The following is a 55,975-nucleotide window of genomic DNA, read 5'->3' on the forward strand; positions in this document are numbered from 1 at the left end:
CAGCGCTCGACGGTGCCACAACGGGCCAGCCTGCCTCGAGCGGAAGCTCAAACACATGCTCAACCAGGGCTTCCTTGCTCACATACGGATGCGGCGCGAACTCTTCCACCGGCGCATTTGGGTATGCTTGCGCGAGGGGTGGCGTTTCGACCCCCTCTTCAGCAGAGATGCCCTGCGGCTCCCCCGAGCGCGTTTCAACGGCGCTCTGCTCGACTTCGCCACCACCGTCGGAAAGCCCATCCACAAACGCGAACAGGCTCTCCAACGATAGCGATCCGTCGCCGGTGCTCGACATACGCTCACTTTCTCCGAACTCGCAGCCGTGCCAGCCCTGTGTATCCCGTTTTCTGGCGCACGACAATCTTCGTCAAGCATAGCAAAGAAACTCGTGCTCGTACTTAAAATGGCGAATATATCCACCATTTAAGGGCGGCAGTGTACGTAAGCACCCCTCTCTTAGACTGCTCTGTTCAGCCAGCAGCGACGCACCACCCAGTACCCCTCGGCCGAACGCGCCACGCGGTATCCCAAAAGTTCAAGCACTTGGCACACCGCATCGATGCGTGCCATGCTGCTGTCCCAAAGCAGCCAGTCCTCTTCGGAGAATTCCGCGAAACGTCGGCGTGTCTGATCTTCGCCGTAGCCATAGCGGCGCGCCATGTCATCGAGCACCGCCTGGTAATCGTCCAAAAGCTGAGCTACGGCCGCCTCTGCCCCCTTTCTTCCCATGCGGGACCTTCCCCCTAAGCCTCGCTCCGCCGAAGGCCGGCCCCCCGAAGCACGGCACGTATTCGGCTTTTGCCGCTCGTCTGATCCCATGTCGTTTCCTTTCTCCTCAGAGGTAAATACCCATCCCCTCGATGGGACATCACCGATTGTCACACGTGAAACGTTATCGCTGTTGACAGTTCGATAGGAAGCATGACCAAGCTCCTTTTCGGACGTTTATGCTGATCAAACCCCTCATCAACCCACCCTTGACACCGTACGCGCGTTCTTATATAGTGGGCGAACAAACATTCTCGCGAACATTTGATCTGGCGAACGGGCGTGCGCATGGAACTTATCGAAAAACTTGAGGTTCTCGCTGATGCAGCAAAGTATGACGTAGCGTGTACTTCATCCGGCATCGACCGCGACGCGAGTCGCGGCAAACTCGGCAGCGCGGTGGCGGCCGGCTGCTGCCACAGTTTCTCGGCCGACGGGCGCTGCATAACGCTGCTCAAGGTGCTCATGACCAACGTATGTGTCTACGACTGCGCCTATTGCGTGAACCGCTCGTCAAACGAAGTGAAACGCGCGGCCTTCTCGCCGCGCGAGCTGGCCGACCTCACCATCGCGTTTTACCGTCGCAACTACATTGAGGGCCTCTTCCTCAGTTCCGGCGTTATTAAGAACCCCGACTATACCACCGAGCTGATGATACAAACGCTTTCTCTTCTGCGCGAAGAACACGGTTTTCGCGGCTACATCCACGCGAAGGCCGTACCCGGCACCTCACCTGAATTAGTTGAGCGCCTGGGGCATCTGGCCGATCGTTTGAGCGTGAATATGGAACTACCCTCGCAGGCTAGCCTGCGCTTACTTGCGCCCGAAAAGGACAAACAACATATTCTGGCGCCTATGCGGCAAATCCGCGACAGCATTGCGGTGGACAAAGACACACGCGCGCTCATGCGTAAGGAAACTACCTACATGAAACAGGTGCGGCCCAAGAGAAAGGAGCGCGCGTTCGCACCCGCCGGGCAGTCCACCCAAATGATTGTGGGAGCAACACCTGAAAGCGACTTCCACATATTGAATTTGTCGGCGGCGCTCTACCGCACGCTGTCTCTCAAACGCGTGTTTTTTAGCGCCTATACGCCGGTGAATGATGATGCGCGCCTGCCGGGTACCGATGCTATTCAGCTAAACCGTGAACACCGTCTCTACCAGGCGGACTGGCTGCTACGTTTCTACCGTTTTGATGTGACCGAAATCATCGACGAAGAGCATCCATTCTTGGACACCGAGGTGGACCCAAAAGCAAACTGGGCGCTGAACAATCTGGACTTTTTTCCGGTGGAGGTGAACAAGGCACCGCTTGAGGCACTTCTGCGCGTGCCTGGCATTGGCGTGCGCGGCGCACATTCCATTATCCGAGCGCGACGCGCCACCACGCTTGGCGAGCGCGAACTGCGCAAGTTGGGCATTGCATACAAACGCGCCCGTTTCTTCATCACCTGCAATGGCACCTATGCGGGGCAAGGCGTTGACTTCTCGCGCGAAGGCTTACGCGCGCAGCTGGCCGCGCCGCCGAAGGGCGGCAATCATGGTCGACGCGCCGACAAAGCCTGCCCCGGCCAGATGAGCCTCTTCGAAAGTGTGGAGACCCCCGAGAAAGCGCGCATTGCGGGCGGGGTAAGCAGCGCGGAGGGTGGGCGTTTGCTCGGCGGCGCGGGGGCGGACAGGAGTGTGCAACGCGGCGAGAAATGCGGGAGTGTGAGCACGCACGGAGAGAAGCTGTCGGGGCCGCAGAGCTTACTCGCGCCCGCTGCTCCCTCTGATGGCACGTTCGGCTGGCAGAGGGCCTTAGAGGAACCCCAGGCGGCTTGTGCATGAGCGAGAGTGGGAGCAGTTCGGTGAAAGGAGTGCGCGAAAGGAAGAAAGGCGTGCCGGAAGCTGTGCGGGAGGAAAAGAAGGGTGCAACCGCCGTTGCACACGAAGAGCCGCTTGTTGACGTGGCTTATGTGCATGATGGTTCGCTTGAGGGTTTGCTTTCAGCCGTGTTCGAGGCATATGCCCGCCACGAGGATCCGCAGGATATTGTGCGCGACGGCCAGCTACAGCCGCGCCTCGGACAGACAGTGCGTTTCATTGAGACCGACATGGAGCGCGCTCTGCGGGTACAGCGCGGCGTCAAGCGGGCGGGCGGACACGGTGCCTATGATGCTGTGGTGCGGGCATCGCTTTCCGACGACCCGGAGGCGGGCACCATTGTGTACCGGTTCATTCGCTATGCGATGGCGGCCAATCGTCCACACGACTGCACAGGATGTCGCAAGCGCCGCTCGTGCGCTGGCCCGGTGGACAGCGGCGGGCCAGCCTCCGTTGGCTGCACGGGTAAGGCTTCCGGAAGCGTACTGGGTGACCTGGCGCACCCTGCTGTGGCTCCCTTGCACCGCCTCGTGCGCGCCGTCGGCAACGAGCGCCACCGCATGATTCAGTTTTTGCGTTTCGAGCACTTGGAGAACGGGGTGTGGCTCGCGCGCTGCAACCCCTCTGCGTCGGTGGTGCCCCTGCTCATGGACTACTTTAGCGCGCGGTTCAACATTCAGCCGTTCATCATCTACGATGAGGTGCATAACCTCGCAGGCGTGTACGAAGGTCGCGAGTGGTATCTCGTGCGCACTGATCAGCTGAACGTGCCCGACCGCGCCGCCGACGAACAACTCATGCAAGCAGCCTGGAAACGGTTTTATCGCACCGTAGCCGTTGAAGCACGCTACAACCCCGAACTCCGCCGCCAGTTCATGCCCAAGCGCCTGTGGAAAAACATCGTCGAGATGCACGAAGACCTCCCCGGCACCGACCTCGCCCCACCAACCACCACCCCCGAACGCCTCTGGCGAGGGTAGATGTGACGCGCCGGAACTCTTAAACACCCGTAAGATCAAAGGGTGGGATGAAGCTTTCTTCGGCGGCACCGCCTTCTTGCCAAAAGTAGTCTTCCACGCCCAGTTCATCGGCGAAATCGAGCAAACGCTCGTAGTCTTCATCAGGTACACGATGAGCCAACTCGGGGTTCTCGACCAGCGCGATCTGCGCACGCTTGTTGCCCGCAGCGGCCGCATCAACCAACACGGGCGTGTACTGATTCATCAGCGAAAGCAACACCTGCCGCCCGTAGCGTTCATGCACCAGACGCACGATGCGCTTGGAGTCCTCCAGCGCCCCCGGCAGCATCAAGTGACGCACCACCGTACCGCGTACGAGACGCGGCAGGCCGTCCACCTCGTCAAACACCGGTTCGCCCGTCTGCGCCACCATCTCATCAAGCGCCGCGAGCGCCACTTCAGGGTAGTCGGGTGCCTGCGAATAACGCGCAGCCAAGCACGCGTCAGCATACTTGAAGTCAGTCAGATAGACGTCCACCGTACTCGCATTCGCCCGCACGGCTTCCACGGTTTCGTAGCCCGACGTGTTCCACACCACCGGAACCGTCAACCCGCGCTCGCGCGCCTGCGCCACTGCCACCCGCGCTTCACATGCGTAATGGGTGGGCGTCACAAAGTTCACGTTGAGCGCGCCCTGTGCTTCCAGCTCCAGACACATCTCCGCAAGTCGCTCTACCGTGACCGCACGGCCCGCTTCACCAGCGGCGATAACCGCATTCTGACAATACACACACCGCAGCGGACAGTGCGCAAAGAAGATCGTTCCACTGCCGCGTTCCCCGCTGATTGGCGGTTCTTCCCAAAAATGCAGGGCCGCGCGCGCCACCACCAGGGTGTCGCCAGCCCCACAAACCCCTCGCTCCCCCGCCGCGCGATTAACCCCGCACCCTCGCGGACACACGTCACAAGAAGTAAGTTGATTACTTTGCATACAGCCACCGACCCCCAAAACAAGCCACACATATCGCCCTATCTGGCGAAACACCCCTTTTGTCATCCTGAGCGGAGCGCCGTAGGCGCGTAGTCGAAGGATCCCGTGAGGCGCCAGCAGGAAGATTCCCAGTTGACACCACACGGGATCCTTCGACTCCGGCACTACGCGCCTCCGCTCAGGATGACAAGAAGGGGGCGTCTTCCAGTGCTCTACTTGGAATGCCTCAGTTGGCTGAATAGGCGCCGAAGCCTCCCGGGAAGTCGTCGGGGTTTACGTCGTAGTCGTAGTCGTCATCCTCGTCGGCTTCGCCGCCGTAGGCTTGTTCGGCGCGGGTCCAGTCGAGGCCGTTTTCGGCGCAGGCTGCTTCCTCGCCGTACACCAGCGCAAGCGCAGCCGGGGCCTTATCGGCACCGCCGATCACGGCCAGAAGCTCCAGCAGATGCAAGCACGCCTCGGCCTGCGGCAGAATAAGATCCACGTCATCGGCAGCCATGAGTGCGGCAGACAGCTCCGCCATCAGCATCTCCACCGTGTACGTGCCGGTAAAACGCCCTTCGCTCACTGCGGAAAGCACCTGTTCAGCCTCGGGCGAGGTCGCACCCGCGCGTCCCACCGGCCCTTCAACCGATGACGCCGAACGCTGCACCGCATGATAGAGCGCATCTGCCTCAATGGCAGACATAATCTGCGCCGACGCCTGCAGCGTGTACGCCGCACGCGCCAGCTGCGCCGAACCCGAGCCACCCGTCTCCTGCACGTCTCCCGCCAACTCTTCCAGCAACGGACGGGCGGCAGCAACGTCCTTTTCCTCGCCTGCCACCAGGCACATGAGGTTCGCCTTGTCGGCAAAGGCATCGGGCAGCGCCACGTTCGCCACCACCAGCGGGGCCTCGACGGCCGCCAACTCGCTCACCACAGCCACCGCGTTCAGTTCGCGCGCGAAACTGGGTGTGGCGGCAGACAAATCCACCAGCAAGGTGCCTGGCCGCGCAGCCTGCACGATGCCATCCTCGTCGAAGTACGCATCTTCCAATGCCGTCTGCGACGTGCAGTACGTCAGCACCACATCCGCGCTTGCCACGTCGGTCGTGCGCGTGTACCCCGCGGCGGACAGGCCAGTCTGCACCAGAGCGCCCACCGTATCGTTTCCGCTATATGCATAACGCTTATCCATGCGTCTGTCCCTTTCCCAGGCGCACCACCGCACGCCTTCCCCGCGTCTGCGGATGTTAACTTTGCTTCACTTTCTTGGCAATGCGATCGGCCACCGACAGCTCTTCGCGCTTGTCGTTGCCCCAAAATACCACGGCCACCATGCCGGGCCCCACGTGCGAGCCAATAACGGGCCCGATGTTGCACTCCAAAATGAGCACGGTGTCGTCCACCTTGACCAGCGCCTCTTTCAGGCGCTCGGCATCTTTCGCGCAATCAGCGTGAGCCACCACAACCACCTGACCCGGCCCCTTTTCTGCCCGCCGACGCTCGAAGTACTCGGCAAGTTGCTTGAGGCCCTTCTTGCGTCCGCGTGCCACGCCGGAAAGCGACAACTTCCCGTCGAGCGCAATATTGAGCAGGGGCTTCACGTCCAGCTTTGAGCCAGCGTAGGCCACCGAACCCGGAATGCGTCCACCGCGACGCAGCGCCTCCAAGTCTTCCACCATAAACTCGGCGTCCACGAAGTTGCGCGCCTCTTCGGCCCACTGCGCCAGCTCACGCGCTGTGAGACCCCGCTCGCGCTGCCTCAGCGCCTCATGCACCAACAGCCCCTCGGCGACCGACGCCAACCGGGTGTCCACCAGGTGCAACTCAGCCTCCGGATGTTCGGCCAACACCTGATCACGCACGAGCGCTGCCGCATCAAAGCTGCCGGAAAGCCCGCTCGAAAAACTCAGGTACACCGTGGGTACGCCGCTTTTCGCCGCGCGCTCAAAGGCATCGCGAAACACCGGCACGGGCACCTGCGCTGTGGTGGGTTCTTCCCCCTTGCGCATGCCCTCGTAAAAATCGTGGGCCGACGAGGTACGATACAAGTCGTCGGCATGCTGTCCATCACTCAAAATATAGGGAAACTCTATGAGTTCCACTCCGTCGCGATCCACCAGTTCAAAAGGCAGATCGCAGCACGAATCAATAATGAGATTGCAAGCGCATTCCATCGAGGAGTCCCTCTCCTTCAGCGTTTGATTGTTGGTGCGTGTAGGCTGCGCGTCCGTCACGATGTGCACAGCCGCGCCTGTACCGGCCTGGTCAGCTTACCCGCCAGCGCGTGCGCGCATTCGTAAGCAATGCCCACGGCCGGCCCCACGTGCAATCCGATGACCGGGCTCACGGGCAGTACGTCCACACTGCGCCCCAACAGCGGTTCTATCACTTCGCGCGCCCACACCACGGCGGGCGTCTTGTCGCCAATATAGTGCACGACCACATTCTTCAAGCCGTGCGCCTCCACGTCGTCTTTGAACGTTTGCACAATTTTCTCGAGCGCCTTTTTGCGCGTGCGCACTTTTGCCAGCGTGGTAGCTGAGCCGTCGGTTACGGTGAGCACAGGCGACAGCTGAATAAGGTTACCCAGAAGCGCCGCCGCGTTGCCGATGCGCCCGCCCTTCTGTAAAAACGTGAGCGTCTCCGGCGTGAACAGAAAGCGCGTGGATTCGATGCCGCGCAGCACCGCCCGCGCGCATCCGGCCAAGTCTTCGCCCGCCTCGCGCGCCGCCACGGCGTCGAACACCGGCCACGCCTCGTCATAGCCGCACGACGAGGAATCAATGAGCGCGTAAGAGAAGTCGATGCAGCGCGCCTTCACCGCACGCGCCGCGCGCACGGCACCCTCGTACGTGCCCGAAAGCCCCGTGGAAATGAAGATACCCAGCACCTCGTCTCCCGCTCGCGCCGCGTCCTCGAACAGGCCTTCCAGCGTGTGCTGCGAAGGCTGGCTCGACGTGGGAATGTCGTTCACCATGTCGTAGATGTCAGCGTAGAAGGCATCGAGGTCGATATCCGAGTCGGCGAGTTCCTGCCCGTCGCGGTTCACGTACAGCGTGACCACTTCAATGCCCACCTTCCGCGCGTCTTCTGCGGGAATGGAGGCAACCGAGTCCGTGAGTATTCTAATCATGTCACCGACCTTACCTTGAGGGATCGTGCGCGCGAGGCGCGGGCTTACAGTGCACTCATTAAACTACGCAATACCACGCATGCGGGCAACCAATTCGCGACGGCGCTCAAAAAGACCATATTCAAGGCCCACCGGATAGGTGTGGGGGTTGAGCATGCGCTTCTGACTTTCGTCGAGCATGGCCAGCTGAGCGGCCGCACGCTCACGTGCCACCATGGCATCGCGACCTGCGGCGGGAAGCACCGTGCGGCCTTCGCGCGCCAGCGGGGCCAGCAGCGTTTCGAATCGCTTGCCAGAAAGCCGTTTTTGGCGCAGGTCATCGGAGGGGTCCACGATAATCTCGCGCTCCCCCACGCCCGTGTTCACGTCGAACACCATGTCGCCGGCAATGCGCCCGTCGTCATGATAGTAGCGGCGTACGTCCAGCACGCCCGGCGTGGTCAGCTTCGCGGCCGATTCGGAAATTTTCAACCGGTCGCGCCACGTGGCCTCGCCCGGCTCGCGCGTGGCGGAAAGTTTGTACACGCCGCCAAGCGTAGGCTGGTCGAACGCGCAGGCCAGCTTCGTGCCCACGCCCCACGACATCACCTGAGCACCCTCGTCGTGAATGGATTGAATGGTGTATTCGTCCAGGTCATTGGAGAGTACAATGCCGCAGTCGGTGAGTCCCGCCTCGTCCAGCATGCGCCGCGCCATCTTCGCGAGCCACGCAAGGTCGCCCGAGTCGATGCGGATACCAGCCAGTCGCTCGCCGCGCTCGCGCATTTCCAGGCCCACCGTGATGGCATTCTTCACGCCCTGCTCCACGTCGTAGGTGTCCACCAGCAGGATGCAGTTTTTGGGGAATGCCTCGGCGTACGCGCGAAACGCCGTGAGTTCATCAGGAAACGACATGACCCACGAGTGCGCGTGCGTGCCCGACACCGGCACGCCGAACAGCTTGCCGGCCAGCACGTTTGACGTGGAGGCACAGCCGCCCACCACCGCCGCGCGGCTCGCCCACACGCCCCCTGCTGCACCCTGTGCGCGCCTGAGGCCGAACTCCGCCACGGGCGAGCCCGCCGCCAAGCACACGCGCGCCGCCTTCGTAGCGATAAGCGTTTCGAAGTTTACGCAGTTCAGAAGCGCGGTTTCGATAAGCTGACAGTCGGTGATGGGACCAGTCACACGCACCAGTGGCTCATGCGGGAACACCACGGTGCCCTCGGGCACGGCGTCAATGTCCACCGACAGGTGGTAGTCCGCCAGCTGCTCCAAGAACGCAGGGTCGAACAGCTTACCGCCGCCCGGCGCGTCAAGCGAAGCCAGATATGCGCGGTCTTCCTCCGAGAACGCGAAGGTGTCTACGAGTTCTGCCAGCTGAGCCATGCCGCACGCCACCGCGAACCCGCCCTTGAACGGGTAGTCGCGGAAGTACATGTGGAAGCAAGCCTCAGTGGCGTTCTTGCCGCTTTGCCAGTAGCCCTGCGCCATGGTGATTTGATACAGGTCGGTGAGCAGCGCGTAATCAATATTCATTACGACTCGCCGCCCTGACCTGCACTTGGCGCGTCATTGTTGGGGCGATGGTTGCGCCGGCGCGCGCGGCGATGACCACCTTCGCCCCCGTTGTTGTTGGCACCGCCGCCGTTGCCACCCGCGCCCTTTACCTGCGCCGCCGCCTGTCCCTGGCGCAAGCCCGACGAGCGCTGACCGGGACGCGGACCCTGCTTGGCCTGACCCTGCGTTCCCTTCACGCCCTGCTTCTTGGCAGTTCCAGACGCTTGCGCGGCCCCGGGGCCAGAACCGGCCGCACCACCGCGCGGTGCGTTCTTCTTGGAGCCCTGACCAGGTCGTTTCGCGCCCTGCTTCTTCGGAGCGGCGCCATTTGCACCCGCGGCCGCGCTACCCTGCTTCTTGCGCTTTTCGGCACTCTCGCCCACGTCTACCTGGCGCGTGGTGCCATCGGCCGCCACCTTTGTGGAGCGACGCCGCGGCTTGCGCGCCTCGGTGGGCGCGGGTGCGCTCTTGCTGGCGGAGGACCCGCCATTCTTGCTTGCACCGTTGCGCGGCTTCTGCCCGCTTTTGCTGTTCGTTCCCGTGCGCCGCACGTTTGAGGGGTCGGCCAGCTTGTCCTGGCCCGTGAACTGGGAGGTGAGGAACGTCGATTCGCCTGCAATGCCCAGCACGGCCTGCGTGGTGGCGACTTCCCACGCCTCTTTACCCACACGGTTGGGGCGCGTCATGCCTTCCTCGGGCGGCTCGAAGTCGGCGAGCGGCACCTTCACGGGCTTCTCGCCGTCCACCTTGAGCGATATCACCTCGCGCGGCACGTCCAAGTCGACCACTTTCGCCGTGCCAACGGGCGTTTCCACGCTGGCGTTTTGCTTTGGCGCACGGCTCTTGAAGTCCTTGTATGCGTCGAATTCGTAGCGCAAGCAGCACATGAGGCGGCCACACACGCCGGAAATCTTTTGCGGGTTGAGCGAGAGGTCCTGCTCCTTGGCCATGCGGATGGACACGGGGCAGAACTCGCCGCCCAGGCGCTTGCAGCACAGTTCCTGGCCGCAGTGGCCCAGGCCGCCCACCATGCGCGCCTCGTCGCGCACGCCAATCTGGCGCATGTCAATGCGCACGTGGAACCGCGAGGCCAGTTTGCGCACTAGGTCACGGAAGTCCACACGCTCTTCGGCTTCGAAGTAGAACACGGCCTTGTCGCCATCCAACAGAAATTCCACCGACACCGGGTGCATGTCTTCGCTCGCCTCGGCGGCCAGCTCTTTGAATATCGGCAGCGCCTCTTCCGAGCGGCGACGCATTTCCTCGGCGCGCTGGGCGTCCTCGTCATCAGCCAGACGTTTCACGGGCTTGAGCGGGCTCTTTAGCTTCTTCACCTGTTCTTCGTCCACTTCGAATACGTCCTCAGCCAACGAGCCGAACTCCAGGCCGCGCGCCGTCGACACCACCACGGCGTCGTTCTTGTTCAGTTCCAGCTCGCCTGCGTCGAACCAGAGCGTTTTCGGGTTGTAGGCCAGTCTTACCGGCGCTATCCGAACCATGTTGAAACCTCTCTATCTCACGACGCCCGACGGCCCCCCGCAGGGGTGGCCGGACGATACAGTGCTTCTTTCACCTCGAATAACAGCGCGTCAACGCACGTTTCCGGTGACACATTATACGCGATAGCCTCGTCACAGCGGCGCACGGCAGCAAGCGCGGCGGCCACGCGCGCCTCGTCGGTGGCGCGGGCGGCTTCCTCAATCGCGCCGCGCACGTCGGCGTTGATTATGAGCTCCGGCGTTTCGGCGCACACGGTTAACACGTCACGCAGCCACGAGCGCACAATGGCCGTAAGCTGGCGCAGCGCCTCCTGGCTTTTCGCCGTGAGCGCCCGCTTGTTGCGCGCCTCAATTTGGCGAATGGCCGACTTCGCAAGGAAGTCCGCGTTTTCGGCGAGCTCTTCCTCCTGTGAGGCGCGTACCGTATCGAGCGGCGCTTTGGAAAGAACTACCAGGTCACTGGCCATTCCGAGCGCGTCCCAGTCGTCGGCGTTGCGCAGAAGCGCCAGCACTTCCAGCACGCGTGCGCGGAAGGCCAGCCGCTCGTTGGACTTCAAAAACTCTACGGCGCGCGTGATGGAGCCGTCGCACGCCTCAAGCCCCACCTTCGCCTTCTCCAGCGAGGCGCCCGTGTTTTGCGCGACGATGCCCGCCGCTTCGCTGGCCGGAATGTGGCGAAACGGCACCACCTGACAGCGCGACACAATAGTGGGCAACACGCTTTCGCGCGTACGACCCAGCAGGATAAGCACCACGTCAGAGGGTGGTTCTTCGAGCGTTTTGAGGAACGCGTTGGCCGACGAGGCGCCCAGCAAGTCCACACGATCGAGAATGTACACCTTGCGTTTGGCCTGAATAGGCGCAAGCGAAGTGTCCGCCACGATATCGCGAATTTGCTCCACCAGGTAACCATTCGCACCCTCGGGAGCGAAATAGCGCACGTCAGGGTGCTTTTTGCGCATGATACGCCCGCAGGCATCACACGCCCCACACGCACCGCCGCGCGGACCGTGGGGTCCTTTCGGGCACAGCACTGCCTGCGCGAGTGCGAAGGCCGCGAGCGTCTTGTTCGATCCGGCCGGGCCCGTGAAGAGGTAGGCGTGCGTCACACGGTCGCTCTGCACGCTGGCGCGTAGAAACTCACGCACCTGCGGCTGACCGAGGATGTTCTCAAAGGCATCGGCCACAGCTACGCCCTCCCTCACTGCCGCGCGTGTTTTTGGGGGCGCCGTGCGCATCATTGCCGCGTGCGCCGCCGTGTGTGCCCTGCGAGCCATTGCCCTGCGCGGCCTTACCTGGAGTTCCGCCGCCCTTCGCACCACCCTTCGTGTGATGTGCTTTCTGCGCACCCTTGCCCGAAGGCTGACCTTTGCGACCGGAGTTGCTGTGTCCGCTCGGACGGCGGCGATTCAGCTGCTGAAAGAACGCCGGATCGTCCACCACGTCGTTCATCCACGGGAACAAATCCGCCAGTTCGCGGAACACGCGCTCAGCCGTCTTCGCCTTCTGCTCGGCGGAGCGCACCACACGAATGCGCTCCGGGTGGGCTTCGGCCAGTTCAAGGAAGGCCTCATTCACGCGCGTGTGGAATTCCTCGCCCGCCTGTTCCAGCCTATCGGCACCCAAACGGTGCGTCGCTCGCGCAAGCCCCTTGCGCGCCGAGCCGCCCGTGACCAGAAGAATGGTGCGATCGGGCATGATGCCCTGACAGGCAAACGCATTCGCCTGTTCCACAAACGCGCGCGGCAGCCCGCGCCCGCACACCTGGTAAGCAATGGTGGAATCGGCGAAGCGGTCGCACAGCACCACGGCTCCCCGCGCGAGCGCAGGGCGAATGACCTCCGCCACAATTTGCGCGCGCGCCGCCTCGTACACCAGAAGTTCCGTTTCATCAGCCATGACCTTGTTCGCGGGGTCAAGCACGATGGCGCGCAGCTTCTCACCAATGTCCGTGCCGCCCGGCTCGCGCAAACACACCACTTCACGGCCGCGCGCGCGCAGCTTCTCGGCAAGAAAGCGAATGTGCGTCGTTTTGCCGGCGCCCTCGCCGCCCTCAAACGTGATGAAGACGCCTTCGGAAGTGTTTGTGTCGCAGTGCTTCTGATTCACAGGTTGCCCTTCGATCCCTTCTATCGGGTGGTTGCTTGTGCGTTCGCGCTATTCAGGCGGCTGGTGCAGCATTTAGACAAGGTTGTACACGTCGTTGCCGTGTGTGTCCACGCCCACAAACACGGGGAAGTCCACCACGTCGATGCGGCGCAGCGCCTCGGTCCCCAAATCGTCGTAGGCCACGGTTTCGGATGATGCCACGCATTTCGCGAGGTACGCCGCCGCCCCGCCGCACGCCACGAAATAAACGGAACCCGTCTCGCGACACGCCTCGCGCACCTCAGCCGAGCGCCGCCCCTTGCCCACCGTGGCGACGACGCCCGCGCGATGAAGTTCCGGCGCGGCGAAGTCCATGCGGCTGGCCGTGGTGGGACCCACCGCCCCAAACGGCCGTCCCGCCGCCGCAGGCGTCGGGCCCGCGTAGAAAATCGCCTGACCAGCGAGGCCATATGGCAGCGCGCCACCGCTCTGAGCAAGCTCATCCATCAGCCGCACATGCCCCGCATCACGCAGCGTATAGAGCGGCCCCGAGAGCAAACACGCATCCCCCGCCTTTAGCCCCGCCAGCTGCGAACGATCAAGCGGCAAGGTAAGGCGGATGGCATGTTCCGCCATTCCTCTGTCATCCTGAGCGGAGGCGGCGCAGCCGCCGGATCGCGACGCGAAGATAGTCCCGCAGGGAAAGGATCCCGTGTGGGCCGTCAGGCCTGTATCACCTTCCGCTAACGCCGCACGGGATCCTTCGACTTCGCGCTGCGCGCTCCGCTCAGGATGACAACCGGCCAAGTCAACCGCCCGCTCAGGATGACAAGCTGTCAAGTCAACTGTCGTCCTGCGCATGGCCGAACATCCCATGTTGATGGCCAGCGGCAACGCCGCAATGTGGCATGGTGCCGTGGCCACGCGCACGGCGAGCGCCGTCGTGCGACCACCAAGGCCACCTGGCCCCACGCCCGAGGCGTTCACAGCCGCCAGCAGTTCTTCCTCAAGCGCCGCAACGTGCGGGTCAGCTGCCGGTTCATCCACCGGCCGCATGAGCGCACGCTTCGCCAAGCCTGCCACCTTGTCAAACGTGCCACCAATGCCAACGCCTATCACGAGCGGCGGGCAGGCGTTCGCGCCCTTCTCACGCACGCAGCGCACCAGTTCATCCACGATGCCCTGCTTGCCCGCACCCGGCACCAGCATGACCACGCGACTCGCGTTATCCGAGCCGCCGCCCTTCAACATAATATGAAGGCGCGCAACCCCCGGCTTATCCACCGGATGAATGTCGCAGAAGGCAGGCGTGTTGTTGCCGGTGTTCGCGCGGTCGAGCACCGCGTCGCACACCACCGACTTGCGCAGCCGCGCCTCGTCATACGCGCGCGCCACCGCGTTATTTACCTCGGCGAACACATCGCCCGGCACCAGCATATCGGGCCCCACTTCCAAGCTGACCCACACGGTACCGGTATCCTGGCAGATGGGCACGCAGTCGGCGGCGGCGATGCGCGCGTTTTCCACCAGCTGGTCAAGCACCGCCCGACCACGCAGAGAATCCTCAGTCGCGCGGGCAGCCTCAAGCCCGGAGGCAATGTCGGCAGGGAGCACGCAGGCAAGCTGCGGAATGGCCGCGTAAACAGCGTCCGCGACCTGTGATTTTGTAATGATGGTTTCCATAGCGAAGATTATAGCGCATACCCCGCAACGCGACGCAGCGCCCCCTACTTCACCACGAAGTCACCGGGCTTGCGCGGCGCCGTACGCGGATATGACACCGCCGGATACCCCAGCAGCATACAGATTTGCAGCGGCCTGTCGCTCACTTCGAGAAACTCCTTCACCGCAGGCAGCTCATCCGACGCGCGACACAGGTAGCCGTTATAGAGCACGCCCAACCCCAGCGAGGCCGCCACGAGCTCCATATTCTGCGCCGCAAGCCCCGCATCATCAGCCCGCTCAGCCGCCACATACACTACCGCCGGCGCATTGCGGAAGAGAAAGTCCTGCGCCGAGTCCTTCTGTACCGCACGCAAGAACAGCTTATACAACTTCACCCATCGCGGCTTCTCCGCCGCCGGCTGCGCCAGCAACTCATCAATGCCGTCCCACACCAGCCGCTTGAGCTCGGGAAGTTCTTCTTGCACCACCACAAACCGACACGCCTGCGCATTCTTCGCCGTGGCCGTATAGCGTCCCGCCTCAAGCATCATCCGCAACGCCTCGGCCTCCACCGCACACGCTCGATAATCACGTACACTGCGTCGCGATTTAATAGCCAGGAGAAGCGCCTGCGAATCAATGGATTCACTCGCCGGAACAGCAGCTTCCACATCCGCCATGTCGAAGTCCGGAATAGCCACCGCCTCAGCAGGACAGACCGCCACGCAATGCCCGCACAGAATACAGCGCCCCAGCACCCGCGCCGCCCCATCCTCCACCACTACATTAGACCCCACACAGTCCGCCACACACCGCCCACACCCAATGCAGCGCTCACCATCAATCTCAATCACCCAACAACCTCTTCTCTCCCAAGTAATAGTTCGCCCCGTCTCCCCCAACAAGAAAGCGCCGCCCTCCAGCGACGCCTTCAAGTACCTCTCCACAAGTCTTTTCGCTATCGCCGCACGGGATCCTTCCCCTGCGGGACTAGCTTCGCGTCGCGACTCCGCGCCTACGGCGCTCCGCTCAGGATGACACAGGGAGCCAGTAACTCTACCATTGCTGCTCCAATTGATGAGCAGCCTGTTCAATCTAACTGGTGCCAGCCCCCATTAAACAAAGAACAGGGCTGAGTGGGGAGGTCGAATGGGTCGACGAACTTTCGCGAAGTGTGTGAGGAGGCCCATCCGGCCCCCCCGCTCAGCCCGCCCCGCAGGTTAGACCAAACTTCGCAAAAAAGGTCAACCTATTCCGGCAAATTCGCAAGTCCCGCTCGTACGCTTTCCGCCGAAGCCTGAAGCGCGGCAAGCTCATCGGCATTTAAGTCGAACTCAACAATTTCTTCGACACCATTCTTGCCCAAACGAACCGGTACATTCATGTAGAGGTCGTCGATGCCATACTGTCCGTCGATGTGAGCGCATACGCTCATGACCTCGTCAGAGCCCGTGAGAATGGCTTCCACCATCTTCGCAATGGAAGCGCCGGGGGCATAGTAAGCGCTGCCGGTTTTGAGGAAGGCCACCACTTCGGCACCGCCCTTGACGCAACGCTGCACCACCTCGGCGACCGCGGCCTCGTCCATGAGTTCGGTGATAGGCGTGCCGTTCACCGTGGTGAAGCGCGGCCAGCACACCATGCCCTCGCCGTGCGCGCCCACAGCCCATGCCGTGACATCGGCCGGCTCGCAGCCCAGCTTCTCGCACACCGCAAAGGCCAGACGCGAGGAGTCTAGCACGCCACCCATGCCCATGAGACGGTTCGCCGGCAGGCCGGATTCGCGGAAGGCAAGCGTAGTCATGACGTCGAGCGGGTTCGTCACGCAGATGAACACGGCGTTCGGGGAGGCTTCCAGGGCCTGGCCGATGACCGACTTCATGATGCCCGCGTTCACGCCAAGCAGGTCTTCGCGGGTCATGCCAGGCTTGCGGGCGATGCCGGCCGTGATAACCACCACGTCGGAGTCGCGCGTGTCGGCGTAGTCGTTCGTGCCGGTCACCTTCACCGTGAACTTTTCCACACTGCGCATGTGCATCATGTCGAGCGCCTTGCCCTGCGGCAGGCCCTCGGCCACGTCGATGAGCACGACGTCGGCCATGTTCTTCGATGCAATGATGTGGGCTGCGGTCGCGCCAACGTTACCCGCTCCAACAATGGTTACTTTAGGCATGTTCTTCAGACTCCTCTTCCCCAGGTATCAGGTTGACCTACATTCTAACTATTTCTTACGAGCCGCGGACTTCGCAGCCGGTTTCTTCACGCTTTTAGCCTTTGCGGGTGCCTTTTTGGCCGGGGCCTTCTTGGCGCCGCTGCGTGCAGCGGGCTTTTTCGCCGTTGCGTTCTCCTGCCCTTCCTCCTGCTCCTTGCCGGGGCAGGTGAAGTTGGGGCACAGTTTCCACGGGCCGCGCGCGGTGGTAACCACCACCATCGGCGCGCCGCAGTGCTCGCACACTTCGCCCGTAGCTTCCAGCTTGCCGTACTGGGGCAGCGGATAGCCCGTGTTGCACTCGTCGTAGTTTTCGCAGCGGATGAAGCGCTTCAACGTGCGCGGGTTTTTCTGCGCCACGAGGTTCGCCGTTTTGCCAGCGGCCTTGCACGTGGGGCACTCGCCCACTATCACGTCGGGTTCCTGATTGGTGGAGCAATTCGGGTCGATGCAGATAGTGCGCGGTTTTGCGCGGAACGCCGTCACTTTCACCTGGGGCATGCCGCAGGTGGGACACACCTCGGGCACCGCTTCCACCTTGCCCTTGGGCAGCGGGAACGTCACGTCGCAGTCGGGCCAGCCGGCGCAGCCGATGAACATGCCGCGTGTCTTTTGGCTGGCGCGCAGCTGCAAGTCCTTGCCGCACTTGGGGCACGGACCTACGTACGCGTCGGCGGCCACCGCGTCGGCGAGCGCATCCTTCACTTCCTCGGAGTGCGGAATCAGGCTGGCCAGCTGCTCGGCCAGCAGGTTGCGCGAGGTGGACACCACGTCAGACTTGGTGGTGCGGCCCTCAGCGATGTTGTCCATTTCCTCTTCCAGCTCGGCCGTCATCTCGGGGTGTGTGATGTGCGGCGCGAATTTGTCCAGCGCGTCGCACACCGCCATGCCCAGCTGACTGGGCTCGATGGGGTCGTTTTGCACGTACTTCACCGCGTAGAGGCGCTCGATGATGGAGTGGCGCGTGGACTTCGTGCCCAGGCCCAGCTTCTCCATCTCTTGAATGAGTTTGCCCTGACTGTAGCGCGCGGGCGGCTCGGTTTGCTTCTTGGTGCAGGTAGCGCCGTTGAAAGCAATGTCCTCGCCTTCCGTGAGCGCCGGCATTTGCTCGTCCTTCTTGAGGCCGTAGGGGTAGATGGCGCGGAAACCGGGCTTCACCAGCACGTCGCCGCGTCCCACAAAGGGCTCGCCGGACACATCGAGTGTCACCTTCGTGCCTTCGATGATGGCTGCCTCGGAAAGCGTGGCCAAGAAGCGGCGCGCGATGAGGTTGTATAGCTTGTAGTCGGCCGGCGCCAAGTCATCCGGCGTGGCCTTGGCCGTGGGATAGATAGGCGGGTGGTCGGTCGTTTCCTTCTTGCCGCGCGTGGCGATGAGCGTGCCCTTTGCCAAAAGCTCCTTGCAGTACGGCGCGTAGGCCGGGTTGCCCGCGATGGTTTTCACCGTTTCGGCGAGGTCGAGCGAGGCCGGATACACCGTGTTGTCCACGCGGGGGTAGGAAATGTAGCCATCCATGTAGAGGCTCTCGGCGATGCGCATCGTGCGCGCGGGCGAGATGCCCTCGGCCGAGGCGGCCGCCATGAGCGAGGTGGTGTTGAATGGCACCGGCGGAGCCACCGTGCGCTTCTTCTTCTCGATGGAAGCCACTTTCGCGCGCGTTGCGCCTTTGACGTGGGCCATCACGGCTTGCGCCTCGGCTTCACTCTTGAAACGAGCCGTGGCGTGCGGGGCATCAAAGGCGTCCGGGTCGGTGCCGAAAGCGCCGCGAATCACCCAGTAGTCTTCGGGGATGAACGCGAGGCGTTCGCGCTCACGCGCCACGATGAGTGCAAGGGTGGGTGTTTGCACGCGGCCGGACGAGCGCACATTGCCGTAGCCCGCGAACTTCACCAGCGTGAGATAGCGCGTGAGCACCGCACCCCAAATAAGGTCGATGTCCTGGCGCGACGCACCGGCGGAAGCCAGGTTCGTGTCAAGCTCCACCAGATTGTTGAACGCGTGGTTGATCTCCTCTTTCGTGAAGGCCGAGTAGCGCGCGCGCGACACGGGCGCAGTCGGGTTCACCTCTTGGATGCAGGAAAGCGCGTCACTGCCGATAAGTTCGCCTTCGCGGTCGAAGTCGGTTGCGATGATGACCGAGTCGGCCTTCTTCGCAAGGTTTTTCAGGGAGCGGATGATTTCCTTTTCCTTCGGCAGCTTCTCGATGGGGGCGTACACGAGGTACGGCAGCGCATCCATCTTCCACGCCTTCAGTTCCACGCCGTCTTCGGTGAAGGGCTTCTTCTTTTTGAACGGAGGGCGTGGCAGCGTGTCGGGCAGGGTGGCAGGCAGCATTTCGCCCTCGTCGGTCACGCCTTGCCAGCCGCCGCGCTTTTTGTACACCATTGTGGGGGTGAAGTCGGGTTCGAGGATGTGGCCACGCAGGCCGATGGTCACCCACTCTTCGCCGTTCACGTCGAAGCGGTAGACGGGCGTTGAGTACACCTTGTCCGCTTTGGGTTGCTTCACGCCGAGCAAGTCGGCAATTTTTTGAGCCGCGTCGTTCTTCTCGGTTACCACCAGCTTCACGCGGTTCCTCCTTGATCTTTCGGGCCGCCTCCCGCGGCCTGGCTTTGTTCACACGGTAACCCCTACTTGTTTATTAACGTGTGCGGGGATGACGAACTCGCTTTGCCCGCGCCGCCACGTTCGCCGACGTGAGCGCGCCCGAGCGCGCCTTACTCACTGCGCCGTCCGGGCACAGCAGACGTTAGCATACACGATTTCCTACGAAACCGCCGAAGAAATCACACGGGGTTGAAGGAGCGTCGAAAATGCGCGGGCGGCGCTACACGAACGAAATGCGGAGCTTCTTCCCCATGCCGTCGGCGAGTTGCTTGAGGGTTTTAAGCGTCGGGTTCGCGTTGCCCGATTCAATGCGCGCGAACGCACTTTGTCGCATGCCGCAGCGCTCGGCCAGTTCACGCTGCGTGAGGTTTTCCTCCGCGCGCGCCGTGATGAGCGCATCAATAATGTCATACTCCGGCTGCAGACGCTCGTATTCGGCCGCGTACTCCGGGTTTTTCATTTGCTTGGCATGATAACGATCAAGATCATCCATTTCCAAACCTCTCCTCCCAATCGGCCTTGTATTTCAAGGCGCGCGCTAACTCAACCTTTGGCGTTTTCCGGCTCTTCTTCACAAACCCGTTTGTCACAACAATGCGACGGCCGGAGAAAAAGAAGTAGAAGACTCTCACCAGGTCCGATCCTTGACGCACTCTTAACTCGAACAGGCCTTTTCCCATCGCTTTCGCATGCGGCTCACGCAACACCAGCGCTCCTTCGCGCAACGCTTGAAGATCGACCACTGTTTTTGCTCGCAGTTTTGGCTCAAGCTCATCGAGAAAACCATCCATGGGCCTTGTCCCGTCTTTCCGGGCATAGAAAACTAGCGTGAACTCATCCATGCTTCCCCGCTTTCGCTGGGGCCTGCTTAGTCTATAACATATATGTTATAGATGCAAGCGAGCACCCCGTGAATTTGCCGTCTCCGCGCTCCTGTTTCCGCCCCACTTTAGCGCCGCAACCTTACCGTTGGACCGTTTTTGAGCCGTCGGGGAGTCGTCTCGATCTGACGGATATACGGCGGGGCAACCGTCCGCCTGTCGGCGAAAAGCCGGCGGGTTTCAAGCGCGCAGCCAACCATTTCCCAGCGCCGCAGGTTACGCGACTTCCGTAAATGCGATGGGGATTTCGTCTGGGCGTGTTGAAGATGCTGCGGGCGTTTCGTGAACGAGCGGTTTCTCGGGTAGGCTAGTTGCGGGGAAGCCGCCGAACCACCCCAGTAACCGCGCCCGCATTCGCCTACGAACGCACAAGCGGCGGCTCGCCCACTCGGGGATACCGAACCTGAAAGGAGAGGCACCCATGAAGAAGCTTCTTGGAGCACTGGTCGCGCTCGTTGTCTTAGTTGTCGCCGTTGGCGTTGGCGTTGTTGCCCTCGCGAACGCACAACTCGGGCCCGCAAGTGAGGTCGCTCAAAACGTACAGGCTGCCGCCACGAACACGGTCATGGATGTGGCCGATGTAAAAGGCAAGGTCAAAGACGTGGTCGAGCAGAACAAGGACAACCTGGCCGCCGCCGCAGGCATGACGGCCGAAGAGGTGGACGCCGCCATAGCCGACCTTGGCATTGATGAGTGGCAGGCCACCCCACTTCCCGCCGATGCGGTGCAAACCGACAGCTATGAGGGCAACTCCCTCGGCGTTCCGGGTACGCTCACGCTCTACGAGGATCCGGGCTATATCACCTTGGATGCCTACGGCCAAACGCTCACGCTCACCGTACCCGAAAGCGCGCAGGCCCGCCTGGCCGAGCTCGCAAGCATGCTCTAACGCTGCGCCTCTCCTTCCGCACCACGTATCCGCATGTCGCTTACGCCGTGCGCGCCTCCTTCAAACGACGCTGGTAGGCGCGCACGATCTGCGACAACGTGAAGCACACCACAAAATACACCGCAGCCATAATGCCGAAGATGGCGAAAATCTGCGCGGTGGAGTTGTAGCTGTTCATGAGAATCATACCGCGTCCCATGAGTTCTTGTAGCGCCATGGCGCCCCACAGGTAGCTCGTGTCTTTGATAGTGGTGACGAATTGGCTCAGCAGCGCGGGCACCATGTTGCGCAACGCCTGCGGCAAAATGATAAGCAGGTAGGTTTGCACGGTGGAAAAGCCCTGCGAGCGCGCCGCCTCGTACTGCCCGTGAGGCACACTTGCCAGGCCGCCGCGCACAATTTCGGCCACGCTCGCACTGGTAAACAGCGTAAACGCCAGCACGGCCGCACCGATGGGCGGCAGCTGCGCCACGAAAAACGTGAACATGATCCACAGCAGAAGCGGCGTGTTCTTGAATATCTCAATGTAGACGGTGGCAATGCCGCGCAGCACGCGGACGTTCGACGTGCGCATGACGGAAATGATGGTGCCCAGCACCACCGAGCAGAGGATGGCGAGCGCTGAGATAAGCAACGTCATGCCAAGGCCTTGCAGCAAAAACCGCACGTTCACCCACGTGAACAGGGCTGCTATCTCGCTCATCGCTCCCCCTTTCGGTTGCCGTCTTCGCGCGCGGCGGCATCTTCGCTTTCCGCATCGAAATCGGCTTCGTCGTGCGGCGCGCGTTCGTGGGCGATGCGCTCGGCAGGAGCGTCTAACTCGCCCGGCACGTAGTCGTTGTCAAGGAATGCCTCGGCACCCAGCAGGGCTTCCGCCTGCTCATTGCGGCGCTCGGCGCGGCGACGCGCTTCCTTGGTGATGCGGTCGCTCGTTGCCGTCTCGGCGCGCGAGGTCAGCACCTCGTCAGCCTCGGGCGAGCGATGCGATGCCAAGTCGCGCACGCCCTCCGCCAGCGCATCAGGCGTCGCCGGTGCGGCAGCACCGGCAGCCACCGGCCCGTGCGCACCGCTTTCCACACCCTTACGGGCGGCAGCGCGGCGCTCAAGGCGGCGGTGTATCTTTATACGACCGGACTTCGTGTGCATAATGCGGGTGGCACATTCCTCATCATCGCCACATTCCTCGGCAATTTCCTGGGCTATCTCGCGGCCTATCTCATCGGCGATCTCCGCGGCCACGCGCCCGGTAAAGGCCTGTTCAAGCGGCCCGCGCGTGACGTCAGCATCCGGCTCTTCGCCCAGCACATGCAGCGGGTGGCGCGGCGAAGGTGCCTCGCGGGCAGGCGCAATCTCCACCGTTTCCAACATGGTGCCCACACCCCCGGCCAGCGTGTCGGCCGCCGCGCGCCCGGTGATGTCGTGCGTGCCCGGCGTTACTTCCATAGCATCCACGGCCAGTTCTTCGGTAGCGTCGCCCGTGGCCAGGTGGCGGTGCGAGCGCGTGCGTTGCTCCAGGTACAGCGCAAGACGCGACAGCGGGAAGCAAATAATAAAGTACAGCACGGCCGCCATGACATACACCGGCCCGTAATAACTGGTCGACCCCGCAAACGAATTCGAGAAGTACATAAGCTCGCCGCCCGCGATTAGCGCGAGCACCGAGGTGTTCTTCACGAGGTTTGCCGCTTGCACGGCCAAAGGCGGCATGATAATACGAATGGCCTGGGGCAATATGATGAGAAACATCGACTGCCAGTAGCCGAAGCCCTGGCTTTTCGCCGCCTCAAATTGCCCGCGGTGAATGGATCCAATGCCTGAGCGTACCACTTCGGAAATATAGCCGCCGTGATAGATACCAATGGCCAGCACGCCAATCCAAAACGCCGCCAGAGAGAACCCTAGCAGCGGGAAGATGGCATAGAACACAAACACTTGCAGAAGCAGCGGCACGTTCTGCACCACTTCCACGTACATGCGGGTGATGCCGCGCAAGACGGCGATGCGCGACACCGACAGCACACCGAAGAGCGCACCCAACAGCAGTGCGATCACCAGCGCCAACACCGAAATGCCCACCGTGGTACCGAACGCAGCCAGCACATCGGGCCAGCGCTGGAACAGCGCCTCCCACTTATAGGGCGCGAATATCTCAAGCATGGGCCGCGCCTCCCTCCGCCGCGCCGGAGTTATCCGACGACCCGGAGTCACCCGCCGGTGCGTCGTCCACGAGTCCCCAGCGTTCCTCAAGGGCGCGCAGCGTGCCGTCTTCCTGCATGGCGCCGATGGCTGCGTCAATCTGGTTTGCCAGCTCCACGTTCGACTTCTTCGTAGCCACGCCATATTCCTGGGGCGCGAACTGCGTATTCAGCAGCATGGTGGAATCATCCACGTAGCCGTTCAGAATAGACCGGTCCACCGAAAACGCGTCAACGCGACCGGTGACCAGCGCAATCTTAATCTCAGGGTATGTGGAGTATTCGGCGAAGTTCATGTGGATGCCCAGCTCGTCACCCGCCGCTGTCAGCTTCTCGCGCGTGGTGGCCGAAAGCGCCACGCCCACGGTTTTACCGTCGAGGGCGCGCAAGTCGGTGATGCCGGAGGACTTCTTCACCAGCACGCCAATGTGGTCGGTGTAGTACGGCCGCGAGAAGTTGTAGCTTTTCTTGCGCGCCTCGGTGATGGTGAAGGTGGCCAGCGTCGCATCGAGCGTGCCGTTGTCGAGCATCGCGCCGCGCGTAGTCACATTCACACCCGTGACCTGCAGCGCGTCGGGGCTACCCTTGATGCGTTTCGCCAGCTCACGCGCGATATCCACCTCCATGCCCTCAACGTTTCCCGTCTCGGGGTTTTGAAAGCCAAACGCTGGCACATCAATTTTCGTACCCACGCGCAGCACGTTGGGATCGGGCGCACAACCTGCAAGTCCGCTACCAAGCGCAAGACTTGCCAGGGCAACGGCTGAGGTTTGAATGAACATTCTCCTGGTCAGCATAGACACACCTCACAGGATCTTCGAGAGGAAGCTCTTGACGCGGGCGTTCTCGGTTTCATCGAACAGGTAGTGGGGCGTGCCCTGGTCAACGACGAGGCCGTTTTCCATGAACACCACCTTGTCGGCCGCCTCGCGCGCAAGGCCCATCTCGTGGGTAACCATGACGATGGTCATGTTCGTTTCCGCGAGCGACTTGATAACGTCGAGCACCTCCTGCACCATCTCGGGGTCAAGCGCACTCGTGGGTTCGTCCAGCAGCATGATCTTCGGATGCATGTTGAGGGCGCGCGCGATGGCCACGCGCTGCTGCTGGCCGCCGGAGAGTTGGTCGGGGTACTTGTTCACCTTGTCGGAGAGGCCCACGCGCTCAAGGTAGGCGCGTCCATCACGTTCGGCCTGTTCGCGCGGCACTTTCAGCACCTTGATGGGTGCCAGCGTGACGTTTTCCAGCACCGTTTTGTGCGGGTAAAGGTTGTAGCTCTGAAACACCATGGCCACGTCGCGGGCTACCGCACGCGCGTTCACCTTGCGGTCGGCCAGGTTCATGCCGTCCACAATGATGGTGCCCGCGTCCGGCGTTTCCAGCCCGTTGATGCAGCGGATGAGTACGCTCTTGCCCGAGCCCGACGGCCCTATGATGACAACCTTTTCCGCCTCGGCCACCTCAAGCGAGACGCCACGCAGCGCCTCCACCGTGCCGAAATTCTTGCGAATGTTTTGAACCGAAATTGCGCTTGCCACGACGACGCCTCCCGTTTGCTAGAAGCCGCGATCGGTGGGCGACGCGGTCTTTGATCACAGAGCGAAATGCGTCGATCAGTCTAGCATGCGCGCCATCGACCCAGATGGCAGGGAGGTTACGGTAGCCTGACAGGAGCGGTTTTGGCACGAAAAGGGGCCCTATACCAGGCCCCTTCGCACCGTTTGATCTTCCTTGATGTTTTAGTTAGCGTCTAAACATCAACCGCTCGCTGTCAAACATGCGCTGCAGCACCAGCACGCCCACGCCGGTGACCACCAGGTTCGTGACAATGCATATCACCACATTCAGCGGCTGGAAATTAAACGAGAGAATGCCGTTTAGGCACTGCACACTGTTGTAGAGGGGGATGAAGTAGTACCAGGAATCAGTTTGCGTGCCGCCGAACATGCCGAGCACTGCCACCAGCATGACTAAAATCATGACGGGCGTGAGGTACATACTGGCCTCTTTCATCGACGAAGCAAGCGTGGACACGATAGTGATCAGCATGACCACCACCAGCGTGGTTGACACAATAACAAGCGCCACTTCAACGTATTCCACCAGGCCATACACGTTCAAGTCAACCATCGCACTGCCAAACATGCTGGGCAGCGAGGCGAAGATGCCAATCATACTTGAGGCGGCAACCAACAGGCCAATGAGCGTGATGGCCAGCAGTTTGCCAAGCGCAATGTCGCGCCGGCGAATGGGTGTGGCCAGAAGCGTGGCCATGGTGCCGCGTTCCTTCTCGCCAGCCACCGATTCGGCCGCGATGGACATAACGCTCGTGAATAACAGGATGATCAGCATAAACGGCACGATAGTTACCACGATAGTGCTGGCGAGGTCACGCTCTTCGGCAAGCTCGTAAGTGCCTCCACCCGCATTGATGTCGAAGCGGTTCGACAGCGACGACTCGTAGGAATCGAGCAGCGCCGTGAACAGCGTGGCAGCGTGGGAGGAATCGGCATCGGTGGAGTTCGCGTACAGTTCCACCTGTGGAGCCGGCATGCCCGAGGCGGGGTCATACGCAGCCACCGCTTCGTCAAAGTCTGTGGGGAACACGGCGAATGCCCGCACCTCGCCGGCCTCAATGCGCTCGCGCATCTGGGCGGCATCGGGCAGCGCCGCCTCGGGCACTATATCAATGCCAGCGGTCTCCGCCGCCCCAGCGATGCTCGCTGGCTCGTTCACCACGGCCACCGTGGGGCGCGCCGTTTCGTCGGGCGCGAACATGGTACTCATCGCGTCGCCCATGAACGTCCACATAACAAAAATCAGCAGGCCCGGCAACACGATGGACACCACCGCCGACACGCGGTTGGCGAAAAACCGCGCCAGTTCCTTCTTTGCAATGGTGAGTGTGCTGCCCCTCATGATGCCTCCCCCACACGCGCCGCATACAGGTCGAAAAACACGTCTTCCAGCGAGCGCCCGCCCGTGAGTTCAGGAAGCGTTCCCTCGGCCACCAAATGGCCGTCGATGACGATACCCGCGCGGTCACACACCTTCTCCACCAGGCTAAAGATGTGGGTGGACAGCAGCACCGTCTTCCCCTCAGCCGCCAGCTCCAGCAGAAAGTCCGTGACCGTTTTCGCCGTGAGCACGTCAAGGCCGTTGGTGGGTTCGTCGAAGATGATGACGTCCGGATCATGAGCCACCGACACCGCAAGCGACGTTTTCTGCTTCATGCCGGTGGAGAGGTCGGCCACCTTCGTCTGAGCGAAGCGGTCGATACCGAAGCGCTCGAACAGCGCCTGCTTGCGCGCGTCGCGCACGGCGTGATCGACGTGGTGCAGTTCGCTGAAGAAGTTGAACAGGTAGTCGGGTGAGAACACCTCTTCTAGCTTAAGTTCGCTCGTGAGAAAGCCAATGAGGCCGCGCACCTTAAGCGGGTCATCTACGACGGAGACACCTTCGATGAAGGCATCGCCTTCATCGGGCTTCACGAGCGCAGCCAGCATGCGCAGCGTCGTGGTTTTGCCGGCGCCGTTCGGGCCCAAGAGCCCGTAGATTTCGCCGCGGCGCACGTCAAACGACAGGCCGTCCACGGCCGTTTTGGTACGTGCGCCCGTGCGATCCAGCTTGCGCTGCTTCGCGGACAGTTTGAACGTTTTCTTCAGGTTTTTTGCGCTGATGGCGTAGTCCATCGGCCTTCCCCCTCCGGGGTCGATTCGGTCACAACACAAAACAGGATAGCAGCCAGGGGGGGGGCAAGAGGTTTTTGCCCGAAGGCCCCTGCGAGCTGAAGATTCCCCCTATGCCGCGGCGCTTGCGCGCTCTTCGGTTTCGGTGCCGTTCGCGAGGCTAGCAGCCTTCGCGGCCTCAGCCTCTTCGCGTTCAAGCACCTTCTGCATGGCGGCAATCGCACACTCAATCTGGCCGTCGTCGGGCTCGTTCGTGGTCAGGTATTGCATCTGCATGCCCGGCCAGAGGATAACCTTCACCAGCGGGTTATCCGGATGACTGCCCGCCCATTTCACCGTAATTTCGTAGGAGATACCCGCAATGACAGGCATCAGCAGAATGCGCACCGCAATAACCAGCGCCAACTTCGGCGCCCCATCAGACACACCCCACGCTTCAATGAGCGAGTTCAAAGGCGTCACCGTGTACACAATGATGGCAATGATCATCACCATAATGAGGAACGCCGTGCCGCACCGCACATGCAGGCGCGGGAAACTGCGCGCGTTTTCCGGCGTAAGCGGCAGCCCGTGCTCGTAGCAATGGATGGTTTTGTGCTCCGCGCCGTGGTACCCAAACATGCGCTTGATCTCGGCCATCCGCCCAATCAGCCACAGATAGAACACAAACACCGCCACACGCAAAAGGCCATCCACGACGTTCCACAACAGCGTGTTGCCATCGTACTCGCCCACAATAAGGTTCGTAACGAACGCCGGCGCCACAATAAAGAGCACCACACCCAACACGAGCCCAAACACCATAGAAACCGCCATAGCCCCCTTGCCGAATTCGGCCTCTTCATCAAGGAAGGATTTCTTTTTCCCGCCGTCATCCTGAGCGTCAGCCCCCGCCTGCGAAACGCCCGCAGATTCAGCCTCCGAAACAACCTCAAGCGACGTCTGTGCCCCCAAAGCATCTATCATCGTCTCAGGCCGCCCAAAGTCATCCTTCCAGGAAAATCCCCCCTCTTCCCCAGCGAGTGAGCCGCCTGTCTCCTGCTCCTGGCTCAAAGTTTCCCCAGCAGCACAGGCGTCTTCTCTACCCGACGAACCCGCGGAGGCCGAGGAGTGTGTGGAGACCCTCGCGCCACCATTTTCTTTTTCTTCAAAAGAAGCGAGCGAAGCGCACGAGCCCGTCTGCTCCGCAGACGGGCGAGCAGCGGAGCGCGGCGTCTCCGAAGGCTCCTCGGCCTCCGCGGGCTCCGCAGGATCGGAATCCAAAAACGCATGCTCCGCCGCAATCTCCAAAGCCTTAAAGCCCAAGACAAGCGACTCAACGAGCGCACGACAGCCCCGTACCAGCGGCCAATGCATCCACCCACGCCCACTGCGCCCCGAGGCCAAATCATGTTCCTCCAGGTAGATCCCCCCAGAGGGCTCGCGCACCGCCACCGACCAGTTGTACTTGCCGCGCATCATGATGCCCTCAAGCAGGGCCTGTCCGCCCACATGCGTCTTGCGCGCCCCGTCCTCCGAGAACGCGCGCGACAAATCGCTCTTCTTCGCGCCGCCCGCAGCCGACGTCTCAGACACTACCGCTTCCTGCTCGCTCATGCCTGCTCCCTCTCGACGCGCGGATAGGGGTTACCGCAGGTCATCTTCCCTTCCGGACACGCACCGCGCACGCACGGAGCACCCGCGTCGGCAAAGATAAACGGTGCCGTGGGTCGCGCCAGCTCCAGCATGCGGTGCGCCATGTCGCGGATTTCCCACTGCGCGCGGTTGCAGCAGCGCAGGCTGAAGAAGTGCAGCAGTTCGCGCACGTTCATGGTGATAACGATTTTCGTCTCCGCCGCGTTCGGCAGCAAATAGCGCGCGTCTTCCGCCGGCACGCCCGCGTCCAAAAGTGCCCGATAGGCCTCCTGTGCCTTCGCGATAGCCTCGTCGAAGAGCTCGCTCGTTGCCGGGTCGGCCGCCACGCTTTCCGGCTTCACCACCGGCAGTTCGCCCGAAAACTTCACGTAGCGCTGGCTTTGCTGATTGAAGCTGGCAATGCGGTGGCGCACCAGCTGGTGCGTGAGCGCGCGCGACACGCCGTCGACGGCAAACGTGTAGCTGGCGTGCTCCAGCGTGGAAAAGTGTCCGCTGCCCATGATGGTGGACAGCACGCTTTTCACGCGTTCTTCAGGCATGGTTTCCATCAGTTCGGCCGCCCCGACGGGCGCGTAGCACAGGCGCGCGGCCGTGGCGATGGCGCGCTCCGGGTCGGGGGTGTGATACAGCAATTCGACGTGCATGGGACGTTTTCTCCTCATTCCGGAATAAATTGGACGTTGTGCTCTCAGGGAAGCCTTCTCTTTCGCTACTATAGTACCCGATGCCGCACACCCTCGAAGCGAAAGGCACCGCCATGCCCGAAAACCACATGCCCGCTGCGCCGAGCGGCGCGGATCGGCCCGCCACGAACACGTTTGTACCGCTTCTGACCACGCGGGATTGGAATGCGGAGTGGAAGGAATTGCAGAAGGTGCGGCGGCGCGCGGACGACTCTTCGTATTGGGACAAGCGCGCGGAAACGTTCACCTCGAAGGACGCGCCGACGCCCTACGTGGAGCGATTCTTGGCGCTGGCAGGCGTGCGACCAGGCGAAACAGTGCTCGACATGGGGTGTGGCACGGGTGCGCTGTCGCTGCCGCTCGGGCGCGCGGGACACGAGGTGATAGCAGCCGATTTTTCGCGCGGCATGCTTGATCGCATGGAGGAAGCGCTCGCGCGCAACGGCGTGACCAGCGTGCGCCCCGTGCTTATGAGCTGGGAGGATGACTGGGCCGCTCACGGCATAAGCCCGGAGTCGGTGGATGTTGCGCTGGCGTCGCGCTCCATTGCCACGGCGGATTTGAAGGACTCGCTCATGCGCCTGACCGACACGGCGCGGCGGCGCGTGGGTATCACGCTGACCACGGGTTCTTCGCCGCGCACCGACGCGCGCCTGATGCAGGCCATCGGGCTGCAAGAGCTGCTGGGACGCGACTACCTCTACGCGTTCAACATCCTGGCCGACGCGGGCCTCATGCCCGAGTTAGCCTATATCGAAAGCACGCGCGAGGTCACGTTTGACTCGTTCGACGAGGCATACGCCGAGTTGACGCACATGGTGGAAAGCGCCGCCGGGGGCGTCGTGTCGTCTGCCGAGTTGACGCGTGCGCTGGAACGCCTGCGCACGTGGACGAAGGAAACCCTCGAGCCAAACCCCCACGCCGGCGAACCCGACGCCGACGGAGAGCCCACCAAACCCCTCCGCCTCCACGGCGGCCGCACCATAACCTGGGCCTTCATAGCCTGGAACAAGTAACCTGCGCGAACGCCTGCTTTGCAGCGGCAATGGCCAGAAGTACACGGTTTTCGCGGTTGAGCGCCGACGCTTCGGGGTCATAGTCAACCACGGTTATCGGCATGGTGGGATAACGTTCGGCCATGCCATGCAGCGCGCCGCGGGCGTGAACGTGACCCTTGAGGCAACCGAACGCTTGCAGATAGATCACCTGGTTCACGCCAAGTTCTGCGAACCGGTCGAGTTCGGACAGATAACGCACCTCATCGGTAAACAACCCCTCGGGGCGCGGCAGAACAACCTCGCACCCCTCGCACTCAATCAGGTTAATCACGCCATCATTCATGAACGCATCGAACACCAGCAACGCGTTGCCAATAATCCCAATGCAAGGCCGCTCCTGCTTGCCGGAAACCTGACAGCCCCAAGCCTGGTTAACACCAACCAAGGAGTGCGTCCACCGAACATCGACGGGACGCCCAGCAGCACGACTCACCAGGTCGGGCAAGGTATCAAGAAGGCAGTGACGGCACACCTCCGGCACCTTGATGCCATTCACGTCGGGGTTGTCCTCCGCCATGCGCGCCGTGCGACCCGCCAACGCCTTCACCACAAAGCACACATCCCCCGGCACCGTCCGTAGTGCCCGTTCAAGATCAGCCGGTTCAAGTGGGCCGCACAGCGGCGTAAAGGAAACACTACCACGCATTTCTTCCTCTGAAGCCGCAGCCCCCGTTACCGGCGAAGGCGGTTGCGTAAACGCTTCCTCACTACCTTCCACCTCAAGCGCTTCAGCCAAAGTGCGCAAGCGAATGCGAATATGTGCCGTGTCCGCAATGCCATCAATCTTAAGCGCCGTGAACGGGTGGCCTGCCGCCTCAAGCAGCGGGCGCACGAAGGCAAGGCTGGCCGCATCGTAGCCGCATCCGAATGATTGCAGGCAGACCAGTTCAAGATGGGGTTCCTTTGCTACCACCCGCGCAAGGCGCGCAAGATGGGCATCCCGCCCCCACGACCCTCGCGCGCATGCTTCGCGTTCTCCTTCATCCAACCCCACACCAAGAGGCGAAAGTACGGCAAAGCCCACATCGGTGAGCACGTCATCGATGCCATGCAGAACCGCCGGGTCGTGGTGATAGGGGCGCCCTCCCACCACCACACCACGGCCTCCCGCCGCGCGAGCCCACGCGAGTGCGCGCTCGTTTGCCTTACGAACCGCCTGTTCGAAAGCCTCTTGTGCAGCATGACCTGCGCCAAGAGCCGCCGTGAACTCAAGTTCCGTCACGGGCGGACAGCCCACCGCCTGAGCAGCCTCATTAAGACAGGCACGCAAGGCGAGTCGGTCCTGCTCATCCTCAACCAGCGAGGCACTCTTCGCACTACGGAGCTGGGGAGCCACAAACAGCACGTCCCCGTCGCGCACAACCGGAGCACAATCAGCCACCGCGTCGGCGTATTCACACCAGACAGGACAGCGATGCCCCCGCACGTAGCGCGGCATGAACACAATGTCCGACTTCGCATTTCTGACCAGGTCATACAGTCGTGTATGCGCGAGCCGTGCCGGATAGCACACACTTTCCGAAGGGACGGTTGCCGCGCCTTCGCGCGCCGCGCCGCTCTCTTCGGCTCTCTCGTCGTTGGGCACCACAATCGAGAAGCCCAGGCTTCCAAAAAACGCATGCCAGAACGGCACTTGGGTGTACAGGTTCAACGTATTCATAAGGCCAACGCGCACGTGCGCACGAGGCCCCAACCCAGCACTATCAGAAAACCGCGCGAGCAACTTTTGAGTGAGCGCAATAACATTCGGTGGACGGCGAAGAGCCTGCGGGGTAATGCTGGCCGCTCCCACCACTTCCCAAGCGCGGTTACATCGGTTGCCGCTAACGAACAGCCTTCCTCCGCCAAAGTCAACCAACGACAGCGAGCAGTTGTTGCCGCATCCCGCACAACGCGCGGTACTGCGCTGCGGCACAAGACCAGCGAGTTCTTCTCTCCCTATCAGGCCGCTGCGCACGCAGTCCTCCCCCTGCTGATGCGCCGCCGCTTGTGCCCGGGCGCGCGCGGTGAGCGCCGCTCCGATAGCTCCCATGAGATGCGCCGTGTCGGGACGCGTGGCTTTCACCCCACTCACCAGCTCAAACGCGCGCAGCACGGCATCCGACTTGAAGGCCCCACCCTGTACCACCACATGGTCACCAAGCGTCGCCACGCGATCGGCACCGATAATCCGAAAGAGCGCATTGCGAACAACCGAGTACGCAATACCCGCAGCGATGTCGGGAACCGACACCCCCATCTTCTGCGCATGGCGCACCCGGGATGTCATAAACACGGTACATTTCGTTCCGAGATCAACCGGCTCCTGCGCCGTTAGTGCCTCATCGGAGAAACGCTCCGAAGTTGAGCGCAGTGAGGCCGCCGTACCCGCAATGAACGAACCACAGCCGCTTGAGCAGGCCTCGTTGAGTACCGCATTCGTCACGCGCCCCTCGTGCACCCACAGAGCCTTCATGTCCTGGCCGCCGATGTCAAGCAGAAACGTGAGATCGGGGGCAAATAGCTGCGCCGCCCGCACGTGCGCGAGCGTTTCTACCACTCCCGAGTCAATCCCGAGGCCCGCCCTGAGCACGTCCTCACCGTAACCGCAGGCCGTCGCATGAGCCACGTATACGTCGGGCTCTCCATTTGCCGCCCGCGGCACGGTGGCGTAAAACTGACCCAACAGAGCGATGGCCGTTTCAAGCACCTCGCCACCCGTGTCTCGGTAATCCGAATACGCGAGCCGCCCTTCCCCATCGAGCACGGCAAGTTTGATGGCGGTCGAACCGGCATCCACTCCCAGATAGAGCGGCCCCTTACAATCAAACAGACGCACGCGCGGCATCACGCACGACGAGTGACCATTCCTGAAGGAACCAAGATCCTCTTCAGACTCAAAGAGGGGAGGCAGTGTGGCAAGATCGTTCTCAAAGTCGGGCATATGGGCCAGCTGTTCCTCAAGAGCACAGAGCGAGATAAGGTGACCAGAACCCCGCTCCTTCGCCTTCTGCGCACCAAAAAACGCAGCGCCGCGCGCTGTAAACAGATGCGCATCAGGTGGCTTAATACCCTCTTTAGCGGTAAGCCCCAGCGCTGAACGGAACCGGCGCGCCAGTTCAGGAAGATACTCGAAGGGCCCACCCAAAAACACCACGGTGCCCTCAATCGAGCGGCCGCAGGCAAGGCCACCAAGCGTCTGGCGCACCACCGCCTCCAAAGCGCTTGCCGCAATGTCGGACTTAAGAGCGCCCTCGTTGAGGAGCGGCCGGATATCAGCCTGCGCAAACACGGCGCAGCGCGACGCAATGGGATAGAGGCGTTTCGCCCCCAGTGCAAGCTTACTCATGTCGTCTGGCTTCGCACCTATCAGATAGGCTACCGTGTCGATGAACCCACCCGTCCCGCCAGCACAAGTGGCGTTCATGCGCTGTTCAAGTCCTCCGGTGAGATACACCACTTTGGCATCTTCGCCGCCAAGCTCAATGAGGGCATCCGCTTGGGGATACGCTCGTTGAACCGCCTCCGTTGTTGCGACAACCTCCTGCACAAACGGAAGTCCTACTGCCTCGGAAATGCCGATGCCCGCCGACCCTGTTACCCCAACGGTGCCCACGATGTCGCCGTAGCGCCAGGTCAGTTCATGCAGCGCTTGGGCAAGCGTCGACTTGATGTCCGACCGATGCCTCCGATACACCGCGTGAACGGTGGTACCGCACTCATCTAAAACGACCACCTTGATGGTCTTTGAACCTGCGTCTATGCCAATGTGGTAGCCCACGAGCTATTCCCTCTACTTTGCCACGCAGCTAGACGGCCACCGTCACCTGGAGCGCGTAGAAAACCAGGCGAGCGCAGAACACGCCAACAAATACGCAGATCACCGCTATGACGGAGTGGTACCCTGTCTCCTTTGTGCGCAGCGCCATCACCTCAAAGAGCAGTGCTGCAGCAAAGCAGAAGAACCCCACCACGCTCTGGGAAGACGACACCCCCACCAGATCGGCGCCCACCCCGCCGGCGCCACTTACCGAGGCAGCCACCATCAACTGCGCAGCCAGCCCACCCATTCCCAGCACAGCCCCGCAGGCCGCACTTGCAACCAGCACCTTTTTCACCGATGATGCGCCAAGCGCGTCCGCTTTTTCGAATATCAACGTAGCTAACGCAGAACCACCCAGCAGGGCACACCCCAGCATCTGAATGGGAGTGGCAAGCGTGGTCCACGAAGGATCGGCGCTCAGCTCATGTGCGATACCAACTACCCACACGAACAGTACACCGAGCACACCCGCGCCATACAGCAGAAGCTTCTGCCCACTTTCGGCTACTCGACCCCCGTTCGCCACGACGCAGTGGGCGACAGCCAAAAGCACCAACAGTCCGCCCACGCCAACCACGACAAACGGTAGCACGCCGTCCACACCGCGCAGCAGCACCACCGCGCCCGTCTGGTCTTGGAAGGCGAACCACGCGGCTACACACCCAAGCACGAGGGCAAGACACGGCATGATAGTGAGCGTAGCGATATTCTGCAGCTGCCTGCGCTCAGGCCGATATACCCCTGCCAGCACAGCCAGCACCGCAAACGAGCCCGCTCCAATCAAGGAGAAGGTCGCACCCAGCGCCAACGGCACGTTGGCATACACCGATTCCACGCTTCCCCCTCCCCTTCGGCACTCACTCCAGCCTAGCGGTTGTCCGACTTATCCAATCCTGGCACGTACACCTTCCGCTCGGGAACGGTGAGTTCAGCACCGCACTTAGCGCACACTTTCGCCGAAGGTTTGTTGAGCGTGCCACACGCGCCACACAAGCCCCGCGGCTGCGTGACCAGGCGCGAACCCTGGGCACCCGCGCGTTTTTTGTTCTCGCCGTTGCATTTACCGCACAGCTCACACGCAAATCCACAGGCCACGTTCGATCCCTTCTTTCACCACGTCATACGCCACGTTTGAGAACCATCCTCCGAGGCCACGTCCGACCAAAGTGCCTCTGGTCAAACGTGGCCTCGGACTACTCCGTCACGCCCCAGAACCAACTACCGGCTTTTTATGTATCCGAAGACGGAGCATTGTTCGGCGTTCCCGGAGGCTTCGGCGCGCCGGGAGCGCCAGGGGCGCCGGGTGCCGCAGGCTTACCGGGACCGGCGGTCGCGCCGCATGACGGGCATGCGTCGGCGTTCGCGGGAACCTGAGCTCCGCATTTCGGACATTTGATAGGACCGCCGGTGGCAGCGGCTGCTGGTCTGAAACACATAGATAACTCCTTCGTTGTTACTTCATGAATACTGGCAGTGGCCAAGACAGCCCGCAGCGATCACGCAGTGCCTCCGCCCTTACTGAGTAGCGATCTTTGCCTGAAGTTCCTTCGCTGCCTCTTCTTCCATGGCCACAAGCTTCTTATTCTTGCGAACCATAAACATGCACACCGTGGAAGCAGCTACGAAGCAGGCGCAAATGCCAAATGCGCCGGTGAACCCCAGGGAGGTACCCGCAATGGCAGCCACCAGCGGAACACCAACCGCGTCGCAAATCGGCTTGCCGAGAAATACGATGCCGTAGATGGCACCGAAGTGCTTCGGGCCCAGATACATGGCTGTCGCTGACGAGAAACACACCGCCGAAGAACTGAGCGCCACGCCGAAAAGGATGGAACTCGCAAACAAGAGCACAATGTTGTCGCCGACGAAAATGATCAGGATAAGTCCAATGACGGCGAGCGAGTTAAGAATGCAGTAGGCAATACGCGGGCCGACAAAGTCGATGATGACACCAGAGGCAAGCTTGCCAAAAACACCGGCGAGCGAGATGGTGGTCATGAACGCACCAGCAATCGCAAGGTCAAAGCCGTTGCCCACGATATAGGTGGGGAAGTTCTGGAAGGGGCCCTGCTCGCCAATGCCAATGAGGGCAAAGGCAATAGCAATGAACCAGAACGTGCTGGTCTTCAGCGCTTCACCGCGCGTCAGGCCCACGAGTTTCGCAACGCCAGCCGTCTCGGCCTGCGCGGCGGCTTCTTCTTCAGACATGCCGTCAGGCAAAAGACCCACTTCCTGGGGCTGCCACTTCAGCAAAAACGCACCCACCAACAACACGACAAACGCGATGCCCGCAAGAACCATCGGGGCGGTTTGCCAGTTGCCCGATGCCACGGCGGCCGGCACCAGCTGACCTACAATGAGCGAACCGGGGAACATGGCCGACCACACAATTGCCACCGCAATGCCACGGCGCTTGTTAAACCAGTTGTTCGGTATGCCGGACAAAATAACCATGCCGCCGAGGGCAGAACCGATACCCATAACCACATAGGCGGCATATACTTGCCAGATCTCGGTCATGAAACCCAAGATCAGGAAGCCACCCGAGAACAGAACTGCTGAACAGAGCATGGATCCGCGCAGCTTGATCTTGTTGATAACGTCGCCCACGATAAGGCTTGCAAAGCCCGCGGACAAGGCATAGATAGAAAACCCGAGCGCAACTTCTGCCGGCTGTGCACCCAAAGCCTCCGTCATGGGCACCTTCAAAATACTGAAGCTGTACAGGCCGAAACCCTGCGTGACAATGGCCACCACAAAGGCAATGGCAACCTGTATCCAGCCCTGCGTGAAGAAGACACCGCTTTTCTTAGTTCCTGACATTGGTTTTCCTCCTCGTAAAGTGGACGGGCGAAACGCGGCCGAGGCCACACCCCTTTCTCGCCCCATCCGTTTCCCGCCGCCCGTCCGCACCAGGGACGGGCGGCGGCGTGTTACCCCTCGTGTGTCAGACGAGAGAAGCTATGCCGTGTACATGTTGCAGTGGCGGCCATCGGCTTCCTTGACCATCTCCGAAAGCGGCCCAATACGCAGCGCCTGACCCGGACAGCCGGTGACGCACAGCGGGTTTGGATCCTTCGCGTAGCACGCGGCGCACTTATCCAGCACCGGGGCCACCACGTGATACGTGCGCAGCTTTCCGTCCACGACAAACGGGGTGCGGCGAATGACGCGCATCCAGTCCTCATCGTAGGGATAGCGCCACGTTTCGCGGCATGCCGCTTCGCATCCGTAGCAACCGGTGCAATCATCGAGGTCGTGAAGAAGGGCTATACCTTCGCCGTTAACGCGCTTCTTCATTACAGATCACCCCTTCCAGGATAGACTTTGACAAGGGAGGAACGCATCGGCGTCGCTCCATATCCCGGCTCAGCAGGCGTGGAGGGAATGAGCACGTTGCCGTTTGCCTTGTCCCATCCGTAGCCAGGAAGACCCAGTTCCTTGCACTCATCGCGCCAGCCGGGACGCGGAACGCCAATGACACCTTCTTTGATCTCGCGCGTGACGTAGGCCTTCGAAATCATGTGTCCAACACGCGATTCAACGGTCATCCATTCGCCGTCGGTGATGCCATACTTGCGTGCATCGTTGGGGTGAATCATGACGAACGGGTCGGGATACATCTTGCGCTGAGCAGGGATGTTGGTCCACGCAGAGTGGAAGAACGAGTAAATACGGATGCCCGTCACCACGACAAGCGGGTATTCTTCCGCCAGTTCAGGCGTTGAAACCGGGGACTCAGAAGGCTCTTCAAAGTCAGGCAGCGGGTCGTAGCCGAAGGCGGCCAGCGACTCACACCAGAACTCGATGCGACCCGTCGGCGTGGGCAATCCAAGCGAGCCGTCGGGGCGCAGCATGCCCTTCTCGTACTTCTTCTCCACCACTTCGCCCTGCTTACCGCCGGGTTCGGTTGAACGGTACTTCTCAGACTGGAATTCATCCCACGTCATATCGAAGCCGTAGAACTCCTTCATGCGCCAGAGCACCATCTCCTGGACGTCGTTCCACCACCAGTTGTCGGGGTCGATACGCTTGCCCCACTCAAGGAAGAACCGCCAGTCACACCAGCACTCACCGGGCGCGTCCACGGCCTTGTCGAACGTGAACAGGAAGTTGCCGTCGAGCTCTTCGTCGTAGGAGTAGCGCTCCGACCAGTCAGCCGAGGGCAGCACCATGTCAGCGATCTTGGCGGTTGGTGACATGTAGAAGTCCTTGACGCACACAAAGTCGAGGTTAGGCGAGGTCATAGCCTGGTACGTGAGGTTCGTGTTCTCGTAGCACAAAAGTGGGTCGTTGGCGATAGCGATGTAGGCCTTCACCGGACGAGGCTCGCCCGTGATGATGGCGTTGAACACCGCGTGAGGGTCGTTGGAGCGGCCGAACGACTTGTAGAGCGGATGCTCTTCGCCGCCGAACGTGAAGAGCTCGGGGCGCCCGGGGTCCTTCGCGGAATCCCAGAGCGTAATCTTGTCGTCGAGCATGACCGAGAAGGACAGAGGAATGGGAATGCCACCCTTCACGTCGAGGTGACCGAGCATACCCTGCAAGCATGCGATGGCACGGCCGTTCTGGATAGCGTTCGTGTGCATACATCCCGGCCCCAAGCCGATGCACATGCCAACCGGACCCCAGTTGCCCATGTATTCCGCGGCAAGGCGGATGTCGTCGGCGTCAACCTGGCAGATTTCAGCAGCGCGCTCGGGAGTCCAATCTTTCACGCGTTCGGCAAGCTCATCGAAGCCATACGTCCAGTTCTCAATAAACTCGGGGTCGTACCACTTGTTCTCGATGATCTCGTGCATAAACGCCATGGCGAGCGCAGCATCGGTACCGGGGCGCGGCTGCAGGGCCACGTCGGCGTGCTTGGACATGTCATGGAAGCGCACGTCAATGACAATAAGTTTCGTCATGCCCGCCGCCTGGTTCTTGAACACTTCCTTGCACCAGGCGGTTTCCATAGCGGGGTTCTGGCCCCACAACACTGCGCAGTGGGAGTTGCGCATATCGCCCGCCGCGGAGCTGAACACGCCAAGCGTGAAGGCGTTCGGCAAAATGTGCGGCATGAGGCACACGTGCGTGGGCACCAGCGACCAGCCCTCAAGACCAAGTGACGAGTTCAGGCGGCAGTGCCAGTGGTTTGCCACACGACCCGTACCCTGACCAGTGATGATGGCCTCAGGCCCGTATTCTTCCTTGATGCGCAGGCACTCGTCCGCGATGATATCCATCGCTTCGTCCCAGGTGATGCGCTCAAATTCGCTCTTACCACGGTTCTCGGGGTGACGGTCGCCCTTAGGATCCCAGTCCACACGCTTCATCGGGTAGAGCAGGCGCCCTTCAAGGTTGTTGTGAATCTCGCGCTCGGACATACCCGAGCCGCAGATGACGCCCTTGGACTTGATATTGTCGGGATCCCCCTCAATCTTCACGATTTGGTTGTCCTCGTCCGAGTAGACCAGGACGCCGCAACGTGCATGGCACGTCGTACACATCGTACGCGTTTTCTTCAGTGCCATTTCCTCTCCTTTCCAACCTGTTGTTAGGTGGGCGCTTCGCCGAGGCGCATTCGCCCACACCGGTTCCCTATCAGGAACGCTTGTGGTGACCCTGCCGCAACCCCGAAAGTTCATGACCTCTCAGAACCGCGCAAAGCCTGGCAACCAGATCCCTTCCTGCGATGCGCGCACGTCGCAGGAAGAGCGGAAACACAACATCGTGCTGAACTTTCAACCCATGCAGCAGGCTTTTAGCTTTTGATCTCTTTCGGTTGCCTTTCCTTGCCCGCTTTGAAGGGGCTCGTGACCACGGCAGCCAGCATGAAGCCCATCGTCACCAGCGCTGCCACAGCCAACACCACGAAGGCGTTAAAGTAGCCGAGAAAGCCAATGACAATCGAAAGACCGAACAAGACGGTGACGGCGCCTAAGTAGTAGCCCGCCAAACCAGCCGAGTTAATGCCCGTGTAATCTTTCATGCCGTAGAGATCGGGAACGAACAAGCCCGGAATCATCGTTGAGTACGAGATGAACGCGCAGAGCACAATGCCTATCACCGCAAGCGGGAACAGCTGCGTTTGACTCCAGATCAGAAGGCAGCCAATTCCCAGGGCAAAGCCCAGGTAGATCATGATGCTCATCGCCTTAGCACCAATTTTTTTCAAGATGAAGCCCGAGGCAAGTTTCAGAAACGCCGCCGCAAACGAGTACAAGCTGAGCATTGCTGCCGCGGTGGTTGCCGCCATCCCGAAAGAGGTGTAGTAAACGCTCGCGTACGACGTGATTCCCGACGCACACCAAGCAACGAGGAACATCGCTATCAGGAAGAAGTAGATGGACGCGCCTTTCTTCAGCGTTTCGGCGAAAGTGTAGCCGGGGATATCTTCGGCAGGCGCGCTCGCCGGGCCGGAACCCTCGGCCTTGGCGGCCAGTTTGCGGCGAGGAATCTTGCCAATGAGCACCAGGTTGCAGAACACACCAATCACAACGATGCCCACCGAGTAGATAGTAAACAGCTGTGAATACGGCATAACATTCAGCAAAACTGACGTGACCGCCATCCAGGCAGCAACCAGCAAAGCGGTGAGTCCACCCACGACGCCAAATGCCTTTTGCGTATTCTCGCCGTAGAACACCGCTACGACGCCTCCCGCTGCAGCATAGGTGGCGAACGCCAGCACGATACCGTTTAAGATGTTCGCAATAATCCAGAATACAAATGAGGTAGCGGTTCCCACCATATACATGGTGAGGGCGCTGCACACCGAACCAATAAGCATGCACCACTTCGGCGAAATGATGTCGATAATCTTCACGCCGACCGCACTCATCGCAAACGAAAGAATGGTTGCAACGGTGGGGCCTATCATGAACGTGGTAAGGTTGACCTGCATGCCTTCAAGCAAAAATGGGACAATGGCGTTCATGACGGAGGTGCCGCCCGACGCGCTTGCCAAGATGAGGGTCACGCCGACCGCTGCAGCAGTTTTTCTCCCCTTGCTGTAGCCCATGGTGATTCATCTCCCTTCTCTTTACGTCCGAGTTGTGTCGTATGCATTCCCGTGCTGCCTTCTAGAAATGCAAGGATGCCTGCGCCCGACGTTGCGCGGCGTTTGAGGCCATATCCCCTCCCCCCTGCCCTCTCAGCCGTATCTCTTCGCGCCTGTTCCCTGGGTGACCCTCGAAGCGCCATGCGCCCGACACACGGTGGAACGAATCCGCCTTGCCCGCCTCCTTTTGGGCGAAAAACGGTGCACGAAGAAAGCCCTGTTGAGGGTTCGTTTCGCATCGATGAAGAGCTGTTTGAAGTACTGGCTGACGCATCGGATCGGCGTGAGCCTTACCGAATCGATACCGTTGATTGTACGGACATCGACCGCGGGAATCCAACAGGGTTCGCTCGCTCGCCAGGGTAACAAGAGGTTGTCCCATCGCGCGCTTTGAACCTGACTGCCTAAAACGTCACCTACGAGGAAAACCGCAGATTATAAAATGATTTCCGCTTTGTGGGAGGGTTTTTGGACAACTCTTTGTTTCAGCTACTCCCAACCTAAGGGAGTAAGACCATTCGCCTATAGCCGATATAATGAAGCCATAGACCAGGGGGTGGATATGCGTATCGAGGTCCTTGAGTATTTTCTTGAAATCGCCGATTGCAAATCGTTCTCACGAGCCTCCGAAAACCTCTTCATTTCGCAGCAAGGGTTGAGTAAATCCATGCGCGCGCTCGAGGGAGAACTGGGCGTTACCCTGTTTCAGAAAAGCGGGCGTGGGATCGAACTCACCGAAGAGGGTTCGATACTGAAGTCGTACGCCCTTGAAATCACGCAGCGCAGCGACAATTTACGCGACCATCTTTTCAGGCTGCAACTCAGTTCTGCGGAATCAACCGACACGGTACCGGTGTACGCCACTTCGTATGTCTGCAACGCCATCTACAACCTGCTTGACTGCGAGCTTGATGAATATGGACTGGACTGCTGCACTATTAGCGAATGCGAACTCAATGAAATTATTTCGGCTATTGGGGAAGGTGAGACGAGTTTCGGGCTAGTGAATATTCTGGAAGAAGACGTAAAGCTGCTTGAGGAATTCCCGTACTTGAAGTTTACCCCGCTGCTTTCCATGAAGATTATTGTGAAGGCTTCAAAAAACCTCGCGCCGGATTGCTCCAACGGTGAGATCACGTTGGAGCAACTTTCTGAGTTGCCACTGGCGTATTTCAACGAGCCGGTGCTGAACAAGTTTGTGAAACGGTCCTTCGAGAATGCACAGCTTGAAGTTCCCACCATTGTTTTGCACAGCACCAACATTGGGCGCATTAACACCTTGGTGAAGAATTCGAAGGCCGTAACATTCAGCGACACCTTCACACACTCCGTGAGAGGCGTTGAGGATGAGGTGGTATATTTTGACCTGCGTCCATCCCGCTGGTTTTCTGTGGGCGTACTAGAAAGCCCCTCATTGAGAAATAATGCGCACCAGCAAGCATACGTCCAGCGACTACGCGCCCTCATCAGGTTCAAGCACCGCAAATACATCAGCAAGTACGCGATGTAGGAGGGACGGGGGCTCTAGCCTTCTGTCCTTTGAACAGGGGCCTCTGTCTTTTGTCAGCTTAGAGCAACAACGGCGAAGCGCCCTCTGCCATCCTTCGGCAAACGCCATAACCGCACCCCCCTGTCATCCTGAGCGGAGGCGCGTAGCGCCGAAGTCGAAGGATCCCGCGCGGTGCCAACTGAGAGATTACCAGCTGACACCACACGGGATCCTTCCCCTGCGGGACTAGCTTCGCGTCGCGACTACGCTCCTTGCGGCGCTCCGCTCAGGATGACAAACGGGGCGCTGTTACTACAGCTCAATGCGTTCGAAGAGGTCTTTTCCGACGCCGCAGATGGGGCAGGTGTAGTCTTCGGGGAGTTCGTCGGCGTATTCGATGTGGCCGCAGACGGTGCAGCGCCAGGCGTATTTCGGCTGGCTTTCTTCGGCAGACGTGGACGTAGCCGGCGCTGCGGCGTCGGCATCGGGCAGATAGCTTGAGGCTTTCGGCGGGGTTTTGCCACCCTTTACCTGGTGATAATAGGCGTAGGTCATGGGCTCGCAGGAGGTAAGCTTCTCGGCCTCTTCTACTTCGCCCACAAAGAGAATATGCGTACCCAGATCAACTTCCTGCACGACGCGAGCGGAATAGTGCGCGCACGCGTGCTCGGCCACATACGGCAACCCAGCGGCGTTCACCGCACTTTCGCAGGCGGCGAACTTGTCGAGGTCAGTGCTGGAATGGAACCCGAACGTACCAATGAGCTCCATGGGTGCGTCCTGCGCGAGGCACGTGGCCGAGAAACGACCGGAAGAGCGGATGACCTCCGTAGTCACGTTCCCCTTGTTGAGCGCCACGCTTACCTGCATCGGCTCGGACGTGACCTGCTGAAACGTGTTGGCGATGCAGCCGGCCGCACGATCGCCATGCTTCGACGATATCACGTAGAGCCCGTAGCTCAAGCTGAAGAACGCGGTTTGATCGATCATGGTGCACGCCTTTCCGCCGCGACGCGCACGCCCGGCTGATGAACTGTTGCGGATGGCCCCCTGCGGCCCTTCTCTGTCAGCTAATGATACTAGTTATCATTAAGGGAAGCAAGGCTGAAGGCGCGGCGAACCGTGGTGCGTGCTTCTTCGCCGGGCGTGAGCGGCACGCATCCACCCCAGGCGGCGGCGAAGCGCTCTTCGGCTCGTGCGCGCAGCGACGCGCGCACTACCACAAGCGCATGCGGACACGCAGCCGTCGCGCCACGAGCGAGCAAGGCCATCGCCGAGGTAAGTCCACCGTTACGCTGAAGTTCCAGGCGCCCGAGTTCGTCCACCACCAGCAGACACGGCCGCGCGAGGTTTGAAGTTGTGGGAGAAGTTGCGGAAGGGGTTACGAAGGGGGCTCTGTGGGCGAGGGCGTCGAAGTGGGCGTTCACGCGCGTGAGAGCGGCTTCGTCTATCTCCCAGGCTAGGCCAGCAGTGGCGCTTTGGCTATACGGATCGAGCACACCTTCCCGCTGTGCCAGGTCGCAGCGGCGAGCGAACGTTACGCGCTCGCCGCCCGGCAGCAGCACGTTGTCGATGCCGAGTTTTTCGAACTCCCCTGCGCCCGACCCGAGCGGACGTTCGCGCACATCAACTTCCGCACCCGACTCTTCGCGCCGCCTCCACACGCCTGGCGCAAGAACGCCGCCGCACGGCACCCCTTCAGCTGCAAGCTCCACCACCAACCGCTCGAGCCAGCGCGTCTTACCCGTCTGCACCGCGCCTGTCAACAGGAACAACACCGGGGGCCTCCCCTTCTTTCACGCTCACACGTTTCCTCTGTATCAATCTGCATATCTTTCTCCTTGGTTATGTATTATACTCTAATAACTATATACTCACCGCAGGGAAATACGCGGCGAGTTCGCGCCAACGAGGAAGGAACGTATCGCCATGGGATGCCCCAAGAAGGACTGCTGCACACACAACCCGGAAAACGACGTCATTGCGTTTCCCGGCACGGACGGCCATGACACGCCGTGGAAGTTTTACAACCATCTGATCGGGCATATTCCCGAGGACCTCATCGTGCGCGACTTTTGCCTGGGCACGCATTGGTCCTACGTTGAGGCCGATTGCGGCATGGGCATCAGCTATACCTGTAAGGGCGGCGCACGGCGACGCTACACGCTTGACCTGCGCGGACTTCCGCTGCGCACCGTGGCTGAGTTGGCGAAGTCGTGGTGCTTCGAAGAGGCAACGCTCGGCGTGGCGGCGCTGAACGCCTACTATGCGCAGCCAGCGCTGCTGGATCCCCTGGGTGCCACCTACGATGAGCCGGTGGAGTTGCCTGATGGGACGCTGCGCAAGATGGACGCGTTCGAGTTGATGCGCCCGCGGGTTGAGGCTGCTGGCAGGGAGCGCGGCGAGGGTGGCACGCACGTGACCGTGGTCGGGCATTTTCCCCACGTTGATCGTATCCAAGAGTATGCCCAGCTCACCGTTCTTGAACGGAACTGCACGCAACCGCTCGATACTCCTGACCCGGCGTGCGAGTACGTGCTGCCGTCCACCGACTTCGCCTTCATCACCGGCGTCACCATCATCAATAAAACGGCACCGCGCTTGCTCGATCTCACGAAGCAGGCGACCACCGTATTTGTGGGCCCGAGCGTGGTCATGTCGCCCTTCCTGTTCGACTGGGGCGTGGAGATGCTGGCCGGCAGTATTGTAGCCGACCCCGAGAAGGCTCGCTTCGCCGTCAAAAACGGTGCTGGCCAATTCTTCGGCGAAGCCTTGCAAATGACCTGCATCAACCGTCCCTCCCACTAACCCGCCAGCAACGGAACCGGGGGGCTCCCCCTCCCTCTCTCCCCCCTTCCCTCCCCGGTTCCGCTTGCCCTACGCATAAGATTCTATTATTTCCGATTGATAATATTTCTATTCTAGGATATATTATGCACTATATTATTCCTATTTAAGATTAAATAGGGGCGAGGATAATAGGAACTCACGTTAGTACAGCAACCGAACGCGCAGCAGTGCATCCTATCGATGGAAACGCATCCCGGTGCGCTTCGCGACATAACGCGCGGCGGGCGAACCTTGTGCTCGTTGCACTCGGCGTTCTCGTTATTGTGGCAGTGATCGCTTCGCTTATGCTTGGCCGCTACCCCATCACGCCGCTGGAAGCCTTTGGGATGCTCGCCCACCAGGTGATTCCCTTCGATCCCTTCTGGACCGCCCAACAGGAAACGCTCTTTTTCCAGGTGCGTCTGCCGCGCATCGTGCTCGCCCTCATGGTAGGATGCAGCCTTGCCACCGCCGGCGCTGCCTACCAGGGCACCTTCCAAAATCCGCTCGTCTCACCCGATATCCTCGGCGCCTCCCAAGGTGCTGCATTCGGAGCAGCGTGCGCCATTTTGTTGGGCCTGGGAACGTTCGGCGTTTCGGCCTCGGCCTTCCTCTTCTCCATCGCGGCGGTGCTGCTCGTGCTGCTGGTGGGCTCGCGCGCACGCGGAAACCACCTGCTTATCGTGGTGTTGGCAGGCGTTATGGTAAGCTCACTGTTCCAAGCGGGCGTGTCCTTCACCAAGCTCATTGCCGATCCTACCGACCAGCTGGCGGCCATCACATACTGGCTCATGGGTAGCCTCACCGGCGCACGCTGGAGCGACATGGCGCTGGCGGCCATCCCCATGGCGGCGGGGCTCGCGGCGCTCTTTGCCCTGCGCTGGCGCATCAACGTGCTCACCATGGGCGACGACGAGGCTTCCACCATGGGCGTGAACGCCCGCCGCGTGCGCCTCATCGTCATCCTCGCGGCCACGCTTGTCACCGCTTCCGCCGTAGCCGTGTCGGGTATGATTGGCTGGGTAGACCTGGTCATCCCCCACTTCGCCCGCATGATCATCGGGTGCGACTATCGCAAACTCCTTCCCGCCAGCATGCTCATGGGCGCAAGCTTCCTTCTTATCGTCGACGACATCGCCCGCTTGGTGGCTACCTCGGAAATTCCCATTGGCATTCTGACCGCGTTTGTCGGCGCGCCGTTCTTCCTGTACCTCATCACCAGGAGAAAGCAGGAATTATGAGCATCGACGTCGAAAACCTCAGCTTCTCCTACGGCCGCCACGAGGTGTTGCGCAACCTCAATTTCTCCATCCCCGACAACACGCTGGTGAACGTGCTCGGGCCGAACGGCGTGGGCAAGTCCACCCTCTTTCGCTGCATTCTGTGCCTCGACACGAACTGGACCGGCCGCATTACCGTGAACGGCAAAGACCTGCGCACGCTCACGGTGCGCGAACGGGCGCACGAGATTGCCTACATCCCCCAGACGCATTCCTCCACGTACGCCTACGACGCGCTCGACGTGGTGCTCATGAGCGCCGGCGGCAATATCGGGCTCTTTGGCACACCAAAGAAACGCCACGTCGAAAGCGCCTGGGATGCGCTTGAGCGCGTCGGCATTGCGCACCTGGGGCACCGTCCCTACACCCGTCTTTCGGGCGGCGAGAAGCAGCTCGTACTCATTGCGCGTGCCATTGCGCAGAACGCGCGCACCATCATCATGGACGAGCCCACAAGCGCGCTCGATTACGGCAACACCGTGCGTGTGCTGTCCACAGTACGCCAACTGGCGCGTGAGGGCATGAGCATCATCCAGTCCACCCACCAACCCGACCAGGCGTTTCTCTATTCCGACAAAACGCTCGTGCTGAACGAAGGACAGGTGACCGCCTTTGGTGACCCGAAGGATGTCATCACGAAAGACCTGGTGAGCACCATCTACCACGTAGAGGTGGAAGTCAATTCCCTTTATGGCGATAAGGTGCGCGTCTGCGTGCCCGTACGCGAAATTGAGCGATAGCTACCGAAAAGTACTGCAAGGGAAAGGAAGGTACATGAGGAACACGGATAAAGCAAGGCGCGCCAAACGCGCATGGCTGGTGGCTGCGTGCACACTGTGTGTCGGGTTGGCGCTTGCCCTTGGCGGGTGCGCCAGCGGCGGCAGCACCGAAAGCGCCGCGGCTGGCGACACGCCCAAAACCGATCAGGCGAATCAGGTCGACACGGCTACCACCCGCACGTTCACCGATTCAGCCGGACGCACGGTAGAAGTGCCCGCGCAGGTGGACCGCATCGCTCCGGCTGGTCACACAGCCACGCAAATTCTTCTGACCATGGCGCCGGAGAAAATGGTAACCGTGTCGCAGGAACTCTCCGCTGATCAGGCGAAGTATCTGGGATCGAGCTACGCCGAGCTTCCCGTGACGGGTGCGGCATTCGGTGCAAAGGGCGACCTCAACAAGGAAGCCGTGGCTGCCTCGAACACACAGATCCTCATCGATACCGGTGAGTTGAAGGACGGCATTGTTGAAGATTTGGACACGTTGCAGGAGCAACTAGGCATTCCGGTTGTCATGATTGAGACCAAGATGGAAGACTACGGCGCAGCCTACGAAATGCTCGGCGAGCTGCTGGGCATGGAAGAACGCGGCGCGGAACTTTCCGCCTATTGCCAGGCCGCCTACGACGACACCGTGTCAACCATGAAGTCCATCCCCGAATCCGATCGCGTGCGCGTTGCCTACCTTCTGGGAGACAAGGGCACGAACACCATCGCGAAGGACTCCTATCAGGGGCAGGTAGTCGATCTCGTGGCAAATAATGTGGCTGATCTAGGCAAAGTTTCTGGCAGTGGCTCCGGTGTGGAAATTAGCATGGAGCAGCTAGCCCTCTGGAACCCGCAGACTATCCTCTTTGCCGAAGGCAGCATCTACGATAGCGTAAGCAACGACGCTGCGTTCGCCAATTTGGATGCCGTCAAATCAGGCAGCTACTACGAAGTTCCCGGCTCGCCGTGGAACTGGCTCAACAGTCCGCCGACGGTGAACCAGGTGTTGGGTATGCAGTGGCTCCCCCGCTTGCTATACCCCGATGCGTTCGATACCAGCATCTATGACGTGACGAAGAGCTACTTTGACCTGTTCTACGGCTATGATTTGAGCGAAGCCGAATTCAACGAGATTGCCGCCCACGCGCAGCCAAAGTAGGTGGTCAGCGATCAACGCTACACCCTCCCAACCAGCCTCCTCAATCAAAGCCCCCTCCAAACACGAACGCCCGGCCATATGGTCGGGCGTTCGGTGCGTTACGCAGTGTTACGTGGTGCTACTCGGCGGCGGGAGCCTCTTCGGTAGCAGCCTCGGCCGGTGCCTCAGCGGCGGCTTCCTCAGCCGGAGCCTCGGCGGCAGGAGCCTCAGCCTCAGCCTTGGCGGCCTTCTTGGCGAACTCCTCAGCACGCTTGGCCTTCTCGGCGGCCTTCGCCTCGCGCTCGGCCTTCTTCTTGGCCTCGGCCTCGGCGATAGCTGCTGCGCGCTCGGCCTTCTTGGCCGCCTCGCGCTCGGCCACGGTCTGCTTCGCGCTACCGAACTTGTCGGCGAAGCGCTGCACGCGTCCGCCGGTGTCGACAAAGCGCTGCTGGCCGGTGTAGAACGGGTGGCACACGTTGCAGATGTCGATCTTCAGCTCAGGCTTCGTGGAACGCGTGGTGAACGTGTTCCCGCAGCTGCACTTGACCGTGCACTCCATGTACTCCGGATGAATTCCTTGTTTCATTCTGGTTCTCCTTTACGGGGCCTTGGTTTCCGACCAAGGCGAAGACAAGCCTTTGTACTATAGCACAGCCCGCCCATCCACGCACGAAATTCCGCAGAATTCCCTGCGTTTCCACGGGAAGTGGTTACCCAAACGCGGCCGTCCAAAACGCCACCGCCAAACAGCCGCACGCCCCCCTAGGACAAAAACGCCTTGTTTACGGGGAGGTGGTAGGCTTCGGCTATGCCGCACAAACCCTCGTCGGGAATGGTGCTGGCGAACGTATCGTTGCCGCCGTTCATGGCGCGGGCGGTGGCGTAGATGCCGGCCGCCTTCGCGATGGTGTGCATGAGGCCGAAAGCGGCATCGAACGTCGCACCCGGGCAGAACACGCCGTGGTGCGCCCACACGCACGCGTCGTAGGTGCGCATCACGTCAGCCGTGGCGGCCGCAATTTCGGACCCACCCGGAACCATCCATGGCACCACGCCCACACCGTGCGGAAATGCCACCATGCTCTCCAGCAACATCTTCCACAGCGTGCGTGTGAACGTGCGCGCATCGAGCGGCAGCACGTTGGTAAGCGCCACCACGTCGGCGGGATGCGCGTGATAAAGCACGCGGTCGGCCCCCGCCGTCACCTCCTTGCGCACGGCGTGCACGGCTACGTGGCTGGCAAGTTCGCTCGTGGGCACGGCGCCATCCTTGAAGCCCCACACGATGCGCCACGCGTCGCCCGCCGCGCTCAGCTCCACAATACCCGTGGAAGCATCCGGGTCAAGCGGCACGGAGCGCATGTGGGCGCCCGCGGCGCTCACCATGAAAAACTCGCCGCGCAGGTTGTCCGCCTGCACGCCCAATGGCACCCATGAACTGGGGTTATCGTAGAAAAACGAGCGGCACGACGCCACGTCTTCGGGCTTGAGTCTATACGACAGGTTCCCGCCGTTAGCCTCGTGCCAGCCCTGACTCCACCCATCGGCACACAGCCTCAAAAACGACTTCGCGAATGCCTGCTGCTCCACGGCCACGCCGGACACGGCACCTTTCGCGGCCGACACGCCCTTGTCGAGCATCTCTTGCGCGTTGTCGAAGAATCCCATGGTTCCTCCTGTGTTCGAAAAAGAATGCCCGCCCGGCATGTGCCGAACGGGCATTCATCATAGCATGCGGAACCAGTGGTTAGAGCGAGGCCACCCACAAGCCGTGGATGTTGCAGTACTCGTACACACGCACGGGCTCGTCGCCCTCTGCCACGGCGAAGTCGGCCACGGGGGCATCCTCAGGCGTGAGTTCGACGAACTGGTAGCCGTTCTTCGTCTCCAGGCACACAAACGTGATGTAGTGCTCCGGCGTCATGGGATGCAGCGTGCTGCCCACCTGAACATGGACGTTCGAGCCGTCCACCTTCACGTCGGGCACGTGCTTCTCCAGCGCAGCGTCGGTGGTGTTGGGCACAAGCTCGGTCATCTGCTCGCCGCAGCACACCAGCGGCACACCCGAGTCAAACGGCTTTACCGCAATGTTGCCGCAGTGTAGGCACTTGTAGAATTTCAGTTCCATGATTTACCCCCTTCGGGTCTTACCGGCATGACGTCCCTGCTGGGTGCCGCGCCGGATCTCACGTCCGTTCTCGATCGTACGCGTTATATGTTACTCTGATTGTTGCAATTCTGGAAGCCCCTCTTGCGGCTTCTTCATTACAAGCGCATAAACCAGCACACCAATGCCCACTAGTATGAGCGGCACGGACAGCAGCTGCCCCATGGTCAGCCAGCCGCCCCACAGATATCCTAGCTGCGCGTCCGGCACGCGCACAAATTCGATACTGAATCGAAAACAGCCGTACAGAATAAGGAACACGCCGAGGAACGTGCCGCGCGGCCGCGGCGGAAGCTTGCGCGAAAGCGCGAACAGCACTATGAACAGCACCACGCCTTCAAGAAGCGCCTCGTAGAGTTGAGAGGGATGGCGCGGTATCATACCGGCCGCCCCGCCGAACACCACGCCCCACGGCGCATCGGTGGGCGCGCCCCACAATTCGCCATTCACGAAGTTCGCCAAACGACCGAAGAAAAGGCCGATGGGAGCCGCAACGCACCCGAGGTCCGCCAGCGTGAGATACGGAATGCCGGTAAGTTTTGCCGCCGCAATGCCCGACAGCAGCGCCCCCACCAGCCCCCCGTGGAAGCTCATGCCACCGTGATTAAACGCGAATATCTCCAGCGGATTTTGCAGGTAGAACTCCAGTCCGTTACCGTAGAACAGCACATATCCCAAGCGCCCGCCCAAAATGACGCCCAAGATAACGCAGAACATGATAGTGAGCAGCGCATCAGCATCCACCCGAATGCGCCAGCGTCGCGCCAGTCGCCAGATGAGCAGCGCCGCCAAGATGAAGCCCGCAATGTAGGCAATCCCATACCACCGCACCACAAAAGGGCCGGCCACAAACACGATAGGATCGAGATTCTGGTAGATATCGTTCAGCATGTGCGTCCCATGCCCGCGCCTACTTCAATGGCGGCGAATCGCACCTCTTCGCGCAGTTGCGAGGGGATGTTTTGCATGCTGGAAACCTTGGTTCCGCAGGCAGGACAGCGCAGGGTGAACATGGCCAAATCGGCGCGCACGACCATCATGGAATCGTAGCAGCACACGTCCAAATTGGACGCGCCGCAGGCCGGGCAGGACACCGTCTGACTCATGCGCTCACACTCCTTCGCCTCTTCCGCCGATCCGATGAATATCATTGTAGCAGACTTCCCAAAAGCGCAACCTCACGCACACGCAACGCTTGCCACCCAAGCGGCAGGGGCGCTTGGAACGCCCTGCACCCTTATCCCGCGCAGAAAACACAAGCGCGGCCGCCCGTCCCCGAGGGGTCGAACGGCCGCGCATCTCGTGCGGTTCGTCTTCGCTTGCGCCCCGCAAAGGGGCGTCTACAGCAAGAAGCGATTCGGGTTGCCCTGCCGCTCGCCCCTCTCGGGCGCGTCAGCCAGGTTAGGCCCCTGCGTGAGGAAGTGCTCGCAGAAGCGGCAAACTTCCTTGACGGCCGCCTCGTAGTCCCGCTCGGGGTTGAGCAGCACCGTGACGTCCGTCGCCACCACATGGGTGGCGCGATTGCAGGCGGCATAGTGGCAATCGGCTGGGCACGGCTCGCCGGGTGTGTTGTGCGGGCAACGCGACATCATCTCGTCGTCGCAGCCGCGCCTCTCCCAACAGTTCGCCATGAGCCCGCCTTCTTCCTACTGCTCGTGCGCGGGGATGACTTTCGTCACGCCGGGCACGCGCTCCTTCAGGATGCGCTCCACGCCGTTGGCCAGCGTCATCTCGGACATGGGGCAGCCCTTGCAGGCGCCCTGCAGCTCCACCGAAACCACGCCGTCGGCGTCCACGTCAACCAGCTTCACGTCGCCACCATCAGCCTGCAGGCTGGGACGGATAAGCTCAAGCACAGCCGCCACGTCGGTTTTTTCAACCATGGATGTCTCCTTCTCGATATGATGTCTCTCGGGTGCCGATTCTACCATAGCAGGGCCGGGCCTCGGCGCTCGCCAAGAAAAAGCACGAACGGGAGGCGCGTACCTGCGACCAGCCTTGAATCCTCCGGCGCTTACGCCACCGGCTTCCAGTCCTTCCCCAGAATGACCAGTACGTCGGTTTCGTATTCGTAGTAGCCCAGGCCCTGAATGACGCGGCCGATGCCCAGGCTGGCCGCCACATCCTGCGCCTGCGCCTCATGTTCAGCACCGTCGTAAATAACGAGCGTCTCGGGGAAGGCATCGCTGTCCGCGTTGCCCGTGCCCGCCACATCGAAGCCTTCGGCGGTCAAGAGCTCGCCCGCCTGAGCAGCCCCTCCGGCAATGCCGGCACCGTTGCGTACCTCAACCTTGAAGGCCTTGCGGTCGACACCCGTCGGCGCGACCTTGTCGGTAGGGGGCTCTTCGCCCTTATCCACCGCTTCCATCATCTGCTCCCAGGCATCGCTCGATGCAACATAATACTTCACGTCATCGGCGGTGCTTTCGTAGCCCGGCACAAGCGCGCCAGCCACCGAGGCGGCTTCCACGCCTCCGAGCGACCCCGCCAAGCCAAGCGCGTCCATGGCCGAAATGTCAGTGGCAAACGAGCCGCCCACCGAATCGAGGAAGGTCGCGAACGCAAGTGCCCCTTCGCGGTCGAACGCCCGCTCGGCGAGTGCCGCCACGAACGCGCGCTGGTTTTTGGCCTGGTCTTCCACGCCCTCCTTGAAGTTGCTTGCACGCAGAAAGGTGAGCGCCGCGTTGCCATCGAGCGTCTGCTCGCCGGGCGCCAGGTAGGTGTCGCCCGCCTGCGGGTCGTCCACCTCCTGCTCCACGTTCACCGGCACGCCGCCGAGCGCGTCAACCAGGGCGGTAATGCCCGCTGCATCCGTCTTCACATAGTGCGCGATGTCGACACCCGCGAAGCCCGCTACGGCCGTGATCAGGGCTGCGTCGCCCTCACCGGCCGCCTCGCGCAGCCGGTGCGCCTTGCCGTCTGATAAGGTCACCCGCAGGTTCGGGGGCAGTGACACCAGCGTCACCTTGCCCGCCGCCTCGTCCACACGCGCCAGTACGAAGGCGTCGGGGCCTTCCTCGTCGAGCGCCGCCGAGGCCGCGCCCAGGTCAGCCACTAAAAGCGCGTACCACGGCCGCTCTTCCTTCAGGGCCGTGAGCGCTGTTTTCGCGTTGGAATCGGCAAGCCCCATCTTCCCGTCCAGTGAGCCAAAGAACGTGGCTACGCCCACGCCACCGGCGATGACAGCCACCACCACGATGGCCACGAGACCCACCGCAATGCGTCGCACGCGCGCCTTGCGCTGCACTTCTTCGGTGAATTCGCGGCGGCTTACGCGGCGCGCGTACTCCGAGGAACTCTCGCGCGTGGCGGTATCGGGCAGCAGCGTGTCCACCACGCCACGGGCCGCGCGCCGCTTCTTGCGCGAGTTCGAAAAGCCCACCGCATCGGCATTCATGTGGCGCGACGAGCTATGCGCGCGGCGCTGCACGTGCGTGCCAATGGTGGCCGAGCGCATGCGACGCGAGGTAAGCTTCGATTGCGACGCGGTGAAGCCCTTCTTTTTACTGAACATAGGCCTGCCGCCTTATCAGCACGCCGGCAGCGCGTCGTCCACGGTTGCGCGCACGACATCCGCCCCGAGCGTTGCTAGTTTGCCCACGTAATCTTCGTAGCCGCGGTCGATGTGACCAATGTTGTGAATGCGCGTCTCACCTTCGGCCGACACGCCCGCCAGCACCAGTGCCGCGCCGGCGCGCAGGTCGGTAGAGGACACGGGCGCGCCCTGCAGCCCCTCCACGCCGCGCACGAGCGCATGATGGTCTTCAATGGTGATGTCCGCCCCCATGCGAATAAGTTCGCTGGCGAACATGAAGCGGTTCTCAAACACGTTTTCCGTGATGACCGACGTGCCGTCGGCGCAGGCCGCCAGCAGCATGAACTGGGCTTGCAGGTCGGTAGGGAAGCCGGGGTGCGGCAGCGTTTGAATGTCGGTGGGCGCAAGCGGGCCCTCGCGGCGCACGGTGATCCAGTCTGCGCCCGTTTCCACGTCGCAGCCCATGGCCTCCAGCTTCATGAGCGCCATGCGCAGATACGCGGGGTCAACGCCGCGCACGGTCACGGGGCCACCCATGAGCGCGCCGCCCGCGAGGAACGTGCCGGCTTCAATGCGATCGCCCACTGTCCGATGCTCGCAGGGGTGCAGCGACTCCAGCGGCACGCCCTCCACCTCGACAAACGACGATCCGCCGCCCGATACACGCGCACCCATGGCGTTCAGCATGTTTACAAGGTCAACAATTTCCGGCTCGCGCGCCGCGTTCTCGATGGTGGTAGTGCCCTCGGCCACCACGGCCGCCATCAGCAGGTTCTCCGTTGCACCCACGCTGGGGAAGTCCAGCACCACGTGCGCACCCATAAGCCCATGCGGCGTGGTTGCTTCCAGAAAGCCGTGATCCACAACGAATTCCACGCCGAGTGCTTCCAGGCCCACCAGGTGCATGTCAATTTTGCGCGCGCCAATCTGGCACCCGCCCGGCATGGCAACACGCGCCTGCCCAAAGCGCCCGATGAGCGGCCCGAGCACGGCAATGCTCGCGCGCATCTTCGACACCAGCTCATACGGCGTTTCCCACTTGTCCACGGCCTCGGTGTCGATAACCAGCGTGTGCCCCTCGCGCTCCACGCGCGCGTTCAGGCAACGCAGCACCTCCGCCATAATGGCAATATCCGAGATGAGCGGCACGTTTTCAATGACGCTTTCGCCGCGACCCAAAAGCGCCGCCGCCATGAGCTTGAGCGCCGAGTTCTTCGCTCCCGAGACGGCAACCTCGCCAGTGAGCACGCCGTTGCCTTGCACGATGATGATCTCTTCTGCCATGAGAGCGTCCCTCCATGCCCGATTACCAGGCCATTCGCCGTATCGTATTCTCTATCGTCAACCCCACCGCTCAAAGCAGCGAGTTTTTTGCCACCCACCCATTATAAAAACCAGAGGCCCGCACAAAGCAGGCCTCCACAACGAAAGCAGAAGGGGAAAGAGATTATTGCGCAACTAACTCTACGTGAACCAGGATTGATACGCCCGTCGTTGCGAGCATCCCTTGTCATCCTGAGCACTGATAATAGTTATTGGGTTGAGGGGTTGAAGAAGATGTGCTGCAATCCTATGCGAAGG

Annotated in this window: 52 protein-coding genes (1 of these 52 running past the window's edge); 9 read left to right on the top strand and 43 right to left on the bottom strand. The window is 61.3% G+C overall.

All coding sequences use genetic code 11. The annotated features are described in order from the left end of the window. Positions 1-295 carry the beginning of a hypothetical protein gene (locus QNJ86_RS09130; RefSeq protein ID WP_283832302.1) on the bottom strand. It extends 1,670 nt beyond the left edge of the window, so 295 of the gene's 1,965 nt are visible here — the first part of the coding sequence; its start codon is at positions 293-295; its stop codon lies beyond the left edge, outside the window. A 161-nt stretch (positions 296-456) separates the two neighbouring features. After that, on the bottom strand, positions 457-729 hold the full coding sequence (locus QNJ86_RS09135; RefSeq protein ID WP_283832303.1) for a hypothetical protein: 273 nt from the start codon (positions 727-729) through the stop codon (positions 457-459). A gap of 327 nt (positions 730-1,056) precedes the next feature. On the opposite strand from QNJ86_RS09135, the gene QNJ86_RS09140 reads away from it, so the two are divergent. Both QNJ86_RS09140 and QNJ86_RS09145 read left to right on the top strand, forming a co-directional pair. Beyond that, positions 1,057-2,601 carry a putative DNA modification/repair radical SAM protein gene (locus QNJ86_RS09140; protein ID WP_283832304.1) on the top strand — a complete coding sequence of 515 codons (1,545 nt, stop codon included), beginning with the start codon at positions 1,057-1,059 and terminating at the stop codon, positions 2,599-2,601. A 50-nt stretch (positions 2,602-2,651) separates the two neighbouring features. Then, on the top strand, positions 2,652-3,617 hold the full coding sequence (locus tag QNJ86_RS09145; RefSeq protein WP_283832305.1) for a TIGR03915 family putative DNA repair protein: 966 nt from the start codon (positions 2,652-2,654) through the stop codon (positions 3,615-3,617). Positions 3,618-3,636: 19 nt separating this feature from the next. Here the strand turns inward: QNJ86_RS09145 and QNJ86_RS09150 are convergent, their stop codons facing one another. The 14 genes from QNJ86_RS09150 to QNJ86_RS09215 form a co-directional block, all read right to left on the bottom strand. Further along, the gene (locus QNJ86_RS09150; protein WP_347278123.1) at positions 3,637-4,653 is read right to left on the bottom strand and encodes a radical SAM protein; all 1,017 of its coding nucleotides are present in this window, start codon (positions 4,651-4,653) and stop codon (positions 3,637-3,639) included. A gap of 160 nt (positions 4,654-4,813) precedes the next feature. Next, positions 4,814-5,764 carry an NAD(P)-binding domain-containing protein gene (locus QNJ86_RS09155; protein WP_283832307.1) on the bottom strand — a complete coding sequence of 317 codons (951 nt, stop codon included), beginning with the start codon at positions 5,762-5,764 and terminating at the stop codon, positions 4,814-4,816. 55 nt (positions 5,765-5,819) lie between these two features. Then, a complete protein-coding gene (locus QNJ86_RS09160) occupies positions 5,820-6,746 on the bottom strand; it encodes a DegV family protein (RefSeq protein WP_283832308.1) in 927 nt (308 codons plus the stop codon). Positions 6,747-6,802: 56 nt separating this feature from the next. Continuing rightward, a complete protein-coding gene (locus QNJ86_RS09165; RefSeq protein ID WP_283832309.1) occupies positions 6,803-7,705 on the bottom strand; it encodes a DegV family protein in 903 nt (300 codons plus the stop codon). Between the two features lie 63 nt (positions 7,706-7,768). Next, on the bottom strand, positions 7,769-9,223 hold the full coding sequence (locus QNJ86_RS09170; protein ID WP_283832310.1) for a nicotinate phosphoribosyltransferase: 1,455 nt from the start codon (positions 9,221-9,223) through the stop codon (positions 7,769-7,771). After that, a complete protein-coding gene (locus QNJ86_RS09175; protein WP_283832311.1) occupies positions 9,223-10,743 on the bottom strand; it encodes a PSP1 domain-containing protein in 1,521 nt (506 codons plus the stop codon). Before QNJ86_RS09175 ends, QNJ86_RS09170 begins: the two co-directional genes overlap by 1 nt. Before the next feature lie 17 nt (positions 10,744-10,760). Then, positions 10,761-11,930, bottom strand: coding sequence for a DNA polymerase III subunit (locus QNJ86_RS09180; protein WP_283832312.1), 1,170 nt, complete (start codon positions 11,928-11,930; stop codon positions 10,761-10,763). Next, the gene (tmk, locus tag QNJ86_RS09185; protein ID WP_283832313.1) at positions 11,914-12,852 is read right to left on the bottom strand and encodes a dTMP kinase; all 939 of its coding nucleotides are present in this window, start codon (positions 12,850-12,852) and stop codon (positions 11,914-11,916) included. The genes QNJ86_RS09180 and tmk overlap by 17 nt, the downstream gene beginning before the upstream one ends. Before the next feature lie 72 nt (positions 12,853-12,924). Then, a complete protein-coding gene (locus QNJ86_RS09190; RefSeq protein WP_283832314.1) occupies positions 12,925-14,514 on the bottom strand; it encodes a fumarate hydratase in 1,590 nt (529 codons plus the stop codon). A 44-nt stretch (positions 14,515-14,558) separates the two neighbouring features. Next, positions 14,559-15,350, bottom strand: a complete 792-nt coding sequence (locus tag QNJ86_RS09195) for a nitroreductase family protein (RefSeq protein WP_283832315.1) — start codon at positions 15,348-15,350, stop codon at positions 14,559-14,561. Positions 15,351-15,745: 395 nt separating this feature from the next. Then, entirely contained in the window at positions 15,746-16,669 is a 924-nt protein-coding gene (mdh, locus tag QNJ86_RS09200) for a malate dehydrogenase (protein ID WP_283832316.1), read from the bottom strand. Between the two features lie 48 nt (positions 16,670-16,717). After that, on the bottom strand, positions 16,718-19,273 hold the full coding sequence (locus QNJ86_RS09205; protein WP_283832317.1) for a DNA topoisomerase I: 2,556 nt from the start codon (positions 19,271-19,273) through the stop codon (positions 16,718-16,720). Between the two features lie 259 nt (positions 19,274-19,532). Continuing rightward, positions 19,533-19,805: a helix-turn-helix domain-containing protein gene (locus tag QNJ86_RS09210; protein WP_283832318.1), complete on the bottom strand. Its 273-nt coding sequence runs from the start codon at positions 19,803-19,805 to the stop codon at positions 19,533-19,535. Next, on the bottom strand, positions 19,798-20,154 hold the full coding sequence (locus QNJ86_RS09215; protein WP_283832319.1) for a type II toxin-antitoxin system RelE/ParE family toxin: 357 nt from the start codon (positions 20,152-20,154) through the stop codon (positions 19,798-19,800). The genes QNJ86_RS09210 and QNJ86_RS09215 overlap by 8 nt, the downstream gene beginning before the upstream one ends. Positions 20,155-20,614: 460 nt before the next feature. On the opposite strand from QNJ86_RS09215, the gene QNJ86_RS09220 reads away from it, so the two are divergent. Continuing rightward, a complete protein-coding gene (locus tag QNJ86_RS09220) occupies positions 20,615-21,082 on the top strand; it encodes a hypothetical protein (RefSeq protein ID WP_283832320.1) in 468 nt (155 codons plus the stop codon). Between the two features lie 40 nt (positions 21,083-21,122). Here the strand turns inward: QNJ86_RS09220 and QNJ86_RS09225 are convergent, their stop codons facing one another. From QNJ86_RS09225 to thyX, 8 genes are all read right to left on the bottom strand, one after another. Further along, complete coding sequence (locus tag QNJ86_RS09225) at positions 21,123-21,785, bottom strand: amino acid ABC transporter permease (protein ID WP_283832321.1); 663 nt, start codon at positions 21,783-21,785, stop codon at positions 21,123-21,125. Then, positions 21,782-23,239, bottom strand: coding sequence for an amino acid ABC transporter permease (locus QNJ86_RS09230; RefSeq protein WP_283832322.1), 1,458 nt, complete (start codon positions 23,237-23,239; stop codon positions 21,782-21,784). The genes QNJ86_RS09225 and QNJ86_RS09230 overlap by 4 nt, the downstream gene beginning before the upstream one ends. Then, a complete protein-coding gene (locus tag QNJ86_RS09235) occupies positions 23,232-24,074 on the bottom strand; it encodes a transporter substrate-binding domain-containing protein (RefSeq protein ID WP_283832323.1) in 843 nt (280 codons plus the stop codon). The genes QNJ86_RS09230 and QNJ86_RS09235 overlap by 8 nt, the downstream gene beginning before the upstream one ends. Before the next feature lie 9 nt (positions 24,075-24,083). Further along, positions 24,084-24,815, bottom strand: a complete 732-nt coding sequence (locus tag QNJ86_RS09240; RefSeq protein WP_283832324.1) for an amino acid ABC transporter ATP-binding protein — start codon at positions 24,813-24,815, stop codon at positions 24,084-24,086. A 205-nt stretch (positions 24,816-25,020) separates the two neighbouring features. Then, positions 25,021-26,196 (bottom strand): ABC transporter permease, encoded by a 1,176-nt coding sequence (locus QNJ86_RS09245; RefSeq protein WP_283832325.1) that lies wholly within the window; start codon positions 26,194-26,196, stop codon positions 25,021-25,023. Beyond that, positions 26,193-26,969, bottom strand: a complete 777-nt coding sequence (locus QNJ86_RS09250) for an ABC transporter ATP-binding protein (protein ID WP_283832326.1) — start codon at positions 26,967-26,969, stop codon at positions 26,193-26,195. Before QNJ86_RS09250 ends, QNJ86_RS09245 begins: the two co-directional genes overlap by 4 nt. Positions 26,970-27,077: 108 nt before the next feature. Continuing rightward, the gene (locus tag QNJ86_RS09255) at positions 27,078-28,562 is read right to left on the bottom strand and encodes a DUF1385 domain-containing protein (RefSeq protein ID WP_283832327.1); all 1,485 of its coding nucleotides are present in this window, start codon (positions 28,560-28,562) and stop codon (positions 27,078-27,080) included. Continuing rightward, entirely contained in the window at positions 28,559-29,245 is a 687-nt protein-coding gene (gene thyX / locus QNJ86_RS09260) for an FAD-dependent thymidylate synthase (protein WP_283832328.1), read from the bottom strand. Before thyX ends, QNJ86_RS09255 begins: the two co-directional genes overlap by 4 nt. 113 nt (positions 29,246-29,358) lie before the next feature. On the opposite strand from thyX, the gene QNJ86_RS09265 reads away from it, so the two are divergent. Further along, positions 29,359-30,300 carry a class I SAM-dependent methyltransferase gene (locus tag QNJ86_RS09265; protein ID WP_283832329.1) on the top strand — a complete coding sequence of 314 codons (942 nt, stop codon included), beginning with the start codon at positions 29,359-29,361 and terminating at the stop codon, positions 30,298-30,300. Here the strand turns inward: QNJ86_RS09265 and QNJ86_RS09270 are convergent. From QNJ86_RS09270 to QNJ86_RS09300, 8 genes are all read right to left on the bottom strand, one after another. Further along, complete coding sequence (locus QNJ86_RS09270) at positions 30,281-34,102, bottom strand: BadF/BadG/BcrA/BcrD ATPase family protein (RefSeq protein WP_283832330.1); 3,822 nt, start codon at positions 34,100-34,102, stop codon at positions 30,281-30,283. The genes QNJ86_RS09265 and QNJ86_RS09270 overlap by 20 nt on opposite strands. A 28-nt stretch (positions 34,103-34,130) precedes the next feature. Beyond that, a complete protein-coding gene (locus QNJ86_RS09275; RefSeq protein WP_283832331.1) occupies positions 34,131-34,979 on the bottom strand; it encodes a DmsC/YnfH family molybdoenzyme membrane anchor subunit in 849 nt (282 codons plus the stop codon). A gap of 32 nt (positions 34,980-35,011) precedes the next feature. Continuing rightward, positions 35,012-35,239: a hypothetical protein gene (locus tag QNJ86_RS09280; protein ID WP_283832332.1), complete on the bottom strand. Its 228-nt coding sequence runs from the start codon at positions 35,237-35,239 to the stop codon at positions 35,012-35,014. A 134-nt stretch (positions 35,240-35,373) separates the two neighbouring features. Then, positions 35,374-35,580: a zinc-ribbon domain-containing protein gene (locus tag QNJ86_RS13915; protein WP_365994605.1), complete on the bottom strand. Its 207-nt coding sequence runs from the start codon at positions 35,578-35,580 to the stop codon at positions 35,374-35,376. 79 nt (positions 35,581-35,659) lie between these two features. Further along, positions 35,660-36,967, bottom strand: a complete 1,308-nt coding sequence (locus QNJ86_RS09285; protein ID WP_283832333.1) for an MFS transporter — start codon at positions 36,965-36,967, stop codon at positions 35,660-35,662. 138 nt (positions 36,968-37,105) lie between these two features. Then, positions 37,106-37,444: a 4Fe-4S dicluster domain-containing protein gene (locus QNJ86_RS09290; RefSeq protein ID WP_283832334.1), complete on the bottom strand. Its 339-nt coding sequence runs from the start codon at positions 37,442-37,444 to the stop codon at positions 37,106-37,108. After that, on the bottom strand, positions 37,444-39,660 hold the full coding sequence (locus QNJ86_RS09295) for a molybdopterin-containing oxidoreductase family protein (RefSeq protein ID WP_283832335.1): 2,217 nt from the start codon (positions 39,658-39,660) through the stop codon (positions 37,444-37,446). Before QNJ86_RS09295 ends, QNJ86_RS09290 begins: the two co-directional genes overlap by 1 nt. 230 nt (positions 39,661-39,890) lie before the next feature. Next, complete coding sequence (locus tag QNJ86_RS09300) at positions 39,891-41,150, bottom strand: MFS transporter (RefSeq protein ID WP_283832336.1); 1,260 nt, start codon at positions 41,148-41,150, stop codon at positions 39,891-39,893. A gap of 601 nt (positions 41,151-41,751) precedes the next feature. Here QNJ86_RS09300 and QNJ86_RS09305 point away from each other — a divergent pair. Next, positions 41,752-42,699: a LysR family transcriptional regulator gene (locus QNJ86_RS09305; RefSeq protein ID WP_283832352.1), complete on the top strand. Its 948-nt coding sequence runs from the start codon at positions 41,752-41,754 to the stop codon at positions 42,697-42,699. A 291-nt stretch (positions 42,700-42,990) separates the two neighbouring features. Here QNJ86_RS09305 and QNJ86_RS09310 read toward each other — a convergent pair whose 3' ends face one another. Both QNJ86_RS09310 and QNJ86_RS09315 read right to left on the bottom strand, forming a co-directional pair. Beyond that, positions 42,991-43,668, bottom strand: a complete 678-nt coding sequence (locus tag QNJ86_RS09310) for a flavin reductase (protein WP_283832337.1) — start codon at positions 43,666-43,668, stop codon at positions 42,991-42,993. 89 nt (positions 43,669-43,757) lie between these two features. Further along, positions 43,758-44,456 carry a hypothetical protein gene (locus QNJ86_RS09315; RefSeq protein WP_283832338.1) on the bottom strand — a complete coding sequence of 233 codons (699 nt, stop codon included), beginning with the start codon at positions 44,454-44,456 and terminating at the stop codon, positions 43,758-43,760. 151 nt (positions 44,457-44,607) lie between these two features. On the opposite strand from QNJ86_RS09315, the gene QNJ86_RS09320 reads away from it, so the two are divergent. The 4 genes from QNJ86_RS09320 to QNJ86_RS09335 all read left to right on the top strand — a co-directional run bounded on the left by QNJ86_RS09320 (position 44,608) and on the right by QNJ86_RS09335 (position 48,713). After that, positions 44,608-45,486, top strand: a complete 879-nt coding sequence (locus tag QNJ86_RS09320) for a DUF364 domain-containing protein (RefSeq protein WP_283832339.1) — start codon at positions 44,608-44,610, stop codon at positions 45,484-45,486. Between the two features lie 275 nt (positions 45,487-45,761). Further along, positions 45,762-46,748 (top strand): FecCD family ABC transporter permease, encoded by a 987-nt coding sequence (locus tag QNJ86_RS09325; RefSeq protein ID WP_283832340.1) that lies wholly within the window; start codon positions 45,762-45,764, stop codon positions 46,746-46,748. After that, entirely contained in the window at positions 46,745-47,527 is a 783-nt protein-coding gene (locus QNJ86_RS09330; RefSeq protein WP_283832341.1) for an ABC transporter ATP-binding protein, read from the top strand. Before QNJ86_RS09325 ends, QNJ86_RS09330 begins: the two co-directional genes overlap by 4 nt. A 34-nt stretch (positions 47,528-47,561) precedes the next feature. Further along, positions 47,562-48,713 (top strand): ABC transporter substrate-binding protein, encoded by a 1,152-nt coding sequence (locus QNJ86_RS09335; RefSeq protein WP_283832342.1) that lies wholly within the window; start codon positions 47,562-47,564, stop codon positions 48,711-48,713. A gap of 118 nt (positions 48,714-48,831) precedes the next feature. Here the strand turns inward: QNJ86_RS09335 and rpmE are convergent, their stop codons facing one another. From rpmE to murA, 9 genes are all read right to left on the bottom strand, one after another. Further along, entirely contained in the window at positions 48,832-49,278 is a 447-nt protein-coding gene (gene rpmE / locus QNJ86_RS09340) for a 50S ribosomal protein L31 (RefSeq protein WP_283832343.1), read from the bottom strand. Between the two features lie 176 nt (positions 49,279-49,454). Then, a complete protein-coding gene (gene rhaD, locus QNJ86_RS09345; RefSeq protein WP_283832344.1) occupies positions 49,455-50,360 on the bottom strand; it encodes a rhamnulose-1-phosphate aldolase in 906 nt (301 codons plus the stop codon). A 79-nt stretch (positions 50,361-50,439) separates the two neighbouring features. Then, on the bottom strand, positions 50,440-50,820 hold the full coding sequence (locus QNJ86_RS09350; protein WP_283832345.1) for a desulfoferrodoxin family protein: 381 nt from the start codon (positions 50,818-50,820) through the stop codon (positions 50,440-50,442). 90 nt (positions 50,821-50,910) lie between these two features. Next, positions 50,911-51,750: a prolipoprotein diacylglyceryl transferase gene (gene lgt / locus QNJ86_RS09355; RefSeq protein ID WP_283832346.1), complete on the bottom strand. Its 840-nt coding sequence runs from the start codon at positions 51,748-51,750 to the stop codon at positions 50,911-50,913. After that, the gene (locus QNJ86_RS09360) at positions 51,744-51,965 is read right to left on the bottom strand and encodes a UDP-N-acetylmuramoylalanyl-D-glutamate--2,6-diaminopimelate ligase (RefSeq protein WP_283832347.1); all 222 of its coding nucleotides are present in this window, start codon (positions 51,963-51,965) and stop codon (positions 51,744-51,746) included. The genes lgt and QNJ86_RS09360 overlap by 7 nt, the downstream gene beginning before the upstream one ends. A gap of 234 nt (positions 51,966-52,199) precedes the next feature. After that, positions 52,200-52,490 carry a hypothetical protein gene (locus tag QNJ86_RS09365; RefSeq protein ID WP_283832348.1) on the bottom strand — a complete coding sequence of 97 codons (291 nt, stop codon included), beginning with the start codon at positions 52,488-52,490 and terminating at the stop codon, positions 52,200-52,202. A 15-nt stretch (positions 52,491-52,505) separates the two neighbouring features. Continuing rightward, positions 52,506-52,742 carry a NifU family protein gene (locus tag QNJ86_RS09370; RefSeq protein ID WP_283832349.1) on the bottom strand — a complete coding sequence of 79 codons (237 nt, stop codon included), beginning with the start codon at positions 52,740-52,742 and terminating at the stop codon, positions 52,506-52,508. A 131-nt stretch (positions 52,743-52,873) separates the two neighbouring features. Beyond that, complete coding sequence (locus QNJ86_RS09375; protein ID WP_283832350.1) at positions 52,874-54,373, bottom strand: LCP family protein; 1,500 nt, start codon at positions 54,371-54,373, stop codon at positions 52,874-52,876. A gap of 15 nt (positions 54,374-54,388) precedes the next feature. Next, positions 54,389-55,678: a UDP-N-acetylglucosamine 1-carboxyvinyltransferase gene (murA, locus tag QNJ86_RS09380; protein WP_283832351.1), complete on the bottom strand. Its 1,290-nt coding sequence runs from the start codon at positions 55,676-55,678 to the stop codon at positions 54,389-54,391. Positions 55,679-55,975 lie beyond the last annotated feature (297 nt).

This window comes from Gordonibacter faecis (assembly GCF_030077735.1).
Taxonomy (GTDB): Bacteria; Actinomycetota; Coriobacteriia; order Coriobacteriales; family Eggerthellaceae; genus Gordonibacter; species Gordonibacter faecis.

Excerpts from the sequence above, each read along its gene's own strand:
- QNJ86_RS09135 (WP_283832303.1), bottom strand. The coding sequence starts at position 729 with ATGGGAAGAAAGGGGGCAGAGGCGGCCGTAGCTCAGCTTTTGGACGAT.
- QNJ86_RS09140 (WP_283832304.1), top strand. The coding sequence starts at position 1,057 with ATGGAACTTATCGAAAAACTTGAGGTTCTCGCTGATGCAGCAAAGTAT.
- QNJ86_RS09150 (WP_347278123.1), bottom strand. The coding sequence starts at position 4,653 with ATGACAAAAGGGGTGTTTCGCCAGATAGGGCGATATGTGTGGCTTGTT.
- QNJ86_RS09155 (WP_283832307.1), bottom strand. The coding sequence starts at position 5,764 with ATGGATAAGCGTTATGCATATAGCGGAAACGATACGGTGGGCGCTCTG.
- QNJ86_RS09160 (WP_283832308.1), bottom strand. The coding sequence starts at position 6,746 with ATGGAATGCGCTTGCAATCTCATTATTGATTCGTGCTGCGATCTGCCT.
- QNJ86_RS09165 (WP_283832309.1), bottom strand. The coding sequence starts at position 7,705 with ATGATTAGAATACTCACGGACTCGGTTGCCTCCATTCCCGCAGAAGAC.
- QNJ86_RS09170 (WP_283832310.1), bottom strand. The coding sequence starts at position 9,223 with ATGAATATTGATTACGCGCTGCTCACCGACCTGTATCAAATCACCATG.
- QNJ86_RS09175 (WP_283832311.1), bottom strand. The coding sequence starts at position 10,743 with ATGGTTCGGATAGCGCCGGTAAGACTGGCCTACAACCCGAAAACGCTC.
- QNJ86_RS09190 (WP_283832314.1), bottom strand. The coding sequence starts at position 14,514 with ATGGAAACCATCATTACAAAATCACAGGTCGCGGACGCTGTTTACGCG.
- mdh (WP_283832316.1), bottom strand. The coding sequence starts at position 16,669 with ATGCCTAAAGTAACCATTGTTGGAGCGGGTAACGTTGGCGCGACCGCA.
- QNJ86_RS09210 (WP_283832318.1), bottom strand. The coding sequence starts at position 19,805 with ATGGATGATCTTGATCGTTATCATGCCAAGCAAATGAAAAACCCGGAG.
- QNJ86_RS09215 (WP_283832319.1), bottom strand. The coding sequence starts at position 20,154 with ATGGATGAGTTCACGCTAGTTTTCTATGCCCGGAAAGACGGGACAAGG.
- QNJ86_RS09220 (WP_283832320.1), top strand. The coding sequence starts at position 20,615 with ATGAAGAAGCTTCTTGGAGCACTGGTCGCGCTCGTTGTCTTAGTTGTC.
- QNJ86_RS09225 (WP_283832321.1), bottom strand. The coding sequence starts at position 21,785 with ATGAGCGAGATAGCAGCCCTGTTCACGTGGGTGAACGTGCGGTTTTTG.
- QNJ86_RS09230 (WP_283832322.1), bottom strand. The coding sequence starts at position 23,239 with ATGCTTGAGATATTCGCGCCCTATAAGTGGGAGGCGCTGTTCCAGCGC.
- QNJ86_RS09235 (WP_283832323.1), bottom strand. The coding sequence starts at position 24,074 with ATGCTGACCAGGAGAATGTTCATTCAAACCTCAGCCGTTGCCCTGGCA.
- QNJ86_RS09245 (WP_283832325.1), bottom strand. The coding sequence starts at position 26,196 with ATGAGGGGCAGCACACTCACCATTGCAAAGAAGGAACTGGCGCGGTTT.
- QNJ86_RS09250 (WP_283832326.1), bottom strand. The coding sequence starts at position 26,969 with ATGGACTACGCCATCAGCGCAAAAAACCTGAAGAAAACGTTCAAACTG.
- QNJ86_RS09255 (WP_283832327.1), bottom strand. The coding sequence starts at position 28,562 with ATGAGCGAGCAGGAAGCGGTAGTGTCTGAGACGTCGGCTGCGGGCGGC.
- thyX (WP_283832328.1), bottom strand. The coding sequence starts at position 29,245 with ATGCACGTCGAATTGCTGTATCACACCCCCGACCCGGAGCGCGCCATC.
- QNJ86_RS09265 (WP_283832329.1), top strand. The coding sequence starts at position 29,359 with ATGCCCGAAAACCACATGCCCGCTGCGCCGAGCGGCGCGGATCGGCCC.
- QNJ86_RS13915 (WP_365994605.1), bottom strand. The coding sequence starts at position 35,580 with ATGTGTTTCAGACCAGCAGCCGCTGCCACCGGCGGTCCTATCAAATGT.
- QNJ86_RS09285 (WP_283832333.1), bottom strand. The coding sequence starts at position 36,967 with ATGTCAGGAACTAAGAAAAGCGGTGTCTTCTTCACGCAGGGCTGGATA.
- QNJ86_RS09290 (WP_283832334.1), bottom strand. The coding sequence starts at position 37,444 with ATGAAGAAGCGCGTTAACGGCGAAGGTATAGCCCTTCTTCACGACCTC.
- QNJ86_RS09295 (WP_283832335.1), bottom strand. The coding sequence starts at position 39,660 with ATGGCACTGAAGAAAACGCGTACGATGTGTACGACGTGCCATGCACGT.
- QNJ86_RS09300 (WP_283832336.1), bottom strand. The coding sequence starts at position 41,150 with ATGGGCTACAGCAAGGGGAGAAAAACTGCTGCAGCGGTCGGCGTGACC.
- QNJ86_RS09305 (WP_283832352.1), top strand. The coding sequence starts at position 41,752 with ATGCGTATCGAGGTCCTTGAGTATTTTCTTGAAATCGCCGATTGCAAA.
- QNJ86_RS09310 (WP_283832337.1), bottom strand. The coding sequence starts at position 43,668 with ATGATCGATCAAACCGCGTTCTTCAGCTTGAGCTACGGGCTCTACGTG.
- QNJ86_RS09320 (WP_283832339.1), top strand. The coding sequence starts at position 44,608 with ATGGGATGCCCCAAGAAGGACTGCTGCACACACAACCCGGAAAACGAC.
- QNJ86_RS09330 (WP_283832341.1), top strand. The coding sequence starts at position 46,745 with ATGAGCATCGACGTCGAAAACCTCAGCTTCTCCTACGGCCGCCACGAG.
- QNJ86_RS09335 (WP_283832342.1), top strand. The coding sequence starts at position 47,562 with ATGAGGAACACGGATAAAGCAAGGCGCGCCAAACGCGCATGGCTGGTG.
- rpmE (WP_283832343.1), bottom strand. The coding sequence starts at position 49,278 with ATGAAACAAGGAATTCATCCGGAGTACATGGAGTGCACGGTCAAGTGC.
- rhaD (WP_283832344.1), bottom strand. The coding sequence starts at position 50,360 with ATGGGATTCTTCGACAACGCGCAAGAGATGCTCGACAAGGGCGTGTCG.
- QNJ86_RS09350 (WP_283832345.1), bottom strand. The coding sequence starts at position 50,820 with ATGGAACTGAAATTCTACAAGTGCCTACACTGCGGCAACATTGCGGTA.
- lgt (WP_283832346.1), bottom strand. The coding sequence starts at position 51,750 with ATGCTGAACGATATCTACCAGAATCTCGATCCTATCGTGTTTGTGGCC.
- QNJ86_RS09360 (WP_283832347.1), bottom strand. The coding sequence starts at position 51,965 with ATGAGTCAGACGGTGTCCTGCCCGGCCTGCGGCGCGTCCAATTTGGAC.
- QNJ86_RS09365 (WP_283832348.1), bottom strand. The coding sequence starts at position 52,490 with ATGGCGAACTGTTGGGAGAGGCGCGGCTGCGACGACGAGATGATGTCG.
- QNJ86_RS09370 (WP_283832349.1), bottom strand. The coding sequence starts at position 52,742 with ATGGTTGAAAAAACCGACGTGGCGGCTGTGCTTGAGCTTATCCGTCCC.
- QNJ86_RS09375 (WP_283832350.1), bottom strand. The coding sequence starts at position 54,373 with ATGTTCAGTAAAAAGAAGGGCTTCACCGCGTCGCAATCGAAGCTTACC.
- murA (WP_283832351.1), bottom strand. The coding sequence starts at position 55,678 with ATGGCAGAAGAGATCATCATCGTGCAAGGCAACGGCGTGCTCACTGGC.